Source organism: Olsenella sp. HMSC062G07, from assembly GCF_001811895.1.
GTDB lineage: Bacteria > Actinomycetota > Coriobacteriia > Coriobacteriales > Atopobiaceae > Olsenella_F > Olsenella_F massiliensis.
In genome coordinates this window covers 590,745-646,153 of the sequence record NZ_KV806951.1, presented here as the reverse complement: position 1 = coordinate 646,153, position 55,409 = coordinate 590,745, and the positions used below count along the sequence as shown (strand labels likewise).

The following is a 55,409-nucleotide window of genomic DNA, read 5'->3' as shown; positions in this document are numbered from 1 at the left end:
GTCAACGGAGGCCTCCGTCACGTCCATAAGCCCCGCGCGGAGGGCGGCCTCGTTGAACGCGCGCGACTCGGCGCAGGACACGCTCGAATAGTCCACCCCGCTCACGTGACCCTGCCCCTCCCCCGCGCCTGCGCCCGCCCGTGCGATGCGGTCGAGAATCCGTCGCATCGTGGCGCCCCCGCCGCACCCGACGTCAAGGGCTCGCAGGCCCGGACGCCAGGGTAAGAGGTCAAGGGCCCAGTTGGTCAGGGCGGCGTGGCTCCTGTTCATGCGCCGCAGCATCCGCGACCCACAGGCCCCTGTCGGTCGGGACGGGTCGCCCGCCTGTGTCACCTCGCGCTCGCTCATCTCGTCGTCCATGCATCGCTCCCTTGGCAGGCGGCCGCCCGAGGCCGCACCCACGCTCGTGGCTAGAGATTCTACGTCAATCGCCCGGAGGGGATTGTCCGTCACCCCCGCGACGCGCTAGGCTAGGGACGTCCCAACGACAGCACGCGACGACCGAGCACGAAGACAGCACGCGAAGGAACACGCCATGCCCTCCAGGGTCGCACTCATCGCCATCATCGTCGAGAACCCCGCGTCCGTCCCGACGCTCAACGAGCTGCTGCACGAGCATGCCGACTACGTCATCGGACGCATGGGACTTCCCTACCACGCGCGCGGCGTCAATGTCATCAGCGTCGCCGTGGACGCACCCCAGGACGTCATCGCGGGGCTCGCAGGCGCCATCGGCGCCCTCGACGGCGTCAGCGCCAAGACCGCCTACTCCAACGTCTATGGAGCATAGTCGTGACGTTTTCGAGGTCGGCGGCGGCGGGCGGGGCATGCGTCCGAAAAGCGGGCGGAACATCTGCCCGAAAACGTCGCGCGTGGGGCACAAGCCTTATGGGGCCCTTGGCGCCGCTGGCTTAGGGCGCCCGCAGGCAGACGCCGCCATACGAAGGAGAGATGCGTGAAGGTCACTCGCAAGCGCAAGCACGGCAGGCTCAACCTGCACGTCGAGGGGCGCCGCGCCCACAGGAAGACCAACAACAGGTATCCCTTCCTCGACCTTGACTTCGTGGACGAGGAGCCGCTCGACGTAAAGACTCGCGTCCTCTATGGCGTCGGGGCCGTCGGCTGCGTCATCCTCGCCGTCATCGGGGCGATCTTCCCCGTCCTTCCCGCCATCCCCTTCTGGGTCCTCGCCGTCATCTGCCTCTCCCACGCCTTTCCCGGCTTTGGGCGGCTCGTGCGCGAATCGAGGCTATACCGATGGCTCATCGCCAAGCTCAACGAGCCCGAGAAGAAGACCCGCCGCCCCATCATGCGCCGCCAGGACAAGAACAGGATCATGTGGCGCGTGAGCCTGGGGGTGCTCGCCCTCGTCGCCTTCGTGGTCCTCACCTGGAGGGTCGTGCGCTATCCTGGCGTCGTCGCCGCCGCCGTGAGCGTGGTGACCTCTCTCATCTGGGTCATCAGCTGGTTCTACCTCTTCATCTACGTGCGCGAGCCGGAGGCGACCATCAAACCGGACGCGCGCAAGGCGCCCGGGGACGCCGTGGCGGCGACCCCGTCCGGCCGCCGCCTGCCGCCCGACGCCCACGCGCGCTCCGAGGCCAGCTAGCACTACGGGCTGGACGGCCTGTCAGGGCTGGATGAGACCTGTCAAAGCGTGCCGGCAAAGCCGGGCAGCCTGCGACAGAGGCGCGTGACAGCGATCGATCCGCCAACGCCCGCGGCGACGATGACCAGCTGAAGCAGGATGACGCCCCCGACGCCCGCCGTGGCCACAAGTTCCACGACGGCGCGCGAGAGCAGCAAGAGATGCGAGAAGAGCGGGTGGATCACATAGATGCCAAAGCTGTGATCCGCGACGATGCGCACCCAGGACGGGACGCTCGTCGGCGCTCCCACGACGCGACGCGCGCCGACGAAGACGAGCGCGCCGAAGGGCAGGATGGCAAGATGCTCGGGAAGGCAGAGCGCTCCCAGCCCGAGCGTGGCAGCGAGCCACTCGACGAGGACGAGGGCGCCCAGGCCGAGGCAGAGCAGGGCCGCCCACGCCCCGCCCGCAGGGGCGCCGCGCGCCTCGTCCCCGAAGGCGCCCTCGTCGCCCAGACGATGGAGGACGTGTCCCGCCAGGTAGTACGGAAGCGGAAACGCCCAGCCCACAAGCCGTGCGAGCGAGGCTGCCACGGGGACGTCGACGCCCATGAGCCCCAGGGTCGCGGGCCCGCAGCACGCAAGCCACAGCACGCCCGTCAGCAGGGACAGCCCCACGGTCGTCTGGTGACGAGCGATTGCGCGCAGGACCGGCGTGACGAGGTAGAGCCCCAGCGTCGCGTACAGGTACCACAGGTGGTCCCAGGAACGGCCGCTCAGCAGGTTGACGAGGGCCGCGCGAACGACGTCCGCGTCAAGGCCGCCCGCCTCCCACGTTGCCTCCATCAGGCAGAAGAGCAGGCCAAACGTCATGAGCACGAAGACGACGCGCCAGACGTGCGACAGGAGCTTGCCAGGTGGCATGGGTCGGTTCGCGTCGAGCATGAGCGCCCCGCTCATCATGAGGAAGCAGGGGACGGCCCAGCGCGTCAGGGGGATGCTCGCCAGCTCCTCGCAGCGCAGCAGCGAAGGGGCCAGTCCCGACAACGTCGGCTCGAGGCTCAGCGCGACGTAGGCATGGAGCAGCACGATGGCGAGCGCGCCCAAGGCGCGCAGCCACTGGAGGTACCAGATGGTCCCCGACGCGCGCGCGGTCCGCTCCCGCCGTCCGCCGAAAGGCGAGTCGCCTGTTCGTTGTGTCGCGAGCACCAGAGCGGCTACGCCTTCGCCTCGTGCGCCTTGACGAAGTCCTGCACCTCATACCAGCTGGGGATGGAGGACTGCGCCCCCAGGCGCGTGATGGCGATGGCCGCCGCCGCGCTCGCCAGCTTCATGCTCGAGACGATCGTCCCGCCGTCCGCGATGTGGGCGGCGATCTCGCCCACGTAGCTGTCACCCGCGCACGACGCGTCCACAATCTGGACGTCATACCCCTCGACCTTGAAGAACTTGCCGTCGGCAAGGGTCACGGAGCCGCGGTCCTTGAGCGTGATGATGCAGTTGCGCACGCCCTTGCCGTAGAAGAACTGCAGGGCCTTCTCGGCTGCCTCGTCGTCCACGGGCCAGATCCCCGACAGGGCGCGGCAGTCCGTGCGGTTGACCACCAGCAGGTCAAGGTCCTTGTAGGCCTCGTCAGGCAAAGTCTCGCCGGCGTTCACCGAGGCGCGCAGAATGGTGTAGAGACCGTTGCGCTTGGCGCAGGCGAGCGACTCGAGCACCACGGGCAGGCCGGGTCCCAGCGACATGAGAAGGACGTTGCGATGCTGGCCCAGGCCGTGGATGGCGGCACGCACCTCGCTGTAGGAGATCTTCTCGTTGGCACCGGGTCGGTGACCACCGCGCGGTCCTTGCCGCTGCGCAGCACGAGCGAGACGCCCGTGGCGGCACGTGCCGTCACGCTCACGTTGCTCACGGACACGCCATGGATGGTGAGGTCGCTCGTGAGCTTGCGGCCGTTATGGTCGTTGCCCACCTTGCCCACCATGTAGGTCTCGGCACCCATGCGCGCCGCGGCGACGGCCTCGTTGCCGCCCTTGCCTCCCGAGGTCGAGAGGAACCCCGTCCCGCGCAGCGAGTCTCCCAGCATGGGAATGCCCTCGCACTCCATGGACAGGTCCATGTTCAGACTACCGAATACGATGACCTTCAGCATGAGACGATCTCTCCCTTCGATTCGTGCCGACCGCCTTACCGCACGGGGACGGCGCCCGCCATCATTCTGTCATACATGACCTTGTTCGCGGCAAGCTCCTCGCCATCATCGAGGGGCTCGAGACTCCCCTGACCATACTTGCGCTCGAGCGCGCGCGACAGCAGATAATCGGCGACGCCCGGGTTCTTGGGCAGGAGCGGGCCGTGAACATAGGTGCCCAGCACGTTGTTGGACAGGCAGCCCTCCTGGCCCGAGCTGCCGTCGTTGCCAAAGCCATAGGCCACCGTGCCGAGGGGCTCCACGCCAGGTCCCAGGTGCGTGCGGCCCCCATGGTTCTCGTAGCCCACGATGGGCTGGGGACTGACGCGGCTGCGCACGGCGACGTTGCCGATGAGGCGCGGCTCGGCGCGGTCGGTGTACAGGTCCACCAGGCCCAGGCCCCGGACCTTCTCGCCACCGAGCTGGTAGTAATGGCCCAGCAGCTGATAGCCTCCGCAGACGGCGACAAGCACGCCGCCGTCGGCCACGTACGAGGCGATCTCGCCGCGCCAGCTCAGGAGCCTCTCGCAGACGATTCGCTGCTCGCGGTCGGTCCCTCCCCCCATGAACACGATGTCCACGTCGGAAAAGCTCAGGGACTCCCCCAGGGACACCTCGACGACGTCGCAGCCGAGCCCGCGCCAGGCGAGGCGCCTCTTGAGCACGAGCATGTTGCCCGAGTCGCCGTAGAGGTTGAGCAGCTCGGGAAAGAGATGCGCTATCCTGAGCCCGCGACGGGCCCCCGCCGTGATGCCCGCGCTCATCGATCGCCTCCCAGCCTGGTCAGCTCCGCCTTCGCGCCGGCGAGCGCCGAATAGTTAGTGAGGACGTAGAGGGGCACCGAGACGGGAAGGTCTCCCAGGCGCCCCACCACCTCGGTGACGCCGCGCGCGACCTCGGCCTTGATGCCGGCGTACTTGAGGCGCACCTGCACGTCGTTAGCTCGTGTCCCGCCAACGTGGACGCGAGAAACCCGCTGGTCGAGCAGGCGCTCAAAGTCCACATCCCAGACCCACGAGACGTCCGTCCCGTCGTTGGGGTTGTCGTTGACGACCACGAAGACCGCCTTCTCGCGGTCGTCGGCGGCAAGCAGGCTCAGGTTCTGGTTGAGGCCGGTGGGGTTCTTGGCCAGGTTGAGGATGACCTCGCGACCCCCCACGTCAAAGTGCTGAAGGCGGCCGTTCTGCGGGCGGTAGCGCTCCAGGGCCCGCTGCACGTCGTCCACGCCTCCTCCGACGAGCGACACCGCCGCGCAGACGGCCAGCAGGTTGTAGACCATGTAGGTCCCGCCAAAGCCGGCGTGAAGGTGCCGGGTCGGTCGCGAGGGCATGACGAGGTCAAACGCGACGCCCTCCCGACCCACCGTCACCGCCCGGGCAGCGACGTCAAGCGCGGGGCGACGAAAGTCGCAGCGAGGGCAACGATAGCTCCCCAGCTGGGCGTAGCTCCTGAAGGCGTACTCCAGCTCGGCGCCGCACGCGGGGCAGAAGCGCGCCTCGGGAACGCGGTCGGCGCTCAGGTGGAGGTCCTCGTCGATGCCAAAGGCCAGGACGCGGGTGCCGGCCTCGTGGGCGCGACGGGCCACGGCCGCGCAGAGGGGGTCGTCGCCGTTGATGACGAGCGCTGTCTGGGGCGAGAGGGACAGGGCCCGCACGATCACGTCCTGGACGTGGTCAATCTCGCCGGCGCGGTCGAGCTGGTCGCGGAAGAGGTTGAGCAGCACGAGATAGCGCGGCCTCAGGCTGGGAAGGATCCGCACGGTTGACAGCTCGTCCGCCTCGATGACGGCCACGTCGGCGGAGCGCGCGGTGAGCAGCGCCGACACGACGCCCGGTGCCATGTTGGCCCCGATGCGGTTGCACAGCACCGACCTGCCGCCCGCCTCGAGGGCGTCGGCGATGAGGTTGTTCGTGGTGGTCTTGCCGTTTGTGCCGCAGACGACCACGGAACCCCAGGTTGCCCGCTCGGCGAGACGGCCCATGAGCGTGGGGTCGAGAGCGAGCGCGACGCGGCCGGGAAGCTGCGAGGCGTTGCGGCGCAGGACCTTTGAGAGCCCCCAGCGCGTGAGGCGCCCTGCCGTTATCGCGAGGCTGGACCTCAGGCCCATGGGCTATGCCTCCGTCTTGCCCGTCAGCCGGGGCGCCGTCGCGCCGCCGATCGCCTCGGGCTCGGCGGGCTCGAGCGCCGCCTGCTCGCTCGTGCCATGCTCGTACTCCTCCGGCGTGAGCACGTCCTCGATGCGCAGGTTGACGCCCGCCACGGACAGGCCGGTCATGCCGGAGACCTCGCGCACGACGGCCTTCTTGACGTCCTCGAAGACCTGGGGGGCGTAGGCGCCGTACTTGATGAGGACGCTGATGTTGACGCGGACCGAGGCGTCGGGGGTGACCTCCACCGACACGCCCTTGCGCGCGTCCGAGGCGCCCAGGACGTCCTGGACGCGGTTGAGCCAGCTGCCCTTCATGCCGATGACGCCCGGCACGTCATGCATGGCGATGGCGACGATCTTCTCGATGACGCCGTTGGAGAAGGTCAGGGAGTCCTCCGAATCGAGGTCCTCGTCATCGACGGACACCTCGTCCGACGAGGCGGGCTCCGCGACGCCTGACGGGACGTCGGCGGGCCCGGCCTGCTCGGCGAGCTCGTCAGAGTCCGCCGAAGGCTCCCTCGTGTGCCCCTCCGCGGGGATGGTCTCGTCCCTTTGGGGGTCGTTCGTCGCGAGGCGCGAGGTTGAGCTGCTCAGAGACACGGTGCGCTCCTTTCGGGAGTGGATGGGTTAGGCAGGGGCGCCGCCTCAGCGGTTGTCCGAGAAGAGCTTGCGAATGGCCCTGACCACGCGTGCGTCGCCGTCAAGGAACTGCCCCACGACGACGCCGACGCAGACGCAGAGCGCCACGAAGAGCGCGCGCCAGAACCCGATGGCAAAGATCAGAAGGGCGACGGCGAGGCCGACGGCGCCGCCCAGGGCGGCGTTCTCGTGGCCGACGACGACGTCGTGCGTCCAGGCGGCGACCCGTCTGCACAGGCGGGCGGGCGACTCCTGCTCCTCGACCTCGGGCGCCTTGGTGACGGGGCTCGGCTCGTGCCGTCCGCTCGGGGCGTCCTGGGGAGGCTCGCTGACGTCAGGAGCCTTCTCCACGGTCAGACGGGGCTTCTGGTCCGTCATCGTCACTCCTCTCCGGCATAGGGCAGATCGGCGCGGGCGGACCTGCTCATGGGAACGGTTATCTCGACGGGCTCCTCGGGCAGCTGCGGCGCGACCTCCGTCGCATCAGGTCCCGCGGCGTCGGCGGCGCCCACCATGACGACCTTCCGGGCGTCGGCGCTTCGCGACGGAGCCTCCCCTGGCGTCGCATCCGTCGCGACGTCCAGCGGACGTCCGTCCGAACGTGCCGCCGCGACGGGGTCAAACTCCCCCGCGTCGATGAACTCGACCGTGACCTTGTCCACGTTATCGCCGCACACGCTCCTAAGGCCGCTGACGATGCGGTCATGCAGGGCCTCGCCCTCGGACACCACGTCGACCGCCCGGTAGGGCTGAACCCGGCAGCTCACGCGCACGTGCCCGTGCTTTCTGGCCCGTACGCGCACCCGATGCGCGCGAAAGCCGCCCCCGGCCTCGATGACGTTGACGGCCTGGCTGGCTATGGCGTCACGCGTGATGGTGATGGCGTCGTCGCCCACCTTGGACACGATCACGACCTTACGGTTGCGCGTCAGGAGCGCGCGGGCGAGGCACACGAGCAGCCCCAGCGCGGTGATACCCATGAGGACCTCAAGGGTCAGGCAGTACCAGACATTGCCCAGAAGGTCCGTGGCGGCCCTGGTCCACGGCCCCCACCACGGCAGCGCGAGGGCGGCAAGGGACAGGAGGCCGGACAGACCAAACAGCAGCAGGCAAACGCGCTTGAATGCACCCATGGCACACGCCCCTTCGGATGGCTACCCACGGTGGTTCACGGTCCAGTCAAGGATAGCGCAGTCGGCAGACAACTGCCACGAGGCACGCAAAAGGCCTTCGGAGGCGGCGTGCGCCCAGCTCCTCGGACGCGCCTCCTAGCGAGCCTCGGGACGCCCCGAGGCCGCGCTCCCCCACTGGCCGCAGCGCTTGAGCAGGGCCATCCGAAGCGTCACGTAGCGACGCTCGATGAGCGCGGCGAGCCAGCGCGAGAGCCCCATGGCGACGCCCGACCCAAAGAAGCCGATGAGCAGGTCGACCGTCACGAGCGCGCCCGGGACGAGATAGGCGAGCTGCGCCTGGCCCTCGATCGTCGGCATGCCCCGCACGAGCAGCCAGACGGCGAGCGGTAGCTCGAGCAGGGGGTAGACCTGGCCTTCCACCAGGCTCGAGGCGTCGGAGCGATAGGCGCCCCCGCCGTGCACTTCCACGTGCTCGCGCGTCACCAGCGAGACGAGCCCGTTGGCGACTTCGCGCAGGGTCCCGGACACGTGTCCCGTCACGAGCTCGTACAGGACGAAGTAGCTGGGATACACCACGGCTGCCAGGGCGTCGGCCAGCTCGGTCAGGGGTGCCTGGGCACTCAGGTCATAGCGGGCGGCGTTGGAGCCGACGAAGGGAAAGAGGCGCCACCAGACGACGGCGAGGGCGAGCACGACCAGCGCACGGAGCAGGACGGGACCCAGCAGCAGGCGACGCAGGGCATGGCCCGGGGCGTCGGCGGCGGCGTTGGCGGCGTTGGTTGCCTGGGCGCTGCGAGGGTTGCCCTGCTCGTCCCAAAAGAGCGCGTCGTCCACCTGAGTCGTCACGCGCGTCGTGCCCGTGGGCGCATAATGGACGCCCACGCCTCGTCGCCCCGACGCGGCGCCCACGAGGTCACGATGGAGCAGCGTGACGTCCGTCTCGGCAAGCAGGGACCTCAAGTGGGCGTAGGCCTTGTTGACCTCCGTCATCCGCCGCTGGGCGAACTTCTTGGAGATGCCGTTTCTCTCGGCGTTGTCGGGATGGTACTCAAGGGCAAGGCGCTTGAAGGCGGCGCGAACGTCGGCCATGCCGTAGCGCTCGGGAAGGTCGAGGATCTCCTCGGCCCTGGAGCGGGTCATGTCCTGTCTCATCGGCGACGTCCCCTCATGGTTGCGGCGACCACGAGGGCCGCCGCACGTGCAGGTCATGTGTGGACCGGCCCGTGGGCCTAGTCCTCGTTGGCGAGCGCCTCGGCGACCTCGTCGGAGACGCTCATGGTGCTGTAGACGCTCTGGACGTCGTCGAGCTCCTCAAGACGGTCGACGAGGCGCTGGACCTTCCTGGCGTCCGCGAGGTCGAGCTCGGTCGGGGTCGTGGGCACCATCGTGAGCTCAGATCCCTTGACCTCGATGCCCTGGTCCTCAAGGGACTTCTGGACGTCCTGCATCCGGTCGTAGGCGGTGTAGACGATCCACTCCTCGCCCGCGTCCTCGTAGTCGTCGCCCTCGGCCTCGGCGACGGCCATCATGAACTCGTCCTCGTCCACGGCGTTGTCACGGTCGGCGACCTTCTTGTCGTCGCTGTGGATGACCTTCTCGACGGCGATGGAGCCCTTGCGCTCGAACTGGAAGGCCACGGATCCCGTGGTGCCCAGGTTGCCGCCGGCATGACTGAAGGCGGAGCGCACGTCAGCGGCCGTGCGGTTAATGTTGTCGGTCAGGCACTCCACGTACAGGGCCGCACCCGCGGGACCATAGCCCTCGTAGGTAACCTCCTTGTACACGACGGCGTCGGCGCCGGTGCCGAAGGCCTTGTCGATGGCCGCCTGGATCTTGGCGTTGGGCATAGAGACCATGCGGGCGCGGGCGACGGCCGCGGCGAGGGAGGCGTTGTTCTCGGGGTGGGGGTCACCACCGTTGCGGGCGGCAACGGTGATGTTGCGCGAGTGCTTCGAGAAGAGCGCGGAGCGCTTGGCGTCGATCGCGGCCTTCTTATGCTTGGTGGTGGCCCACTTAGAGTGTCCGGACATGCACGTCTCCTTCTGACAATGACAAAACACTTGGATGATACACAACTGCATGCCGGCAGCACAAGGCAGAGCGCAGGTCTCCAGACGAGCGACACCCGCCAGGTCCGCGCCGGGCGGCGAGGGGCGACGGGCGCTAGGCGCCCAGGGCGGCGCAGAACCACCTGGTGATGCTCGTCGGGTGCGTGATGCCCGTGCCGGCAACGACCGCCCAAGCGCCCGCCTTTAGGGCGGCGGCGGCGTCGGCCGGGGTGTGGACGTGCCCCTCGCAGATGACGGGCACGTCCGGAAACTCGGCGGTGGCCTGGCGGAGCAGGGCGAGGTCGGGACCGTCGCCCATGGTGGTGTCGATGGCGGCCTTGTTGTGGCTCAGGGTGGTCGAGACGAGGTCGACGCCCACGCGGACGGCGCCTCGGATGTCCTCGATGGTCATGCAGTCCGCCATGACCAACGTGTCGCACCGGGCACGCAGCTCCCTGACCGTCTGCTCGAACGTGCGCCCGTCCGGGCGCGGGCGGCTCGTGGCGTCAAGGGCGACCACGTCGGACCCGGCGTTGACGCAGGCTAGGGCGTGACGGAGCGTGGGCGTTATGTAGACGCCCTCGTGCCCCTCCTTCCACAGGCCTATGACCGGCACCTCCACGCGCCCCTTGATGGCGGCGATGTCGGCGAGGCCCTGGCAACGGATGGCGACGGCGCCTCCCTGCTCGCACGCCTCGGCCATGAGCGCCATGGTCTCGGGGTGGCGCAGGGGCTCCCCGGGATAGGCCTGCACCGAGACGATGAGGCCCCCCTTGATCGACCGCACCAGCGGTGAAAGCTCGGACATGCTCATTCCTCTCCGCTCCCTGTCATGCGAGCTGCGCGTAGCCTGACGTGATGACGTTCTCTGCGGCGCCGATGAGGGGCGCGTCATCGCCCAGCTGCCCCGAGACCACCGGCGTGCCCGCGACCGGGGGCATGACCGCCTCGGCCCAGCCGGCGTCAAGGGCGTCCCGCCAGGCGGGGCCGCACTTGGCGACGGAGCCCGAGAGGATCACGCAATCCGGGTCGAACATGTTGACCATGCTGCCCAGGACCTCGCCCAGGGCGTGACCGGCACGCGCCTCGGCCTTGATCGCGGCCTCGTCGCCGGCGGCGGCGCGCCGGTCGATGACGGCCCCGTCGAGCGCGGAGCCGTCCTCGCAGGATGACTCGCCGCCCAGCTCGAGGTAGCGCGAAAGGATGCCCGGACCGGCGCCGATGGGCTCGAGGTGCCCCACCGCCCCGCAGGAACAGGCGATCCCCGCCGCGTCGGTGCAGCTCACATGGCCTATGTGGCCGGCCTCGTTGTGGGCCCCAAGCAGGATGGAGCCCTGGTTCACGAAGGCTCCGCCGATGCCCGTCCCCACGGCCACGACCAGGCAGCTGCCCTTGCCCAGACCCCCGCCCCACCGGGCCTCGCCCAGGGCGTGGGCATGGACGTCGTTGAGGACGCGCGTGGGCAACCCAAAGGCGTCAGCAAGGCGGGCACCCAGGGGGGTGCCCCCCCACCCGGGCATGAGCTCGTTGGCATAGGTCACGTCGCCCGTCGCTGGGTCGATGACGCCGGCGCTCGACACGCCGATGCCCGCGAGCGCGATCGCGCCCGACTCGTCGATGACCCTCCTCACCGACGCGATGACGTTCTCGAGGACGCGAGACCCGCCCAGGGCGGCGTCGGTGGGAACCTTGCCCGCATGAGAGATGCGAGGGCGTCGGCCGTCACCAAGGCTCACCAGGGCGGAGGCGATCTTGGTGCCGCCGACGTCAACGGCGACCACCTGCCGCGTCGTGTCAGACATGGCTCACTCCTTCCCGCGCGTGACGACTATGCCGTCAGGACGCCCGTGTCAAGCAGGACCTTGCGGATGGCCTCGACGTTGTCCCCCGAGAGGGGCTTGACCGGCCGTGGCATCTGACTCGAGGAGAACACGCCCATAAGATGGAGGGCGCACTTAAAGGCGCCCACGCCGCCGGCGTAGCCCTGGACGCCCGACGTGACGTCAAAGATGTGACTGACCTCGTTGATGCGGTCCTGAAGCTCCTTGACCCGCTGCCATGCGCCGGCCTGGGCCGCCCTCCACTGCTCCACGTAGAGTCCGGGGATGACGTTGGCCAGCCCGGGGACGGAGCCGTCGGCGCCGGCGAGGTAGGCGCCGTCCACGACGATCTCGTGGCCGGTGAGGATGGACAGGGGATGAGCGAGCTTCTCGTTCTCCTGGATGAGGTAGCGAAACGACACGTCGTCGCCGGAGGAGTCCTTGACGCCGGCGAGCACGCCCTCGGCACCCAGCCTCGCAAGGAGCTTCCAAGGCAGCTTGGTGTGGACGCAGACCGGGATGTCATAGGCGAAGAGGGGCGCGGCGAGCTCGCGATGCAAGATCCGAAAGTGCTCCTCGACCTCGGCTATGCCGCCGAGGGCGTAGAAGGGGGCCGTCGCGACGAGCGCGTCGGCGCCCAGCGCCAGGGCGCTGCGGCCGTGCTCGATGACGCGGTCGGTCTCGGTCTCGATGACGCCCACGAGGACGGGCACGCGATGGTCCACGATGCGCACCGCCTCGCGGACGATCTCGCGACGCCGCTCGTCGGTCGAGAAGACGACCTCCCCGGACGATCCGAGGAAGAACAGGCCGTTCACGCCCGCGGCCAGCATGCGCTCGATGAGCCGCTCGAACGAGGGGACGTCCAGCCGGTGGTCGTCGGTGTCGGGAACGACCACGGGCGGCACGACGCCGCCGATCTTGAAGTCTGCCATGCGTCTTCTCCTTTGTGACGGGGGCTCGACGTCCCGCGCGGCCGGCGGCGGGCCGGCGGCGCACTATCGTAGCTCAAACGGACGCGCCCTGCCTGACGGGCGCGTCGTGGGGCGCCGCGCCTAGCCTCCCAACGTGGGATGGAGCAGCGAGGGGGCGGCGCCCAGCAGGCTCTTGGTGTAGGCGTCCGTCGGGCGCTCAAAGACGTCCTTCGCGCTGCCCTCCTCAACGATCTGGCCGTGGTTCATGACGATGATGCGGTCCGAGATGTAGCGCACCGTCTGGATGTCGTGGCTGATGAAGATCATGGACAGGCCGAGGTCGCGCTTGAGGTCGGTGAGCAGGTTGAGGATCTGGGCGCGCACCGAGACGTCCAGGGCGGAGGTGGGCTCGTCGGCGATGATGGCCGCCGGCTCGAGCGCCATCGCCCGCGCGATGGCCACGCGCTGGCGCTGGCCGCCCGAGAGCTGTCCCGGCAGGGCGCGCAGGGCGCTCTTGGGAAGTCCCACAAGGTCGACGAGCTGCGCGATGCGCATCTCCTGCTCCTGCGAGGTGCCGATCTGGTGGACGAGCATGGGGTCGAGCAGCTGGTCGCGCACGACCATGCGCGGGTTGAGCGCGGTTGCGGGGTCCTGGAACACGACCGAGACCACGCGCCCCATCTTCCTGCGCAGGTCCGCCGTGCGCCTGGTGACGTCGGTGTTCTCGAAGTAGACCCTGCCCGACGTGGGCGCCTGCAGGCCGCACATGACGTTGGCCGTCGTGGACTTGCCGCAGCCCGACTCCCCCACGATGCCGATCGTCTCTCCAGGCATCAGCTTGATGGTCACCCCCCGGACCGCATGGACCAGATTGGGGTGGAAGAGCGACCCCGTGCGGGTCCTGAAGGTGACGGAGATGTCGTCGAGGAGGATGATGGGCATGTCGGGGTTGACGTTGCGTGCCGGCACCGCCATCTACCTCACCTCCTTGAGGGTCTCAAGGTGCGGCGTGAGGCCATGCGCCCTGAGATAGTCGTCGGGAAGCTCCGCGAAGCTGTGATGGGCGTCACCGGGCAGCCGCTTGAGCACGGGATGGACGTCCAGGCCGATGGTGGGATGGCTCGAGCGCGGGGCGAAGCGATCGCCTGCGGGAAAGTCCTCGGGCGAGGGCACCGAGCCAGGCACCTGATGGAGCCTCGTGCCGTCCTTGGCGCCCTCCTCGATGGAGAGCACCGAACCCAAGAGGCCGCGGGTGTACTCGTGGATGGGGTTGGTGAGCAGCTCCGTGGTGGGGGCCTGCTCGATGACCTGACCGGCGTACATGACCGTGATCTCGCTGGCAACCTCGGCGACGAGCGCCAGGTCGTGGCTCACGAAGATCATGGCGAAGCCCAGCTTTGCCTGCAGGTCGTTGAGGAGCCTGATGACCTGCTTCTGGACAGTCACGTCAAGGGCCGTGGTGGGCTCGTCGCAGATGACCAGGGAGGGGTCGCGCGTCAGGGCCATGGCTATGAGCACGCGCTGGCGCTGGCCGCCCGAGAGCTCGTGCGGATAGGACTCGAGCGTGCGCCTTGGGTCGAGGCCGACGAGCTCCAGCAGCTCCTGCGCGCAGCGCGTTCCCCCGCGGTCTGTGAGCTGCTTCATCTGTGCCGCTATGAGCATGGAGGGGTTCAGGGACGAGAGAGCGTCCTGATATACCATCGCCAGCTCGCGGCCCAGGAGCCTGCGATGCTCCTCGGGCGTCAGCTTGAGCAGGTCCTGCCCCTTAAAGATCAGCTGCCCGCCGACGGTCTGCTTGGGGTCGATCAGGTTCATGATCGTCTTGGTGGTGACGGACTTGCCGCAGCCGGACTCGCCCACCAGCGCCATGCACTGACCGGGTCGCACGTCAAACGAGACGCCGTCGACGACCTTGACGTCACCGTGGCTCTCGAAGCTGATGGTCAGGTCCCTCACCTGCAAGAGGGGCGGGACCGAAAGGTCGGGCACGTGGCGGTCGGTGCGGGCGAGCTCCACCTTGCGCAGGGCGGCGAGCCTGCGGTCCAGGGACGCGGACTGCTCCGCGTAGGCGCGGACCGGGTCGGCGGCGAGGATGTCATCGGCGCGGCGGCTCTCGGAGGCGTCGGCGTCGACCGGGGCCGCGGGGGCGGCAGCCATGGTGTCGGTGAGCCCCTCAGAGAGGATGTTGAGGGCAAGGCAGGTGACCATGATGGCGATGCCCGGGAAGAGCGCCTGCCACCAGCGGCCCGCCAGAACGCCGGCGCGCGCATCGGCGAGGATGTTGCCCCAGGTGGGAGTGGGTTCGGTGATGCCCGCCCCAATGAAGGTGAGCGACGCCTCGAAGATGATGGCGTCCGCCACGAGCGTCACGGTGAAGACCATGATGGGCGCGATGCAGTTGCGCAGGACGTGCCGCCAGAGGATCCAGGGGGCGCGGGCGCCGGAGACCATGACGGCGCGGACGTAGTCCTCGCCGTACTCGCTCACGACGTTGGCCCTCACGATGCGCGCGATCTGCGGCGTGTACATGAAGCCGATGGAGAAGATGATGGCGGGGATGGAGTTGCCCAGGATGGAGACGAACACGGCGGCGAGCGCGATGCCGGGGAAGGACATGATGATGTCCAGGACGCGCATGATGACCTCTGAGACGGACTTGCGCGCGACGGCGGCGACGGCACCGATGACGGACCCGCACACCAGGGCCATGAGCGTGGCCCCAAATCCGATGATCAGCGAGTAGCGACCGCCGTAGAGCATGCGCGAGAGGATGTCGCGGCCCTTGTCGTCCGTGCCAAAGAAGAAGCCGCCTCCCGGCGCCTGGCGGGCCAGGTAGGTGTCGATGGGGTTGTAGGGCGCGACCACGGACGCGAGGATGGCCGAAATCGCCACGAGCACCAGGATGACCAGGGCGACCTTGGAGCCCCGGGGCATCTTCTTCCAGCCTCCCAGCCGAGAGCCCGCGGCGGCGGCCCGCTCGAGGTCCCGCGACTGCTCAGTGCGTCTGCTCAGCATGCTACACCGTCCTTATCCTGGGGTTGATGAGGAGATAGAGCATGTCAACGATGATGTTGATCACGATGAACGCGAGGGCGACGACGATGACGACGCCCTGCACCAGGTTGGTCTCGTTGCCCTGGATGCCCTCGAGGATGGCCATGCCCATGCCGGGCAGGTTGAAGATCGTCTCAATGACGACGGCGCCGCCCATGAGGTAGCCGATCTTGAGCCCGAGCGTGGTGACCGGGGTGATGAGGGCGTTGCGCAGGACGTTGCGACCCACCACCACGGCCTTGGGGAGGCCGGCTCCCTTGGCGGTCTTGACGTAGTCCTTGTCGAGCTCCTCCACCATGGCGGTGCGGACGATGCGCGTCATCTGCCCCGTGAGGGGCAGCGCCAGGGCGATGGAGGGCATGAGCATGCGGGCCATGTAGCCGCCGGGATTTTGGGCGATGTCGGGGAGCGCGCCCGAGGACGGCAGCGCCTTCAGGTAGAACGAGAAGACGAGAATCATCAGGACCGCGATCCAGAAGGAGGGCGTGGCGAGGCTGGCGATGGAGAGGACGCGTATGAGCTGGTCGGGCCAGCCGTCACGATAGAGCGCCGCCAGGACGCCCAGCAAAAACGAGACGACGGCGGCGATGGTCAGCCCGATGAAGGTGAGCTGCATGGTCACGGGCAGGGCCTTGGCGATGCGCTCGCCCACGGAATAGTTCGCGGCGCCGTAGGAGCCGAGGTCGCCCCGGAGCAGACCTCCCATGTAGCGGACGTAGCGAACCGGCAGCGGATCGTCCAGGCCGTGGTCCTGATGGTACTGGGCGACGGCCTCGGGCGTGGCAGACTCTCCCAGGGCGTTGTACGCGGGATCGACCTTTGAGAACGACATGAGGAAGAACACGAGGACCGTGACGCCGAGCGCCATGACGGGCAGGGCGATCAGGCGACGGCCGATGAGCCTCAGCAAGTTGTTCACGAACTCTCCCCTCCTTCTGACGGGGCGGACCGATGCCGCCTGCGGGCTGCGGACGCGCAGCAGAGCCCGCCTCGTGCGCGGCGACAAGGAAGGAGGCCCGAGCGCCTGCGATGAGTACTCGGACCTCCTTGCATACGGTTGCGGGCGGCACCGGCGTGGGGACGCTACTTGATCGTGGTGACGCCGATCAGCTCGATGCCCGTGGTGCCGATGCCCTTGAAGTCCGAGGAGACCTTGACACCATCGCCGTTGGCGTTCTCGCGCCAGGAGGAGGTGGAGGTCTTCACCTGCAGGACCGGGTACAGGGGCACGTTCTCGGAGAGGAGGTCGAAGCACTTGTTCCAGTGCTGCTGCTGCTCGTCGCCGCTGGCCTTGAGCGCCTCGGCCATCTCGGAGCTGAGCGTCTTCCACTCCTCGGAGCCGACCCACTGGCAGCGCTTCTGCATCCAGGTGTTGTTGCCATACCACCAGTTGAGGAGCAGGTCGGGGTCAGCGCCGAAGCAGGAGGGGTCGCCGGGGGCCAGCAGCAGGTCATAGGCCTCGCCGCCGTCAATGGCCGCGTAGGTCGCCGCGGAGGTGTCGGTCTGGATGGTGACCTTGAAGCCGAGGGCGTCGAGGTTGTTCTTCACCTCGGTGGACATCGCGATCACCTGGTCGTTGTCCGTGGTGCGCAGCGTGATGGCGCCCGGGGTGATGCCCGCCTCGTCGATGAGGGCCGTGGCCTTCTCGAAGTCATAGGTGTAGACCATGGAGGCCTTGTGGTAGTTGGGGAACGCCGGGTCGTCGGGCAGGTAGCAGGTGGGTGCGGTGGCCTGGCCGGACAGGGCGTTCTGAATCATCTTCTCGTAGTCGAGGGCGTACATGACGGCCTGCCGGACCTTGACGTTGTCCCAGGGGGCCTTGGTGACGTTGAACATCATGAAGCGAGTGCCGAAGCCCTGGACGGTGTCAACGCTCAGGCCGGCACCCTTGAGCTGCTCGATGGAGTCGGCGGGCGTGGACTCGGAGATGAGCGTGGTCCCCTGCTGGGCGGCGGTCACGCGGGCGGTGGCGTCCTTGAGGACGTCATAGCGAATCTTCTTGTCCTTGGCAGGCTTGTCGCCGTTGTAGCTCTCGTTGGGGACGAGCGTGACGGAGGCGTCGGTGATCTCGTCGTACATCCAGGGACCGGTGCCCACGGGCATCTTGGTGAGGTCGTCGTCAGAGGCTGACTCGGGCACGACCTTGACGATGGCGAGGCGCTCCTTGAGCAGGGAGAACTTGGGGATGGACGTCTTGATGGTGACGGTCTTGTCATCCTTGGCCTCGATGGAGGCGATGGGCGTCAGCATGGGGACGTAGATGTTGCCCTCCTTGGAGGAGCGGGCAAACGAGCTGGCGACGTCGGAGGCCTTGACGTCGGTGCCGTCGGAGAACTTTGCGCCGTCGCGTAGCTTGACCTCGTAGGTGGTGTCGTCGACCATCGTGGGGTCGCCGGCGGCCAGGGCGGGACGGGTGCTGTAGTCGCGGAAGTCGATCTCGTACAGGCCCTCGACCACGTTGAGGTTGCACCCGAGGGCGAGCGCCGAGGAGGTGGTGGAGGGGTGATAGTTCTGCGTGGAGTATGCGGTGCCGACGCTGATCTCGCCGCCGCCGGCGGCTCCGGCGTCAGAGCTCGCGCTGGAGGAGCCGCTCCCGCTGCCCCCGCAGCCGGCAAGCCCGAGCCCAGCGAGCGCCGCTGCGCCTCCCGTCAGGCCGACGAACGAACGACGAGTGAAGTTCTGACTCATGGTTCCTCCCTAGTGGTGGGAAACGTTGATAGGGCGTGCGCCGCGGCGCACCATCTCGCCTATAGGCTATGTCATCGGCCGAGGGGCGGTCTGCGCGCACCTGACAAAAGGCCGACGATCGCAGGCGAACGGCCTGTCCGGCGAGACAAGCGGAAGCTACCCTTGAACTGGTCTTTTTCTGGCCTGAGCGTCTGAAATTCCTTATTGGGCGGGCTCTTTTATCCATGTGGGAGCATTATCGTGCCATGGCATGACACGACGGCGGGCGGCCGCGCGCGATTCGTGGCGGCAAGGCTGCGGCCCTAGTCGTCGGCGTCCGGCGCTTCCGCCGACGTCGCGACCGCAGCGGAGAGGGGCTCCCTCTCGCGCTCCCAGGCGCGCAGCGTCTCATAGACCGCACGGGCCACCGTGGCGGGCACACCCCTCACGGAGGCGATGTCCTCCTCGCTTGCCGCGCGCAGGCGTCGCATCGACCCAAAGTGGCTCAGGAGGGCGCGCTTGCGCCGCGCGCCCACGCCGGGGACCTCGTCCAGGATCGAGACGCCCTGAGCCTTGGTCCGAAGCTCGCGATGGAAGCTGATCGCAAAGCGATGCGACTCGTCACGCACCTGCTTGATCAGATAGAGGGAGGCCGAGCCCGAGGGAAGGACGACCGGCGTCTCGTCCCAGGGCACGAAGACCTCCTCGTCGGACTTGGCCAGTCCGCACACCGGTATGTCAAGGCCCAGCGCCTCGAGCTGCCTGATGGCAGCCGTGAGCTGTGGCTTGCCGCCGTCGACCACCAAAAGGTCCGGCGGCGCGGCGGCGAAGCGCCCGTCGGCCATGTTCCGGGGGGCGTAGCGCCGTCCCAGCACCTCGCCCATCGACACGACGTCGTTTGCCTCGTCGAGCGCGGCCTTGATTCTGAAGCGTCGGTACTGCCCCTTGTCGGGGCGGCCGTTGGAGAAGACCACCATGGACGCCACCGTGAACGTGCCGTGCAGCGTGGAGATGTCAAAGCACTCTATGCGCAGGGGCGGGCGGTCAAGCGCCAGCGCGCTCTCGAGCTGCAGCAGAGCCTCGTTCGTGCGCTTGTCCGCGTAGCCCGTCCGCACCAGGTAGCGGTTGAGGGCATGGTGGGCGTTGCGGGAGGCCATGTCGAGGAGGTGGGCCTTCTCGCCGCGCCGAGGCCTGCGGACGTGGCAGACGCGACCCCGCCGCCTCGTGAGCCACTGGCCCAGAAGCTGGGCGTCAGGCAGCTCGATGGCAACGTCCACCTCGGCGGGGATGTCGGACGTCTCGTCGTAGTAGCGCTTGATGAAGCCCTCCGTGAGCTCCACCTCGTCCACATCGGCGCCCTTGTTGAGGATGAACTCGCTCGAGCGGACCGTGCGCCCCTCCCTCACCACGAAGACGCAGGCGCAGCTGATGGTCTCCTCGCGGAAGATGCCAACGAGGTCAAGGTTGACCTCGGCGGAGAAGGTCACCTCCTGCCGGTCGTCGAGTCCCTCGATGACCTCAAGGCGCCGTTTGATGCGCCCCGCCCTCTCGAACTCGAGGGCGCGGGCCGCCTCGTCCATCTGGAGGCGCAGCTCGTCCATGATCTTCGAGCGCCTCCCGGCGAGGAACTCCCCCACCTGCCGGACGTTCTCGGCGTAGTCGGCGGGCGTGATGGCTCCCACGCAGGCACCGGGGCCGCGCCCCACGTGGTAGTCAAAGCAGGGTCTCCCCCGCCTTGCGAGGGCAAGGCCGGCCACGGCGGCGTCGTCGGGATGCGACTTGAGGTAGCGGCGGCAGCGCTTCCACTCCGCGCAGGTGAATATGCAGACCGGCACCACCTTGCGCAGGGTGTCTATGGTCTCGCGGGCCGCCTGGGCATCGGTGTAGGGCCCAAAGTAGCGCGTCCCCTTTCGATGACGCTCGCGTGTGTACTTGATGGCGGGAAACACGTCGTCCACGGTGAGGGCGATGTACGGATAGCTCTTGTCGTCCTTGAAGTCCACGTTGAAGTACGGGTGAAACTGGGCGATAAGGTTGCGCTCCAGGACGAGCGCCTCGTGCTCGGAGCCCACCACGATGTAGTCAAAGCTGCGAACGACCTGCATCATGAGGGGGATCTTGGCGCGATCGTCCGTGAGGTTCACGTACTGGAGCATGCGCGCCCTGAGATTCTTGGCCTTTCCCACGTAGATGACCTGGTCGCAGGCGTCCTTCCACAGGTAGCAGCCGGGGTCGGTGGGCACGAGCGCCACCTGCTCGGCGATGGACGGCAGGCCCGCGGCCTCGGGCCGAGGGGCCGAGAGGTCAAAGTTGGGCACGTGGGTTGCGGGATTCTTGACACTCATGGACGTGACTGCGGCACGCGGGCTAGCCGCGCCTCAGGAGCTTCTTCGCCGCGACGAGCGAGCCGTACAGAACCGGGCGCACTGGAAGGTCGCGGGCGGGGGCCACGTCGGTAACGCCCTCGGCGAACTTCGTCTTGAACGTGTTGAGTCCCTTCAACGTCGGCGAGAAGTCGTTGCCGATGCCCATCTGGTCGTAGCTCGTGCAGCCCCTTCTCGCCAGCTCGCAGCATTCGAAGTAGATGAGCCCGTCCGTCGCGAGCGTGCGCGCCAGGCCCGTGCGCGAGGCGCCGTAGTAGCGCACGGCATGAGTGCCCTGGATGGTGGCTATGGTCCAGGTGACCACCTGACCGTCAAGCCTCCCGGCAAAGACGCGGCAGTGGTCCTCGCCCAGGATGCGGATGAAGTTCTCGTAGTCCTCGAGCGGCGCGGGCGTGAAGCCGTCGCGCGCCCCGGTCTCGACCATGACGTCGTAGTGCTCGGCGAACGACGAGCGGGCGAGCGCCGTCTCGTCGGCGAAGGCCACCTTGCACTCGCGTAGGGACTTACGGACGTCACGGCGTCCCCGCTTCTTGAAGCGCTGGAGGATCTCCTCGGGCGTGCCCGTCGTGTCGATGACGACGGTCTGGTTGTACGGGCGCGTCGAGAGGACCGGCCTCGTGACGTCAAGCTCATGGGCAACCGCCAGGCGCACGAAGGCCACGCGTCCGTCCTCGCCGCGGACGTAGTCGCGCAGCGCCTCGAGCGCCGTGCGCTCGAGCTCCTCGCCCGGCTCCGACCCCCAGACGGGGCCATGCCAGGAGCGCAGATAATGATACCCATGAGTCTCGAAGTCGGTAAGGGACAGGACGGCGACGGCGCACCCGTCCCGGACGAGCTCAAGGCAGCGCCAGGGCGTCCTGTCCTCGATGGTCTTCTGATAGCGCGCCCAGGCCTGGGTCTGCTCGATGGGAAGGTCCACCTCCCACTCCCGGGCGAGCTCCTCCATCCTGGCGAAGTCGATCTGACGAATGTCCATGGGAATCCTCCCTCTGTCGTTCGCCGGCGCGGCCAGGGCGAACGGGCCGCCTCCTAGAACGAGGTGTCGGTTGGCTCGGGATAGTGACGGGCGAACTTGCGCCACTGGTTGAGCTCGGTGAGCTCGACGTCGAGCATGCGCCGCACGCCGCGGTCGGCGGCGTAGCGCTGGGGGTCAAAGACCTTGCCGGCCCTCACGAGCTCCTCCATCTCCGCCTTGAGTGTCGGGTCGCGCACGTAGCGGCGAAGCAGGGGCACGGGGACGAGGGTGTAGAGGATTCTCTGTCCGGCCACCTGGGGCTCGGGCACCTCGTGGCCCACGAGGTCGCGGACGAGCGCCTCCATGGGGTTTGCCCCCGCCGCGAGGTTGTAGTACGAGTTGCGCCCTATGCGCGGGTTCACCTCAAGGAAGACCGCCCTGCCCGGGCGCTTGGGATCGCGCTTCACGTCAAAGTTCGCAAAGCCTCGGTATCCCACCGAGGTGAGCATGCGCACGCAGCGCTCCCACAGCCCCGGCATCTGCCGCGTGATCATGGCAACGGGGTTGCCCAGCATGGAGGGGGCGTGATCCTCCAGAAGGACGCCGGCGGCCCCAAAGTGCGTGCATCTTCCGCCCTGGTCGATGTAGAGCGTGATCGAGTCCATATACGTGTCGTCCCCGCCGATGAGCTCCTGGACGAGCATGTCACCCGCAAAGCCCGCTTCCGTGAGAGAGGAGAGGATCGACTCGAGCCGCTCCTGGCTCTCGACGAAGTAGACCTTCTTGAAGCCGCGAGCGAGGAAGGGCGCGTACTCGGGCGAGCGCGCCGGCTTGAGCACCAGGGGAAAGTCGCCGTCCCACTCAGGCGCGGCATGTCCGGCGGCGCAGGGGGCCGTGAGGGAGCGCGGGGTCTCAAGTCCATGGTTGGCGCAGAGACGCGCGAACTCCACCTTGTCGGACACGAGGTCAACCACGTCGGCGGGCGGCATGGCCATGACGACGTTCGCGGGAAGCGACGAGGCCATGCGCCCCAGGGTGGCGATGAGGTGGTCGACGTTGGACACGACCACCACCGTGCGGGGGGCGTGGTCGCAAGCGAGGGTAGTGAGGGCGCGGGCGACCTCGTCGCGTCCCAGACGGCTCACCTGATGACAGTCGAAGATGGCAGAGTGCGCGATGGCGCCGATCGGCTCGGGTGCCACGCAGACGCTCGTCACGCCAAACGCCTCGTGCATCTCGCGGCCGAGGGCGTAGGCGCCGATGTCCCCGCCGATGACGACGGGAACGATGTCTGCGTAGCTCGTGGTCGTAGTGTCCAAGTCTGCTTCCTTTGCGCGTTGGGGGGCGGACGCCCCGTACGTCTTCCCTACCTTAGCGCACGGCCCGACCGTCCGCGTCGCCGGGGCGAACCGCCACGCATTTGACAGGGACGAGGCTCCCTAGCGACGAAGGCGGCTCAGCATCATGCGCACGGCCCTGCCCTCCGGGACGTTCAGCGACAGCGCGAGACCGTACGTCACGAGCACGGCGGGGAGGCCGGCGAGCACGCAGTAGAGCACGCTTCTGACGATGGAGGCGCCCCAGGGCCCCATGAGGCGGCCGAGCAGGACAAAGATGCCTGCCGCGGCGGCGAGTCCAGCAGCTCCCAAGAGCAGCGATCGGGCGAACGACAGGACGAGGGACCTGATGCCGAGCGGCCCGACCTGACGGCGCACGTGCAGGAGCGTGACGACGTCAACCGCGCCGAAGAACAGCGTGGACGAGAACGCGACTCCCGCCAGCCCCAGGGCGTCCGTGAAAAGCAGGCAGAACCCAACCTGCACAGCGGCGGCGACGACCGTGGCGACGGCAAAGAAGCCCATGTGCCTGAGCGAGGAGCATATCTTCTGAAGATAGGTGCTCATGCCGTAGAACGGCAGGGCGACGGCAAGCCAGCGCAGGTAGAGCGTCGTGTCGGCAAGCCCCTGAGCGTCAAACTTGCCCGCAGCGAGGATCGTGACGAGGTAGGGCGCGAAGAAGGCGAGGTACAGGGCGAAGGGGACGAGCATGAAGATGATGCGCTCGCTGCCAAAGCGCACCCCCCTCGTAAAGGAGGCCATGTCGTCCGAAGCCACGCAGTCCGAGAGCTCGGTGAACATGGCAACCGTCGTGGGGATGGCAAAGACCGAGTACGGCAGCATGTACCACAGCCGGGCATAGTACGCCACCGAGGCGCCCGCCGCCGTGACCTGGAGGGCCGAGGAGGTCTGGACCGCCACGGTGGGAAATGACGCCACGGTCACCACGAGCGTCGGGATGCCGATGGAAAGCGTCTCCCTGAGGGCGGGGTCATGCCAGTCAATGAACGGCGTGATGGCTATCCCGCGGCGCCTGAGGCTTGGGAGCTGCACCACCACCTGGACGAGCACGCCGAGAGGGTTTCCCACGGCGAGCGACAGGAGGGCGAGGGAGGGATTGCTGTGCGCGAGGGCCGCGTAGACGAAGAACGACGCCGTGCAGACGACGTTGTTGAAGATGGGGGCAGCGTTGCTCCACAGATAGTCCCGCTCGGCGTTGAGTATGCCCGAGATTATGGACGAGAGCGCGTAGAGCACGACCTCGATGACGAAGAACCTGAACAGGTAGACGGACAGGCCCGCGTCAAAGTCGGCGCGCGCCGAGAACGACTGCGTCCAGATGATGGGCGCGGCCAGCACGAACGAGACGACGGTGACGAGCGCCATGAGCAGGGTCGTTATGGAGAGCAGGTTGGAGGCGTAGCGCGTGGAGGCCCCCGCCCCGAGCCGCCGCTTGGTCGAGAGATAGACCGGCAGGAAGGCCGTCATGATCATGCCGCCGGCCACGAGCTCGTAGAGCTGGTTGGGCATGTTGTTGGCCACGGTGTAGGCGCTGGCGAGCGCCGTGACGCCCAGGGCGTAGGCCTGGCCCCAGGTGCGCAGGAAGCCCGTGACGCGACTGATGACGACGAGAACGCCCATCAGGGCCGCTGACCTGCCCACCTGCGCCTCGGTCTCCTGCTGCGCCCTGACGGGGCGCCGGCCGACGACGGGCTGCTCGACGGCCTCTCCCGTCCTTCTGAGATGTTTGGGCATGGCGATCCAATCTAGAGGGGCGCAGGCGCCAATCGCAGGCTGGGCAAAGGCGAGGGAAGCCGCCCCGAAGGGCGGCTTCCCTCGTCGTATCGCCTCAAGGCGCGACCGCGCGGGCGCGGCAGTGCCCCATGGCGCTAGGCCGGGGAGCCGGCCAGCACGAAGTCGCCCGTCGAACCAAAGGTGATGCCCTGGCTGGGCGACATGGCCTCGATGGTCCTGCCGCCGCCGATGCAGATGCCGACGTGCCCGGCGCGCCACACGATGTCGCCCGCGACGGCCTGGGAGGCGGGCTTGCCGCAGAAGGCGCGCAGGTAGGCGGAGGAGTGCGGCACGCTGTAGCCGGCCACCGCATAGCAGTAGCTGACCAGACCGGAGCAGTCGAAGGTCCTCGACCCGGGGTCGTAGGAGCCGTAGTCATAGTGTCCGCCGACCATGGAGTAGGCGGCCGAGACGACGGTGTTGCGCCAGGCAGCGTTGGAGGGCGAGGAGCTTCCGCCGCCGTTGGAGCCGCCGGGAGTGGTCGTTCCCGAGTTCGGGGAGGTTCCCCCGGTGGTGCCGGAGTGGCTGTCGGAGCCGTTGTTGGGCTGGTTGTTGGAGCCGTTGCCCGTCGTGGGCCGCTGCGTCTCCTCGGCGTTCACGTAGCTGCCCTCATTGCTCGCCGCCGCGGCCGCAGCCTCCTGGGCCGCCTTCTCAGCCTCGGCCTTGCGGGCGGCCTCCTGCTCGGCGAGGGCCTGCTGGAGCTCGCCGCTCAGGGAGTTCACGTAGGACTGGGCGCTCGCCGCCTTGCTCGAGAGCTCCGCCTGCTGGGCCTCCTGGCTCCGCAGCAGCTGCTCCTGCTCGCTCTTCTGCTGCTCGAGCTGGCTCTTCTCGTCGTCGAGCTGCTGCTGCAGGTCGCGGACCGTCTGGATGGACCTCGTCTCCGCGTCGTTCATCTTGTTGGCATAGTAGATGCTGCTCGTGAGGTCCTCGATGCTGGACGAGCTGAAGAGTATGTCAAGGATGGACTTGCTGCCTGCCGTGTAGTCGTCCGAGACGCGGCTCTTGAGGTCCGCCTGCGCGTCGGCGAGCTGCTGGCGCTTCTGCTCGATCTGCTCCTGCGTCTCGCTGATCTTGCTGTTGGTGTCGTCCAGCTGGACCTTGGTCTCGTTGAGCGCCTCGGACGCGCGCTCGGCCTGCCCGTAGAGGCTGTCGAGCTGGGATCGGGCGTCGTTCAGCTGCGATTGCAGGTGCTGGGGCGTGTCCGCCAACGAGGGAGTGGGGGTCGCAGAGATGATCATGCCTGCCGAGACGATCACTGCAAGTGGTGCGTACCAGTGCCTCTTCATGTGACCTCGCTTCCATCCTCTCGCATCCATGTGCATATTCGGGCCGTATCAGGCACAGATGCTACCACCTTACGCTGAAGACGGGCTGATACGCTCTGCCAACGAACGGGCGACGCACGGGAGCGACAAAGCGCATACGGCCCTGCATCTGGTGATTTGCGGCAATGTGGGCAGTCTTTGAAATATTGCGCCGTTTGTGTGATTTGACCAGGCCAACCCTCAAGCGGAGCTTCATACGCGTTTTTGCGGGCCACAAAGGGCGCCGCCAAGGCAGCCGGGCGTTGCCGCGCGAGCCCTTCGCGCCGCCCGACCGACACGTGCGTGCCTCGCGGACGCACATCCTAGCGCATGCGCGCGTCGAGCTCCCCCGCAAGCTCCTCGGGCGTCACGCCATAGCGCTCCGCCGTCACCATCAGGTGGTAGAGAAGGTCGCCCATCTCGTAGCGGATGTGGTCGTGGTCGTCGTCCTTGCAGGCCATGATGACCTCGCTCGCCTCCTCCGCGAGCTTCTTGAGCAGCGCGTCCGCCTCGCCCGTGAGGAGCCTCGCCGTGTAGGAGCCCTGGGGGTCATGACCCCAGCGACCGTGAATCGTGCCCGCAAGCGACGAGAGCGTCCTGCCCAGGTCGCCCTCGACGACGCCTTCCGTGCGAACGCCCATGACCATCCCCCTCACTCGTAGTTTCCGGCCGTCTTGGCCGGGAAAAGAAGCTCTCGATAGAAGCACGTTCGGTGACCGGTGTGACAGGCGGGGTCGGCGGCGTCCACCACGTACAGGAGCGTGTCGCCATCGCAGTCGACGAGCACGCGTCTCACCGTCTGCACGTTGCCGCTCGTGGCGCCCTTGTTCCAGAGCTCCTGGCGCGACCTGCTCCAGAACCAACTCGTTCTTGTCTCGAGCGTGAGGTCCAACGCCTCCTGGTTGGCCCAGGCGACCATGAGCACCTCGCCCGAGCCCTCCTGCTGGACGACGACGGGGACCAGGCCCCGCCCGTCGAAGGCGACCTGCGGGCGCGCGGGCGCGACCTCGCTCATGCTCGCTCCTTCCCGGGCGTCGCGTCGACGGCGCCCGCATCCGTCTTTCCGCTCAGAAGTCAAGGCGCACGGGGATGCCCTGGCTCGCGAGGTACTCCTTCACCTGGCGGACCGTGAACGTCCCAAAGTGGAAGACGCTCGCGGCGAGCACGGCGTCCGCCTCGCCCTCGAGGATGCCCTCGGCAAAGTGCTCGAGCGTCCCCACGCCGCCGGAGGCGATGACCGGGATGGGCACCGCCCTCGACACCGCGCGCGTAAGGGCAAGGTCGAAGCCGTCCTTCGTGCCGTCGCGGTCCATGCTCGTGAGGAGGATCTCGCCCGCCCCCCGCCGGCAGGCCTCCTCGGCCCACGTGACGGCGTCGACGCCCGTCGCCGTCCGACCGCCACGGACGTACACCTCCCAGCGGTCCCGGTCGCCGACCGTCCGCCGCGCGTCGATGGCGCAGATGACCGCCTGGCTGCCGAACGCGGCGGCGGCCGAGGTGATGATGGAGGGGTCCCGGACGGCGGCAGAGTTGACGGAGACCTTGTCGGCGCCGGCGCAGATCATGCGCGCCATGCCGGCGACGTCCCTGAAGCCTCCCCCGACGGCATAGGGCACGTGCAGCTCGCGACTGGCCCGGCTCGCAAGGTCCACCGTCGTCGTGCGGTCGTCCGACGTCGCCGTGATGTCGAGGAAGACGACCTCGTCCGCGCCGGCCCGGTCGTAGGCGCTCGCGAGCTCGACGGGGTCGCCCGCGTCGCGCAGGCCCACGAAGTTGACGCCCTTCACCACGCGACCGTCGCGCACGTCCAGGCAGGGTATGACTCTCTTCGCCAGCATATGTCCTCCTTAGCGGTGGGCGGCCCTGAGGGCGTCCTCGAGCGAGAAGGCCCCCTCGTACAGCGCACGCCCACAGATGGCCCCCTCCACGACCGCGTCGCCGAGACTCGCAAGCGCCCGGATGTCGTCCAAAGTCGCGATGCCTCCCGATGCCACGACCGGAAAGCCCGCCACCCGCGCGATCCGCTCGTAGGTCGCGGCGTCAACGCCCGTGCGCATGCCGTCACGCGAGACGTCCGTAAAGACCAGGTGGCCAAAGCCGAGTTCGGCAAGGCGGCCCACGAGCTCGTCAACGCCCAGCCCCGCGCCGTCGCGCCAGCCGTTGACCCGAACCGTGTCGCCTGTCGCGGCGACGTCGGCCACGAGAAGGTCGCCGTAGCGCTCGACGGCCCTGCGCGCGAGGTCAGGGTCACGCACGAGCACGGTCCCCAGCGCGATGCGGCGGGCGCCGCAACTCGCGAGGCGGTCGATCGCCCCAAGGCTCCGCACGCCGCCGCCCACGTCCACCGAGATGCCCTCCACGCCGCAGATGCCCTCGATGGCCCTGCGATTGGCGCGCAGGGCCTCGTCGTCCTCGCCGAAGGTGGCAGAGAGGTCCACCACGTGCACCCAGGTGGCGCCGCGGGCGGCAAAGTCTCGCGCGACCGCCACGGGGTCGTCCGCATAGACGTCCATGTGCGCCCGGTCGCCCCGCCTGAGGCGCACGACCTTGCCCGCAACGAGGTCGATCGCAGGGAAGAGAAGCATGCGTCCCCCCTAGCCGCGCACGATGCGCACGAAGTTGGAAAGGATGCGAAGCCCCGCGGCGGAAGACTTCTCGGGATGGAACTGGACCCCAAAGACGTTGTCGCGCCAGACGCAGGAGGCGAAGCTGCGCGCGTAGTGCGTCCTGGCGGCGACGAGGGTGCCGTCGACTCCCTCGTCCACGGCGAAGGAGTGCGTGAAGTAGACGTTGCCGCCCTCGGGAACGTCCACGAGCAGAGGGCAGCGCTGGCCCACGTCGGTCAGGTGAATCTGGTCCCATCCCACGTGGGGCACCTTGAGACGTCCCGAGGGCAGGCGCGTGACCGAGCCCGAGAGCACCCCGAGCCCCGGCACCCAGGTCCCGCCCCACGGACTGGGTCCGCCCTCTGACGAGCGCTCGGAACCACGGTCAAAGAGCAGGTGAAGCCCCAGGCAGATGCCCAGGAAGGGCGTCCCTTCCCCCAGGGCCGCCATGATGGCGTCGGCCTGGCCGCCCTGACGGATGAAGCCCATGGCGTCCTCGAACGCGCCCACCCCCGGAAGCACGACGCCCGCGGCCCCGGCGATGAGCGTGGGGTCGTCCGTGACGGTGACGAGGCCGCCTGCGGCCTCCAGGCCCCTGACGACGCTCTGCAGGTTGCCGCGATGATAGTCGACGACGACGATCCGCCCCGCCGCCATCAGAGGCTCCCCTTGGTCGAGGGCACGTCGCTCACGCGCGGGTCGCCCTCGACCGCCGCGCGCAGCGCGCGCGCCACGGCCTTGAAGGCGCACTCGATGAGATGGTGGGAGTTCTCGCCCGCGAGGCGGCGCACATGCAGGGTGATGCCCCCGTCCCGGGCGAGGCCGCTAAAGAACTCGCGGGCGAGCTCCGTGTCAAAGCCGCCCACCTTCTGGGCGGGGATGGGAAGCTCCCAATACAGCTCGCCGCGCCCCGAGACGTCGATGGCGGCGAGCACGAGCGCCTCGTCCATGGCGACGCAGACGTCCGAGAAGCGCCGGATGCCGGCCTTGTCACCCAGCGCCTGGCGCAGCGCGCGACCCATCACGATGCCCACGTCCTCGACCGTGTGATGGTCGTCCACCCAGCTGTCGCCCGTGGCCTTGACCTCAAGGTCGATCAGGGCATGACGGCCGAGCGCGTCGAGCATGTGGTCAAAGAATCCCACGCCCGTGCCGACGTCGCAGCGCCCCGTCCCGTCGAGGTCGAGGCTGACCGTCACGTCCGTCTCGCCCGTCGTGCGGGTGAGCGTGACCTTGCGCGATGACTGTCTGGTGCTCATGGGTGCCTCCCGTTCAGGGTCGCTCGTCCAATAGGGTGTCGAGGGCCGTGATGACGGCGTCATTCTCGGCGGGCGTGCCGACGGTGATGCGCAGGCAGTCGGCGAGGGCCGGCGCGGCGGAGAAGTCGCGCACGAGGATCGAGTGCTCGTCGCGCAGGCGACCCCAGACCTCGTGCGCCCGGGGCAGCCGCACGAGCAGAAAGTTGGCCGAGCTGGGCCAGGTCCTCACGCCTCGGGACGCAAGGCCTTCCAGTCGCGTGCGCATATACTCGCGTTGCTCGCGAATCTCCCGGATGCTGGGCTTAAACTCCTCACGCAGGCGGACGGCGACGGAGGCGGCGGCCTGCGACAGCACGTTCACCGAGTAGGGTTGGCGCACCGCGGCCAGGGCGGCGACGACGGCCGGGTTGGCGAGCACGTACCCCAGGCGCACGCCGGCGAGCTGGTAGGCCTTGGAGAGCGTGCGCAGCACCGCGAGGTTCGCATGCTCCTCGAGAAGCGCCGCGCAGTCCGCGCCGTCGCCTGCGAACTCGACGTACGCCTCATCGGCGAGGACGATGCCGGGACAGGCGTCGCAGAGGGCGGCGACGAAGTCGGGCGACACGACGTCCCCCGTGGGATTGTTGGGAGTCGTGACGATGACCAGGTTGGCGGATGGCGCAGCCTCAAGCGCGGCCGCCTCGTTGACGCGCAACGTCTCCGGGTCGCGGCCCACCCTGAGGACGGGCGTCTCGACCAGGCCCGCATAGAGCCCGTAGACGCTGAAGTCGGGAGGAAAGGTGAGGAGGGGCCGGCCGGCGCCCCCAAAGGCGAGCAGCAGGTTAAAGAGGAGCTCGTCTCCCCCGTTGCCGACGACGACCTGATCGGGTCCGACGCCGTGCCAGTCGGCGACGAGGGCGCGCAGGTCGTCCGCAAGCGCCGAGGGATAGCGGTTGGTGGGCAGCTGGCGCAGGGCCCCGTCCAGGGCCTCGCGCACCGCCCGAGGCAGCTCGTAGGTGTTCTCGTTGGCCGAGAGGTTGATGCGCACATCTGAGAAGGCGGGGTCATACGGCTCGAGCGCCGCCGCGGAGGGACGCAGGAGAGGGCGCATGTCAGAAGGAATCGTCAGGGCCATCGCTACGCCCGCCCCTCGCTGCCTAAGAGCCGCGGGACGCCGGGAGCCCTGAGAATCTGCGGCCAGGCCGTGGCGGAGGCCCCCTCGCAGGCGGCGACCGGGTCGGCGAAGGCGGCCTGGGGCGGCGCGGCCGCGCCCTTCTCCTTGGCCTCGTCCAGAAGCCTCGTGCGCAGGCCGACGGAAAGCGCGTGGGCCCAGAGCCCCTCCGCCTGCGCGAGCACCTGGGCGGACGGGCCGTCGGCCCTGAGGCCCTCCGGCGAGTAGGCGATGACGCTCGAGCGCTTCGTGAAGTCGTACACGCCCAGGGGGCTCGAGAAGCGCGCCGTACCCCCCGTGGGCAGGGTGTGGTTGGGTCCCGCGACGTAGTCCCCCAAGGGCTCGGAGCTCCAGGGCCCCACGAAGATGGCGCCGGCGTTTCTCACCCTCCCAAGCAGCGAGAAGGGCTCGGCGCAGTGGAGCTCGAGATGCTCCGGGGCGATGGCGTTCACGGCGGCGAGGGCGTCGTCCATCGACGCGACGCGCACAATCGCCCCATGGTCGGCGAGGGAGGAGCGCGTGACGCCCTCGCGGGGACTCTGGCCCACGAGGCGCTCGATGGCCCCCTCGACGCGGGGTCCGAGCTCGGCATCGGCGCTCACCAGGTAGCAGGCGGCCATGGGGTCGTGCTCCGCCTGGGCCATGAGGTCGGCGGCCACGACGACGGGGTCGGCCGTGGCATCCGCGAGAACGCACACCTCCGACGGGCCCGCGATCATGTCGATTCCCACGTCACCCGAGACGTAGCGCTTGGCGGCGGCGACGTAGGCGTTGCCGGGGCCCACGATCTTCTCGACGGCGGGGATGGATTCGGTGCCATAGGCCGCCGCGGCAATCGCCTGCGCGCCGCCCACGGCATACACCTCGTCGATGCCGGCCGTGGCAGCCGCGGCCAGCGTGTAGGCCGAGAGGGAGCCGTCGCGCTGGGGCGGGGTCAGCATGATGACGCGCCCCACGCCGGCGACCTTGGCGGGGATGGCGCCCATGAGCACCGTCGAGGGATACTGCGCGCGACCGCCGGGCACGTAGAGCGCCGCCGACGCGACGGGCGTCACCCTGACGCCCAGCATGGTGCCGTCGTCGCGCGTCATGAACCAGGACTTCTCGCGCTCGCCCTCGTGGAAGGCGCGAATCTGCCGCGCGGCATGCCGCAGCGCCGCCAGGAACGCCTCGTCAACCTGGTCCAGGGCGCCCTGGATGACTTCGACGGGAACCCTGAACGCCGCAGGGCAGGAGCCGTCGAACCTGAGACAGCACTCCCTCAGCGCCTCGTCGCCGCGCGCGCGGACGTCATCGACGATGGCCTGGGCACCGTCCAGGACCTCGCGCGGAAGCGCCCCTCCCCGCCTGAGCCCGCTCGCGTCAAGGCGCTCGCCGGCGCCGAGGATGATGGTCCTCATGTCAGTTTCCCTCCCGTGAGACCTCGGCGAGGCGCGCGGCGAGATCGCGCACGCGCTCGTCGGAGCGATAGGCGGCCGGTCCGGCGAAGAAGCGCGCCGTGCAGCTCATGACGTCGCCCACGACCTCAAGGTCGTTCTCGCGCAGGGTCGTGCCCGTCGCCGTGATGTCCACGATCCTGTCGGTCATGCCCACGATGGGCCCTAGCTCGATGTTGCCGTGCAGGGTCACGATGTCGACCTTCTGGCCCAGGGCGTCGTAGTAGCGCTGGGTGATGCGCGGGTACTTGGTGGCCACGCGCAGGCTCCCGCGCCAGGAGTAGTCGCCCTCGGCGGCCCCGCGTCGCGCACGCGGCTCCGCCACGACGAAGCGACAGGCCCCCACATGAAGGTCCACGAGCTGCACCAGGTCTATGCCCGCCTCGATGAGGGAGTCGTTGCCGCAGATCCCGCAGTCCGCCCCCCCATGGCCCACGAACGCCGGAGCATCCTGGGCGCGCACGATGACGTACTCGACGTCGCCGGCGTCCACGACCAGCCGGCGGCCGGCCGCACGCAGATCCTCCACCGGCAGGCCGGCCCGCTCGAGGAGGCCGACGGCGTCCGAAAAGAGTCCGCCCTTGGGAACCGCCACCCTGAGCGGACGGGAGCTGCGCCCCTGGGTGCTGGAGACGACGCCCGAGGCGCCGTACTCGCCCAGGACCTCCTGAAGGCGCTCCAGGGATATGGCAAAGCCGCAGGCCACCAGGTCGTCGCGGTCATAGGCCGCGGGCACGGCGTCGTAGCGGCCTCCCGAGGCGATGGCGGCGCTCGTGGCGTCGGAGTAGGCCTTGAACACGACGCCCGTGTAGTAGTCGAAGGAGTTGATGATGGAGAAGTCGAAGGCCAGAGAGCCCGTGGCGACGAGTCCCGCGGCCTGGGAGATGAGGGCGCGAAGCTCAACGATCCCCCGACACCCCTTTGGGATGCGCGCCTCCTCGAGCAGGGCGTCGGCCTTGTCGACGACGTCGGCGCCCCCGGCAAGACGCGGGAGCGCGCACAGGGTGCGGGCGGCGGCGCCGTCGAGGGGCGAGGAGGCGACGAGCGCGTCGAGGCCGGGAAGGTCCGACTCGTGGACGAGCGCGAGCGCCCGCCTGCGGAAGTCCTGGCTGGGAGCGCAGGCGTCGAGCAGGCCCAGCAGCGGCGTCACGGACCCGCAGACGACGCGCCAGTCCGGCACGGCGAGGGCGTCGAGCACGAGCGCCAGCAGCTTGATGACCTCGACGTCGGGAAGGCTCCCCCGAGCGTCGAAGAACTCGGCGCCCAGCTGCGTAAACTGGCGGGGCTGCCCGGCGAGGGCGGGGCTCTCGCGCACGACGGGGGCCTGATAGCGCAGGCGCAGGGGCAGATCGTCGGCCCCCGCGCGCTCCGCCACGAGGCGCACGAGCGGCTGGGTGAGGTCGGGCCTGAGCACGAGGGGTCCGCCGTCCGCGTCAAAGAGCTGGAAGGCGGGGGTGCGCAGGCGCCCCCCGCGCTCGAGGGCGTCGAGGCGCTCGAGCAGCGGGGTCTCGACGGGAGCGTACCCCTGGGCGTCGAGGCAGTCGCGCACCGCGGCGGAGATGCGCTCGCGGGCGCGCGCCTCGTCCGGAAGGATGTCCCTGAACCCTCGCGCCGTTCCCGTCTGCATAGCGCCCCCTCTCGCCTTGCGGCGTCGCGTTCCCTTTGTCCCGTTCCCCTACAGTAGGGGCAGCGGGGCCTGCGAGCGCGACGAACGCGCAGAGGGAAACGCAGTTGTTACGGCAGGTGTCACGTCAGGCCGAAACGGGACCCGACGCGAGCGCCCCGAGCGGGAGAGTCGGTGCGACGGGCGCCCTACGCCAGCGGGAATCCCAGGGCATATATGCCGTTCCAGCGGCTCAGCGGCGAGACCATGCACGAGGCGCCGGGGTGGGGCTCGTGGACGCACGAGCCGTTGCCCAGGTACATGGCGACGTGATGGCCTCCCCGCACGAAGACGAGGTCGCCAGGCTGCAGCTGGGACGTGTCGTAGAACACGTGACCGGCGGAGCGGCAGGCGGCGAGCTGCGTGTAGGTGGTGCGCGGAATGGCGTAGCCGCACTGGGCGAAGGCCCACTGCATGAGCCCCGAGCAGTCCGTCCCGCCCGACTGGGGGTAGGTCCCTCCCCACACATACGGGACGCCCAGCAGCGAGAGGGCCGCGTTGCAGAGCTGCTCGCGCAGACCCGTCGCCACGACGGCGACCGTTCCCGACGCCTGCCCCTGCCGCGCCGCGGCGGCGGCCGCGGCGGCCTTGCGCTGCTCCTCCTCGCGGGCGGCCTCGATCTCGGCGTCACGCTTGGCCATGAGGTCCTTGACGTCCTGGTCAAGCCCGTCCACGACCCTCTGGGACTCCCGCCGCCTCTCCTCCATGGCCGCCCGCTGGCTCCTGAGCGTGTCACCAAGGTCCTGAAGCCGCCTCTTCTGCGCCTCGAGGTCGGCCTTCTGGCTCTCAAGCTCAGACTTCTGGCGCTCGAGCTCAGAGCGCTGACGCTCCAGCTGGGCCTTGAGGTTCCGTATGGACTCGATCTGCTCGTTCTGCGCCTGGGCGATCTTGTCGGAGTAGTAGATGCTGCTGGCAAGGTCGTCGAGGGACGAGGAGTTCAGCACGATGTCCAGCATGCTGATGCCGCCCGAGGTGTAGGTGGCCGCAACGCGCTTGCCGAGCTGCCTGCGCTTGTCGTCCATCTGCCTCTGGCTGCGCTCGACGTCCGCCTGCTTGGCCGCGATGGCCTTCGTGGACTCGTCGATCTTGTCCTGGGTGCCGTCTATCTGCCTCTGGGTGTCGTCAAGCTGGGCCTGGGTCTGGTCCTGCTTGTAGGCAAGCTCCTCGAGCTGGGCTCCCAGGGCGTTGAGCTTGTCCTCGGCGGCATCGAGCCGAGACTGCGCACCCGAGAGCGCGTCGAGCGTCTCCTGGGTGGCCTGGGGCTCGGCATGGGCGCGCGCGGAGAGGAGCCTCGTGGTGGAGAGCACCAGCCCCGCGGCCAGTGCGATGGACTGTCTCCTTGTGACGCCCGCCATGTGTGCCCGCACCCCCGCCCATGCCATGACCGCCACGACGACGGTCGCCTAGGAACATCCACTATAGCGCAGCACCAGGCGTCCCTCCCCGAGAGGGCGAGCCGTGCCAGCTGCGCGCAAGCTGGGCTCCAGCGACGCGCGATGACACGCCGCCCCTGCAGCCTACCCACGCACGATGTCCGCGAAGCGCGCGCCGACGAAGGCCGCGAGCTTGAGGGGATCAAGCTCAAGGCCCAGTCCCCGGCGCCCCCCGGAGATGCCGATGGCCTCAAAGAGCTGCGCCGTCTCCTCGATGAGCGTGGGAAAGGGCCGCTTCATGCCGATGGGCGTGCAGCCTCCGCGCACGTAGCCCGTCGTGGCCTCGAGGTCCCTCGCGGGCACGAGCTCGAGGGACTTCTCGCCCGCCGCCGCGGCGGCCTTCTTGAGGTCGAGCTCCTCGGCCACGGGCAGGCAGCAGACCACGTGGTCGCCCGAGGGCGCCACGCACACGAGCGTCTTGAACTGGGACTGAGGGTCGGCGCCCGACTCCTCGGCCATCCTGAGGCCCAGCCCGCGCGAGACGTCCGTCTCGCCCGCGTGCTCATGGACGACGTAGGCGATGCCCGCCCGGTCGAGCTCGCGCATCGCGTTGGTCTTTTCCGGTCGCCTCTTGCGTGCCATGGCCCTCCCCTATGCGCGATCCGCCATGCGGGCGCGGTCGCGCTCGAGGATGGGGGCAAGGTAGCGGCCGGTGTGGCTTTCGGGCAGGAGGGCGATCTCCTCGGGCGTCCCGTAGCCCACGATGGTGCCGCCGCCCTCGCCGCCCTCGGGTCCCAGGTCGATGATGCGGTCGGCCATCTTGATGACGTCCAGGTTGTGCTCGATGACCAGCACGGTGTTGCCCACGTCCACGAGCTTCTCGAGCACCTCCACGAGCATGCGCACGTCCTCAAAGTGCAGGCCCGTGGTGGGCTCGTCGAGGATGTAGAACGTGCGCCCCGTCTGCTGGCGGTGAAGCTCCTTGGCGAGCTTCACGCGCTGGGCCTCGCCTCCCGAGAGCGTCGTCGCGGACTGCCCCAGGCGGATGTAGCCCAGGCCCACGTCAAAGAGGGTCTGCAGCTTGCGCTTGACGCGCGGGATGTTGCCAAAGAACGCCAGCGCCTCCGTGACCGTCATGTCCAGCACGTCACTGATGGTCTTGCCGTGGTAGGTGACCTCGAGGGTCTCTCGGTTGTAGCGCTTGCCGTGGCAGACCTCGCAGGGCACGTAGACGTCGGGCAGGAAGTTCATCTCGATCTTGATCTGGCCGTCGCCCTTGCAGGCCTCGCAGCGCCCGCCCGACACGTTGAACGAGAAGCGCCCAGGGCTGTAGCCGCGCGCCCGGCTCTCGGGCACCGAGGCAAAGAGGTTGCGTAGGTCGTCCCAGAGGCCGATGTACGTCGCGGGATTTGAGCGCGGCGTGCGGCCGATGGGGCTCTGGTCGATGTCGATGACCTTGTCGATGGTCTTGCGCCCCTCGGCGTCGACCAGCCCCTCAAGCGAGCGGTACGCGCCCACCGGACGCTGCGAGTGGTGCACGGCGTTGGTGAGCGCGGGGGCGAGCGTGTCCGTGACGAGCGACGACTTTCCCGACCCCGAGACGCCCGTGACCACGGTGAGCGTGCCGAGCTCCACCTGCACGTCCACGCCCTTGAGGTTGTTGGCCCGGGCGCCCGCAAGCTCGATGGTGCCGGCGTCGGGACGCCGGCGCACCTCGGGCAGCTCCACGATCCTCCTGCCCGTGAGGTAGGCCCCCGTGATGGATTCGGGATGCCTGCAGATGTCCTCGGGGGTGCCCGCGGCGACGACGGACCCGCCCAGCTCGCCGGCGCCCGGTCCCATGTCGATGACGTAGTCGGCGGCGCGGATGGTGTCCTCGTCATGCTCCACCACGATCACGGTGTTGCCCTGGTCGCGCAGGCGCTTGAGCGTGTCGATGAGACGGTCGTTATCGCGCTGGTGCAGGCCGATGGAGGGCTCGTCCAAGATGTAGAGGACGCCCATGAGGCCGGCGCCTATCTGGGTGGCCAGGCGGATGCGCTGCGCCTCGCCGCCCGAGAGCGTCGCCGCGGCGCGGGACAGCGTCAGATAGTCAAGTCCCACGTTGACCATGAAGCGCAGGCGCGCGACGACCTCCTTGACGACGGGCGCGCCGATGAGATGCTGGCGCTCGGTGAGCGTGAGCCCCTGGAAGTACGCCAGGCACTCGGCGCAGGACATCTCGCAGACCTCCTGGATGTTGCGCCCGCCCACCGTCACGGCAAGGTACTCCGGCTTCAGGCGGGCGCCGTGGCAGCTGGGGCAGGGCACCTCGCGGATGTAGCGCTCGAGGTGGGTGCGCATCGTCTCGCTCGTCGTCTCCTGGTACTTCTCGAAGAGGATGGACCGCACACCCGAGAACTTCGTGAGCCAGCTCGTGTCGCGACCGCTCAGCGTGTGATAGTTCACGCGCACCTGGGTGTCGCCCAGGCCGTCAAGAAGCGCCCTCTGCGTCCGCTTCCTGAGGTCCTGCCAGGGCGTCTTCTCGCTCTCGCCCAGATGCTGGCAGACGGCGGCCAGAATCTGGGGATAGTAGTTGGACTTGCCGACGACGCCGGCGAACACGCCTCCCGCGACGGAGAGCGTGGGGTCCTCGATGAGCGCCTCGGCGTCCACGATGCGCCTCACGCCGATGCCGTCGCAGTCGGGACAGGCGCCGTAGGGGGCGTTGAACGAGAAGTCGCGGGGCTGGAGGTCGTCGATGGAGTGGCCGTGCTCGGGGCAGGCCAGCGCCAGCGAATACTGGAGCAGGTCTCCCTCCTCGTCCGCAGGGGCGTCACGGCCGGGAAGGAGGTAGAAGGCGACGCGGCCCGAGGCCAGGCGGCAGGCCGTCTCGACCGCCTCGACGATGCGGCCCAGGCTCCCCTCGCGAATGACCACGCGGTCGACGACGACCTCGATGGAGTGCTTGTACTTCTTGTCGAGCTTGATGGGGTCGGACCCCAGCTCGCGCACCTCGCCGTCCACGCGCACGCGACTGAAGCCCTCCTTCGAGAGGTCCTCGAAGAGCTTGGCGTACTCGCCCTTGCGCCCCAGCACGACGGGCGCCAGGACCAACGCGCGCCTGCCCTTGCCGGCGACGAGGACCTTGTCCGCCACCTGGTCGGTCGTCTGGCGCTCGATCACGCGGCCGCACTCCGGGCAATGGGGCGTGCCGACGCGCGCAAACAAAAGGCGCAGGTAGTCATAGATCTCCGTGACGGTGCCCACCGTGGAGCGAGGGTTCTTCGAGGTGGTCTTCTGGTCGATGGAGACGGCCGGCGACAGGCCGTCGATGGAGTCGAGGTCGGGCTTGTCCATCTGTCCCAGGAACATGCGGGCATAGGACGAGAGGCTCTCCACGTAGCGACGTTGCCCCTCCGCGTAGATCGTGTCAAAGGCGAGGCTCGACTTGCCCGAACCCGAGAGCCCCGTGATGACCACGAGCCTGTCACGCGGAATGGTGACGTCGACGTCACGCAGGTTGTGCTCGCGCGCGCCGCGGATGACGATGGATTCAGATGCCATGTGTGCCGCCTCGATAGATGAACATGCCCTACGTTCAGCCGCATATCCCTATACCCGCTGCGGCACGCCGTCTATCGTAGGCCTCCCGTCCATCCCGCGCCGCTCGCGGCGGCCCAGTCACGAAATCTCACCTGCCGCCCGAGAGGAGCTCCGCGGCCGTCAGCGTCGACCAGGTTTCGCCGTCCCAGTAGTGCTCGAGGGCGTCGAGCTCGAGGCGCGCCTGGTCCTCGCAGGCGGGGCTTTCCTCGGCAAGACGCGCGATGGCCCACCTGGCGTCGGGCGAGAGGGATCCCAGGTAGTCGATGTCGATGACCTCGATGCTTCCCGACAGGTAGCCGTCCACGTTGAACGAGGCGATCCGAGCGGCGGGCCCGCTGAGGATGAACGCGCACCAAAGCGCCAGGAGAAAGGCGAGCGACAGCCTGAACGTCGGCAGGTGTGGGAGGGCGATGCTCGCCCCCACGAGGGCGACGAGGCCCGCGATGGCCACCATGCCCAGATAGGTGAGGGCCCTCAGCAGGCTCAGCCCATAGACTCCCACGTACAGGCTCATGCGCAGGGCGGCCGAGGCGAGCACGACGAGCGTGGCCGCAAGGAGCAGGTACTGCAGGACGCCCACGTGACGCGCGGGCTTGGCGTCGCGGCGCAGCCACCGGCTCGCGAGCACGACGGCCAGGTTGATGGCGGCGACGACCACGAGCTGGAAGAAGCCCGAGCGTGCGTAGGCGGCGTAGCCCCCGAACGCCGCCGTGGAGGCGGCTCCCCCAAAGAGATAGGCAAACTGGATGATGACGAAGACGGCATACACGACGTCGAGCATGAGGAGGGGCACGGTCACGGACAGGGCGCTCGCGTCGCGCCGTCGGACGGACGGCGCGCCTTGCACCTGAGAGCCCTGACGGTCAGCGACGGCGACGAGCAACGAGAAGGACAGCGTCCCCACGACGGCCACGCGCACGGCCCGCCAAACCCAACGCTCCCAGCCCTCCCCCATCCACAGGAAGCTGTCCTCAAGAAGGCGCATGAAGACGGCATCCGCAGACGCCAGGAGGGGAACCACCAGCGCAAGGACCACGACGCCCGCCAAAAGTCCCAGGCCTGCGGAGACAAGGCTCCTCGTCGCCAGCGAGGGGCGCAGCGACCGCAGGCGGCCCGCGTTTCTCACCTGGGAGCCAAAGAAGAAGGCCAGGGCCACCAGACAGCCCCTGAGCGAGAGGGCGATCCTCTCGGCGCCGCCCGAGAGCAGCAGGAACGTAAGGACGCAGCAGGGCCCCAGCACGAGGGAGTTGAGAAGCCTGAGCTCCGTGCTGGCCGTGAGGGAGGGCGCCACAGACAGAAGGGCGCAAACGACGACGAGGGCGGCCGTCTCCCTTCCCAGGCGTCGAGGACCGCGCCCCAGCACGAGAGCGATCGCAAGGAAGCACAAGAGCGAGAGGGTCACGCCCACGCCACCAAGGCAGGGAAAGAAGGGGGCGAGGCCCAGCGGCAGGCCGTCCACGCAGGCGGTCCACAACAGCGCGAGGAGGAGGGCCAGGCCCAGGCACGGCAGGTCCCTGGGACCGGGGGCGAGATCCTTTGGGCCCGAGGAGGAATCATGGGGACCCGCAGGGCCGGGGACGACCTCCGGTCTTGAAGGCGTCGCCTCGTCACGTTGCGGCGCGAGGGGCGCCAGAGCAGCGTTTGAGGTACGGCTCGCCTCGGGGGCCGGCGGGCGGCCCTCGTCACGACGTTTGTCCATGATGTGTCGCTTTCTGCTAGGTTTTCTCTTCAGGCAGGTATTCCAGCAGGTCGGCGGGCTGGCAGCCCAGCTCCCTGCACAGCGCCTCGAGCGTCGAGAAGCGGATGGCCTTCGCCTTGCCGTTCTTGAGGATGGACAGGTTCGCCATCGTGACCCCCACGCGCTCCGAGAGCTCCGTGAGGCTCATGCGGCGGTCCGCCAGCACGAGGTCGAGCTTCACCCTGATGCTCCCCATCCCTACACCACCAGGTCGTTCTCGTCCTTGAGCTGGGCGGCGCCCTCGGTGAAGGCCGAGAGCGCCACGCAGACGACCGCCAGCGAGACGCAGAACACGAGGGCGACGGAGAGCGACGCCACGACGGAGAAGACGATCTGATCGGCCGAGGCCACGTAGGCGACGGTGACGGCGAGCCAGACGAGGACGTCGATGGCGGCAAGGTAGCCCATGGAGCGCAGGCGACGCGCGTTGTTGCGGGAGAAGACCTCGCCCTCCCCTATGGCCGAGAAGAGCGTCCATGACACGACGGCCAAGGCCATGAGGGGCGCCACGCCCAGGGCGAACGCCAGGGTCGAGCCAGAGGGGACGACGTCGCGGGCCTCTATGACGGGTATGACGAGCGCCAGGACGAGCACGCACGCCGCGACGGCAAGGAGGTCGATGGCCTTGAGCACCACGGACATCTCGCGCTTGGACATGGCTGCCTTCCCTCTCTCTATCTGACGCTGCCCAAGAGCATAGCAGTTTTATATCGAATTTCAATAAGAACTTATCGTTTTTCGATAAATACTTTGATGCGAAATGCCGGGACGGACGCTACGCGCTCCGCAGACCCCGCGCAGGCGCCCCTCCCCTCTCATGGGTAGAATGGACGAGACAGCCAGACCCCGACAGCGCGCGGACGACGCGCTGGCTTCATTGGGTTCATCCAGGAGAGGAACGTTCATGCCAGACATCGACAAGGAGGCCCTGCGCCGCGAGGTTGACGCGGCGCTCGGCCACAATCGCGCGGCCGGACAGGCGCAGCAGGGCCCGCAGCGCTTCGTCCCCGGGCCAGGAACGACCATCAAGCACGTCATCGGCGTCGTCTCCGGCAAGGGGGGCGTCGGCAAGTCACTCGTGACGGGCGCCCTGGCCGTGAGCCTCTCTCGCACGGGAAGGAAGGTCGGCATTCTCGACGCCGACATCACCGGCCCCTCCGTGCCTAGGATGTTCGGCATGGGCGGCCGGCATGCCCGCGCCGTCAACGAGAGAATCGTGCCCCTCGTCTCGAAGGGCGGCATCAAGGTCATGAGCACCAACCTCGTGCTCGAGAACGAGACCGACCCCGTGCTGTGGCGTGGCCCCATGCTGATGGGCGCCCTGCGCCAGTTCTTTGAGGACACCGACTGGGGCGAGATCGACTACCTGCTCGTGGACATGCCCCCCGGAACGGGCGACGTGGCGCTCACCGTGTTCCAGAGCCTCCCCGTAGAGGGCATCGTCATCGTCAGCTCCCCCCAGGACCTCGTCCAGATGGTCGTGGGCAAGGCGCTCAACATGGCCGCGATGATGGACGTCCCCGTGGTGGGTCTCGTGGAGAACATGAGCTGGCTCTCCTGCCCCCACTGCGGCGGGCGCGTCGAGCCCTTTGGCCCCAGTCGCCTTGCCGAGACGGCCGAGCACATAGGCATCGCCGCCCTGGACGAGCTGCCCATCGACCCCGCGCTCGCCGCCGCCTGCGACGCCGGCACCTTTGAGAAGGCCCTGCCGGAGGGTTTCGTGGCGAAGGCGATCGATCAGATCCTGGCCCACGAAGAGCTGGAGGGATAGGGCCCGATGGCGCCATCGAGCAGAACGGGCGCGCGGAGGTCGTCGCGCGCGGCGCGGCGCGAGGAGCTGCTGCGCGCGGCGGCGCGGGTGGAGGTCCCGTCGTCCGTGGACGTCTGCGTCGTGGGCGGCGGGGCCTCGGGCCTCGTTGCGGCCGTCTGCGCCGCAGAGGCCGGCGCCGGCGTGCTCGTGGCGGACGCCGCGCCCGAGTGCGGCAGGACCATCCTCGCCACGGGCAACGGGCGTTGCAACTTTTCCAACGTGTCGCTCGACCTCAGGCGCTACAACGACCCCGCCTTCGTGGGGGCCGTCTTCGGCGAGAGGCCCCTCGACGACATCCTCGGCTTCTTCAGGGACTGCGGCCTGCGCTGGGGTCTGGAGGAGGACCGCCTGTACCCCCGCTCGCGACGGGCCGCGAGCGTCCGCAACGTGCTCCTGGCGCGCCTGGCGCGCTCGGGGGCGGTCGTGGCGGCCGCCCGCGCGGCCCTGGGGGCGCGCCGGGAGCCCGACCGCACCCTGCTGCGCCTCTCGGGGGTGCCCGAGCACGGCCTCGACGCGCGCCTTTCGTGCCGCTCCCTGGTCATCGCCTGCGGGGGCGCCACCCAGCCCTGGCTCGGGGACCTAGGGCTGGCGACGCGTGCCGCGCATCCCGCGCTCTGCCCCGTCGCCTGCGAGCGAGACCCCCTTCTCGCGCTGGACGGCCTGCGCGCGCCCGTCGCCCTGTCCCTCGTGAGCCGGCGGTCAGGCCTGCCCCGGTGGCGCGAGCGCGGCGAGGTCCTCGTGCGCCCCTACGGCATCTCGGGCATCGTGAGCCTCAACCTGTCGCGACGGGCCGCCGCAGGGGACACGGTGCTCATCGACCTTGCGCCCGACCTCTCGTCATCGGAGCTGCGACGGCTGGTGGACCCGCGGGCGCACGGACGCGCCGCGCGGGGGGGTCTGGACGGCGTCCTCGACCCCGAGCTCGCCGCCCTTCTGGAGAGGCGCGCCAAGGGCGACGTGGAGCAGCTCCTTGCGCTGGCGAAGTCCTATCCCCTGGTCGTGCGCGGCCTCGCCGACCAGGGACATGCCCAGGTGTCGTCGGGCGGCCTCGTCACCGGGCAGTTTGCGCCCGACACGCTCGAGGCGCGAGAGCTTCCGGGCGTCTTTGCCTGCGGCGAGGCGCTTGACGTGGACGCCGACTGCGGGGGGTTCAACCTGTCCTGGGCCTGGAAGAGCGGCATGGTGGCGGGTGCGGCGGCAGCCGCTCGCGCGTTGGGGCGCTCCCGGTCGCACGCGAGCGGTGAGGAGGAGGGCCGATGATCGACGTCTCCAACGTGCGCGTGGAGCTCGGATCCCTCGACGGCAGCGAGGAGTCCGAGCGGGCCGCCCTCCGGCGGACGGTGTCGCGCAAGCTGCACCTCACCCCGGACGACCTGGCGTCCCTGGAGCCGCGCAGGCGCTCCGTGGACGCTCGCAGGAAGGCTCAGCATGACGTCCACCTGCTCTTTACCGTGCGCGTGCGTCTGCGCGACGGCGCCAACGCCGAGCAGGAGCTGTTGAGGCGGCTGGCCCGCCGTCAGGGACACGACGTGCGGCTTGCCAATGACAGACCGCTGCGGGCGCCTCGCGCGCCGCGCGGCGGGCTCACGACGCGCCCCGTGGTCGTAGGGGCGGGCTGCGCGGGGCTCTTCTGCGCGCTCACCCTTGCCGAAGCGGGCCTTGAGCCCCTGCTCGTTGAGCAGGGCTATGAGGCCGACCGCCGTGGCAGGGACGTGCGACGCTTCGTTGAGACGGGCGAGCTCGACCCCCGGAGCAACATCCAGTTTGGGCTGGGCGGCGCCGGGGCCTTCTCGGACGGCAAGCTGGGAACCGGCACCAAGAGCGTCGCTCACGGGCTCATACTCCAGGCGCTCGTCGACGCGGGGGCCCCGCACCAGATCCTCTGGGACGCCAAGCCTCACGTTGGCAGCGACGTGCTGCCCCGGGTGGTGACCCGGCTCTGCGAGCGAATCCGGCAGGCCGGCGGCGAGGTGCGTTTTGGATGCAGGCTCACCGAGCTTTCGCTGGCCGGCGGCCGGGTGACGGCGGTCACGCTCGAGACCGTCTCGCCGACGGGAGACGTCGCCAGGGAGCGGGTCCTCGCGAACGACGTGGTACTGGCCTGCGGCCATTCCGCCCGCGACGTGTTCTCGCTCCTTAAGGAGCGGGGCGTGGCGCTCGAGCGCAAGACCTTCGCCATGGGCGTGCGCATCGAGCACGAGCAGCGCATGGTGGACCTGGCGCAGTACGGCCCCTGCGCCGGGCATCCCGCCCTGGGGGCCGCACCGTACAAGCTGGTCTCCAAGGCGGGCGCGCGGCGCGCGGCCTTCTCGTTCTGCATGTGCCCGGGCGGATTCGTGGTGGCCGCGGCCAGCGAGCCTGGCGGCGTGGTCACCAACGGCATGAGCCTGAGCGACCGCGCGGGACGCAACGCCAACGCCGGCCTGCTCGCCAACGTCTTTCCCGACGATCTCGCGGGCGACGACGTCCTGGCGGGCGTGGCGCTCCAGAGGCGCTGCGAGCGGGCCGCCTTCGAGGCGGGGGGCGGCGGCTACGTGGCGCCCGCCCAGCTGGTGGGCGACTTCCTTGACGGCGTGGCGTCAAGCGCCGGCGCCGAGGTGCGGCCCACCTATCCGCGCGGCGTCGCCTGGGGCAGCGTCGAGGGCTGCCTGCCGGCGTACGTGACGCAGGCGCTGCGCGCCGCCATACCCCAGATGGACCGGCAGCTGCGCGGGTTCGCCAGCCGAGGCGCCGTGCTCACGGGTGTCGAGACGCGCTCGAGCTCGCCGGTGCGCGTGACGAGGGGCCCTGACCTGCAGTCCGTCTCGACGAGAGGGCTCTGGCCCTGCGGGGAGGGCGCGGGCTACGCGGGCGGCATCATGAGCGCGGCGACCGACGGCATACGCGTCGCCCGGGCGCTCGCGGAGGGCCTGGGACGCTAGGAGGGCATCCGGGACGAGCCTCGCGGCGGGCGGGGCGCCCGGACGGCAAGAGGACCGGAGGACCCGCATGAACAAGGTGTTTCTGAGCATCGACGAGCAGATCGCGCTGCTGAGGTCTCGCGGCGTCGCCTGTGACGAGCGGGCGGCGGACATCCTGACCCGCGAGGGCTACTACGCCATCGTCAACGGCTACAAGGGACCCTTCCTCAACGAGGGCGCCCAGGTCGAGAAGGATCACTTTGCGCCCGGCACCACTCTGGAAGACCTCTATGCCCTCTGCCGCTTTGACCGCGAGCTGCGCGGCCTCACCTTCAAGCAGATCATGCACGTGGAGACCCTCCTGCGCTCCGTCATCTCGCTGAGCTTCTGCGAGTGCCATCGCAGGCCCAACGCCTATCTCGACCGCAACAGCTACACGAGCGAGCGCCATTACCTGCGCGGCGCCGGCGAGTACCAGAAGGACCTTGACTGGCTCATGAACACGCTGTCGCGCTACGCCCATGCCCAGGCGGGGCAGGACAACGTCCGTGTGACCTGGTACCAGACGCACTATGACGCCATTCCCCTGTGGGTCATCTTCTCGGACCTGACCTTTGGCAACCTGCGCTACTTCTACGCCCTCATGCGCAAGGCGGAGCAGCAGGCCGTGTGCGAGCGCATCATGCAGTCGAGCGGGCGGGGCGCCAAGGAGCGCCTGCACCTGACGCCGCGGGGCGTCTACGCTGACCTGATGTGCCTGGTGGACGTCAGAAACGCCTGCGCGCACGAGGAGCGACTCTACTCGACGCGATTCGGCCAGGCCGCCACGATAAGCTTCACCGACGTCCTACGCGTCGTCCGGCGCTATCTGACCAAGGACGAGACCCGCCAGTTTGGCATGGAGCTCGTGCGCATGATGGACGAGTTCTCCCAGGGGCAGGCGTCTCTCTCGCGCATCCTGAGCACGAGCGGCATCAGGGAGGCGGCCCGGGAGCTCAGGGGATAGCGCGGACGCAGCCAGACGTCAGGCGGCGGGCACCGGACGCGTCATCGACGCCCAACGACCCGCCCGCGCGACGCGCGACTAGCGCAGCGCCTCGATGAGCCGGGCAAGCTCGACGTCCTGCCCCATGCCCGTGAGGAAGGCCACGCCGTTGATGGTGGGGACGTCGTAGCTCCTGTCGTCCCTGACCACCGCCACGTAGGCGTCGGCGCCCTCAAGGGCCGCGTCGAGCTCGGCCATGGAGACGGCGCGGATCTCGGCCTTCACGCCGCGCTCGGCCAACAGGCCCTCGATCCTCTTTGCCACCGCATGCGACGTGGCCACGCCGGCCCCGCAGGCGACTACGACCTTTGCCATGCTGCACTCCCCCAACGACGCGTTTTCAACGAGACGGACGGCGCGAGGCCGCCTCTCCTGAGTATACCAGCCGGAACGCTCAGACCCCAGGCGGGCAACGGGACGGGTGGCGAGGCGGCGCGTCACTCGCCGTGAACGACGGCCTCGATCCCCTCCGCCTCAAGCGCGTCCACGACGTCCGCGACGTCGGAGCTGCCCAGCTGGGGCACGCCCGCCATGGCGTAGCCTCGCCCGGACGACGCGTACTTCGCCTCGCCAAGCTGATGGAAGGGCAAAACGTCCGCGCGCGAGATCCCCAGGCCCCTGATGCGCTCGGCGTTGGCCCTCGCGTTTGCTAGCCCCCGCGTGAAGCCCGGCACGATGGGCAGGCGTGCGACCACCGCGGCGCCCAGGCCCAGGACCGCACGCAGGTTCGCGTCACGCAGCCCCACGTCGAGGCCGAGCACCGCCATGCTGCGACCGGGCGAGGCTATCTTGAAGTCCACGAGAAGGAGGTCGCAGGCGGCCACGAGACGCTCGGGGTCGGCCAGGGGGACCGCGAGGGTCGTTTCGACCGCCGTATGGACGCCCCGGCGATGGGCCTCCTCGAGCACGGCGAGGGAGAACTCCTGGTTACGTCCCGCCAGGCACTCTCCGCCTGACAACGTAATGCCGCCGCCCGACTCGTCAAAGAAGGTTCTGTCACGCACCAGCTCGTCCACGAGCTCGCGCACGTCACGCTCCCTGCCCACCATCTCCTTGGCGCCGGTGGGACACTCGCTGGCAGGGCGCGGGCAGTCGATGAGGCCGTTGCCGCCCGGCGCCATGGCGCAGTGTATGCACAGCCGCGACTTCCAGGACGGCTCGGGCTCAAACGAGAGGTTCTCGGGATTGCAGCACCAGGGACAGCGAAAGGGACAGCCCTTGAGAAAGGCAACCGTCCTGATGCCGCCCCCGTCGTGCAGCGAGAAGCGCTGCACGTTGGTGACGATGCCCGCAAGCTCGCCCTCGTCCATGACCCCCCTCCCCTCTTTGGGCCCTACAGCTCGTGTTCCGTGCGGTTGATGATGTCGTTCTGGATCTGCGGGCTCAGCTCCACGAACATCGCCGAGTAGCCGGCCACGCGCACCACGAGGTCACGATGGTTCTGGGGATGCCGCTGCGCGTCAAGCAGCGTCGCCTTGTCAACCACGTTAAACTGAATGTGCTGGACGTCAAGCCTGCAGAACGCCCGCAGATACGCCATGAGCTTGCGCAGGCCGGCCTCCCCCGCCAGCGTGCTCGGCGAGAACTTGACGTTGAGGAGCGAGCCGTTGGAGTCTCTCCAGTTGTCCAGCTTCGCGACGCTCAGGAGGCTGGCGGTGGGGCCGCTCTTGTCACGTCCCACCATGGGCGAGAGGCCGCCGTCGGCGAGCTGCTCGCCCGCATGGCGTCCGTCGGGCGTGGCGCCGACCGCCTCGCCCAGGGGTATGTGGGCGCTCACCGTGTACGACCCCGGCTGGAAGGTGCCGCCGCGAGGGTTCTCGTAGGTCTCCACCTGCCTGCCATAGTGGCGCAAAAAGCGGGCGCCCAGATGGTCGACCTCGTCTATGTCGTTGCCGTACTTGGGATAGCGGTGCATGAGGCGCTGGCGAAGCTCCTCGTCTCCCTCGCCTGACCAGTTGCGCCGAAGGACCTCGAGCAGCTGGGCATACCCCAGGCTCCCCTCCTCGAAGACGGCCTTCTTCATGACCGCGAGAGAGTCGGCAAGGTTGGCGGTTCCCACGCCCTGGACCCCGGAGGGGTTGTAGCGCGCGCCGCCCGCCGTGATGTCCGCACCCGTCTCGAGCGCGTCGTGCACGAACGTGGACAGAAGCGGCGTGGGACTCGTCGCGCGATGGGCGAGGTCGCAGGCGTTGCACCCCTTGACCATGAGGGCCACGTAGCGATCGATGGTGCGCTCGACCTCCTGGCACAGGTCATCAAAGCTCGTAAAGCCCTCGGGGTGCTCGCGCAGCGTGATCTCGAAGCACTTCATCATGTTGAACATGCTGATGTCGTGCAGGCCGTACATGCGCCCGGGAATGGAGAGCTCCACGCAGCCGACGACGGCGTAGTCGCGCGCGTCATCGACGCTCACGCCGCGGTTCGTGAAGGCGCGAACGTTGACCTCGTCGTTGAAGCACTGGGGAGTGCCGTCGCCCAGGCGGATGACCTCCGCGGCCTTGTGCAGGAGCGAGTCGGGCGTGGTCGGGTGCACGCGCAGAGACAGGTTGGGCTGGGGCAGGCGCGTGTCGTGCTGCAGGTCGAGAAGGAGCTCCGAGAGCTCGTTGGACGCGTCGCCCCCCTGGGCGTCCAGGCCGCCCACCACGAGGTTGTAGCCCGTCGGAAACCCGCCGAAGAACTTGGCGCTCTCGGTGGACCTCAGGAAGACCACCGTATTGCACTTGAGGTAGAAGCACTGGAGGAGCTCGCGGACGGCGGCGTCGGAGACGCCCCGCTCCACGGTCGCCCGCCAGTAGGGCAGCAGGTAGCGGTCCATGCGCCCCAGAGAGATGGAGCTGGCGTTGCTCTCGTGCTGCAGCGCCACGCAGAAGATCCAGACGAGTTGCAGGGCGTCATAGAGGTCGCGCGCGGGCCTCGTGGCGACGTGATCCAGGACCTCGGCGATCCGCTCGAGCTCGCCTCGACGCACGTCGTCGGTCACGACGTCGGCGGCCTTGGCCCGCACCTCCCGCCCCAGGCGACCCACGTAGGCGACGAGAGCCTCGGCGCAGATGAGGGCGGCCTGGTAGAAGAGGTTGTCCGGGGACGCACAGGCGCGCTCGGCAAGCTCGCGACAGATGTCGCCGAGGCCGCGGCTCAGGAGCATCTCGTAGTCGGGAATGATGTGGCCCTGCCCCTTGTCGGTCTGGGCGACGGCAAAGACCTTGTCCCTCTCGGCGGACTCCACCTCGGCCGGGCGATGGGCCCTGTACCAGTCATTGAGCGACCTGCCGCTCCAGTACGGCGCCAGGACCTCGCGATAGAACGCCTTGTCGTGTTCGCTGACGTCAAAGCGGTCTTGGGGACGCTCGGCAAAGCGGTCGAGCTCGTCCAGAATCCAGTAGGGGCTCATCTCGGGCGAGACGACGCCGGCGCGCGGCGTGGCCGTCCTGTTGCCAACCAGCAGGTCATCGTCATCGATGACGATGACGTGCCGCTCGAGCAGATGCCGAAAGGCCTTGGCACGACGCAGGATGGCCGGCTCTCCCTCGGTCTTCTGGTAGCTCTCCATGTACAGCGTGGCCCGCTCAAGATCCACCTGGCGACGTTGGGTGACGAGCCGGTCCTTGATTCGTTGGGTGCGAGCCGTGAGCATGGGCCTCTCCCTCTGTGCCTCCCGCATATGACAACGACGGGATTTCCTGATAAGTACCAATATGTTATCCCGATTGATATTGTTCGTACCGTATTTCATCAAAAAATAATATCAAACAATATACGTGAACGAAGCATGCCTGGGCTCGCCCCTACGATTGGGGCTTAGCCCCACGAACGCTCGCCTGGCGTCAGGGCCTGCGCCGTTGCCTCCTTGGAATCACGAGGGCGGCAGATTCGCGTGGGAACTTCCTGAGGAAGGGCAGGAGTGAGGGACAGGAGGCCCACCGACGGCGCTTCCCCTGTATCATGGGGCTTGACCGGCAGCGGGTTGACAGATCGTGAGGGGCCACATGTTCAAGGCGGAACGACTGGACGCCATCCTTGAGGAAGTCACGTTGGAGGGGCGCGTCACCACGACGGCGCTCGCCAAACGCTTCGGCGTGAGCGAGGACAGCATACGCAAGGACCTGCAGGGGCTAGGTGCGCAGGGCAAGCTCCAGCGGGTCTATGGGGGCGCCGTCAGCATCGACACCGAGCAACCCAGCCGCACCGTGACATCCCGACTCGACTGCCACCGCCCCCAGAAGCTCGAGATTGCCCAGAAGGCCTATGACCTTATCGAGGACGGGCAGACCATCTTCCTTGACATCTCCTCGACGAACCTGTTTCTGGCGGACCTCCTCGCCCAGGGCGACAAGAGGGTCATCGTCATCTCGAACATGCTCGACGTCGTGAAGAAGGTCGCGGCGGGCAGGAACATCGAGGCCCAGTGCCCCGGCGGCAAGGTGAACCTCGAGCTCTCCGGCTTCGTGGGGGCCTCGACGGCCCGCATGCTTGGCAAGCTGCGCTTTGACATCTCCTTCCTGGGGACGCTCGAGATGAACATCGAGGAGGACTGCGCCTCGACCTTTGACATGGAAGACGGCACCATCAAGCAGACCGTGCTCGAGAACTCTCGCAGGTCATATCTCGTGGCGGACTCCCACAAGTTCAACAAGCGGGGCGAGTATCGCTACGCCAGGCTCAGCGACTTCACCGGCATCATCACCGACGGGGAGGACGCGGCGCACCGTCAGGCGGCGGCCGCCCTTGGCATCGAGGTCATCTGACACCAGACCCGCATCGCCAAGGGGGCCGTCTCGTACGCCACGGCTGACCCCGGAAGGCTCATCCCCGTCAACGTCATCGCCTGCGTTCGGTACCTGCGGCATCAAGATGCCGGGGCGTCGCCGCGCGTCTCGCGTCACGATGCGCCCATCTCTGCCGCAGCCTGAGGCTCCGGTGGCATGAGGGATAGCTAAATAGTATTGATTATTGTTTAATCTTCTTACGCTCCATTTGTCGAAAAAACAATAATTAATCTTGAAGTATCAGTAACTTATCGATAGTATCGCGCTTAAATGATATCAATTGATTATGAACAATAGAATTCAGTCAATTTGCTAGAACCTGCAAAGGCCCCTGAGGCGGAAGGAAGCGGCGATGGAGCTCATTGATGAGGGATTGGTCCACCTGGACGTGGAGGCCAGCACGAAGGAGGAGGTCATCTCCCTGCTGGCCGACTCCCTGGATTGTGAAGGCAGGCTTGAGGACCGCGACCAGTACGTCCTGGACGTCCTCGACCGCGAGAAGGAGTTCAGCACCTCTATCGGGTTTGGCGTCGCGACGCCCCATGCCAAGGCAGACAGCGTGAGGGTCGCGTCGCTCGGCTTTGCGCGCCTTGCCCGTCCCCTGCTCTGGGGCGAGGACAAGGTGAGCATGGTATTCCAGATCGCCGTCCCCCTCGCCGAGGCGGGAGAGCGTCATCTGCAGATTCTTGCATCCATCTCGCGGCGTCTCATTCATGAGGACTTCTGTACGCGCCTGGCGGCGGCAAAGACCGCGAAGGAGGTGCTGGAACTTCTGGCCGAGTGAGTGTGCGTCAAGCCTCTCGGCCACACGACACACCCACAAGCGAGCGTCAGCAAAGCGCCCAAAAGGGCAATACCATCAGAAAGGCGAGGTCATGAGTAGTAACGCGAGCGTCTTCAAGGACATGAGGCAGCACCTCATGAACGGCGTGTCCCACATGATTCCGGTCGTGGTGACGGGAGGCATCCTCTTTGCCTTCGCCACCATGCTCTCCATGAGCACCGTCACGACCGAGGGCGCCGTCACGGCGTCCAACCCCGTCATCGACCTCTTCAAGCAGGTCGGCGGTATCGGCCTGGGACTCATGGTTCCCGTCCTGGCCGCCTTCATCGCCAACTCCATCGCAGATCGTCCCGGCATCGCGCCCGGCATCATCTGCGGGCAGCTCGCCGTCAACGTCGGCTCCGGCTTCATCGGCGGCATCATCGCGGGCGTCCTCGCGGGCATCGTCGCCGAGCAGATCAAGCGCATCAAGCTTCCTCAGTCCATGCAGTCGCTGATGCCCATCCTCATCATCCCGATTCTCACCACCCTGATAGTGGGCGCCATCACCCTCTATGTCATCGGCGGCCCCTGCGCATGGCTGCTGAGCACCCTCACCACCTGGCTCACGGGCATGAGCGGCACGGGCGCCATACTGATCGGTGCCATCACGGGCGCCATGATCGGTTTTGATTTGGGTGGCCCCGTCAACAAGGTCGCCTACTCCACGGGCGTCGCCATCGTCGGCACCGAGGTGGCGGCAGGCGCCAACTGCGCGTTCTTTGGGCCCATCGCACTCGCCATCTGCCTTCCCCCCATCGCCCTGGGCATCGAGTCCTACCTCCTCAGGGGCAAGTTCTCCGACGAGGAGCGCGACGCCGGGATCGGCGCCATCATCATGGGCGCCTGCGGCATCACCGAAGGAGCCATCTCGTACACCACGGCTGACCCCGGAAGGCTCATCCCCATCAACGTCATCGCCTGCGCCGCCGCCGGAGGCATCGCCGGCGCCCTCGGCGTGTACTGCAACGCTGCCTGGGGCGGACTTGTGGTGCTTCCCGTCACGTCTGCCCTCACCTACCTCATTGCCCTCGCGGTCGGCATCGCCATCCATGCCGGGCTTGTCTCCCTTCTGAAGAAGGACTACGTCAAGCCCGAGAAGGTTGACGCGAGCGACGAGGACGTCGATTTTGAGATCGAGTTCTAGTACGAGTCACACGGCGGTCGGAGGGGCCGTTACCGGGCCTTCCGCAACCATCTGGATATTGAGAGGACCATTTCATGAAGATTCTCGCCGTCACCGCATGCCCATCCGGGGTCGCGCACACATACATGTCTGCAGAGGCGATCAAGGTGGCCTGCAAGAAGGCCGGCATCGACTGCAAGGTCGAGACGCAGGGGTCCATCGGCATCGAGGACGAGATTGGTCCCGATGACCTCAAAGGTGCCGATGCGGTCATCCTGACCACAGACATGCCCATCAAGAACGTCGAGCGCTTTGAGGGTCTTCCCAAGGTCAAGGTCCGCGCCGGCGTCGCCATCAAGCAGGCGGACGCCCTCATCGCCAAGGTGAGCGCGGCGCTGAAGAATCGCGCGTAGGGGCGTCTCCCTTCACGAAGGTCTCCCCTTCACGACGGAGCGACCGAAGAACGGTTTCATCCGCAGGGCAGACGCGAGTCGCTCAAAGCGATGGTCATCCATTCGAAGCGTCAGGGGGTCAGGCGAGCTTTCTTGCTTGACCCCGTCTTCTGTCGCTGGCGCGTCTCAGGTCATCCGCCCGCTTTGCGAGACCCAGCGAGGCAGCCTTCTTCTCACGTCGACGTTTCGCATGCAAGAGGCGCGAGGCACGCCAAAGCCCTCGAGAAGCCTAAGCATGTAGTCAAGGTCCCGTGCCTGCTGGTACGAGAACCTCATGACCTCAAGCCGTCGCGAGAGCCTTGACTCCCTCAGGCGCTCGGCCGTCATCGTTTGTATGGCGTGCTCGCTCGCGGACGTGGCCCCCTCGGACTTCTCGACATCTTCTGCGAGGTACTTGCCCCAGCCGTCCAGCTCCCCGGCGACGCTACGACCGCCGGGGAGGTCCCAGAGGAAGTCGACGCGGAACATGCCGCCCTCGATCTCGTTGGGGACCTCCACCTGCAGCTCAGGAATCTGGTATCCCAGCTCGATCATTGCGGCGCGGGCACAGGACTCTCCGCCGTTCTCGGACCTCCCGTCAGCAAATGAGAGGGTCACCTTGGCCTGATTCAGATTGTCGCTCCCGCCCCAGAGCTCTAGCGCCTCTCGCAGGTCTCCCCTACCGGACCCGCTCATCCTGAGATAGGAGTCGGCAATCGCAAGTCCCCTGGAAAAGGGCAGGTAGCGCATGCAGTCAAAGGCCGTGCGCGCGACGGAGGTCACGGGTATTCCTCCCACGCGCGTCGGCCGTTCATGTGGGAGCCAATGCCAGACCAGCGACTCGCTCGAGGAGCGCCCCACGTTGGGACAGCTCGCGTGAATCCGGTTGAGATAGGCGTAGGAAATCTCGAGCCCATGCACGACAGCGGCCGTCGGTCCACAAAACACCCAGTTTGGATGGGCGTCAGAGAGGCTTCTTGCCAGATGAAGCACCCGCGCCTTCGGTCCCAAGCCAGCCCAGTACTCACTGCCTGCATAGAGCCCGCGAAAAACGCGTGTCACGAATCCCCTCCTACAAAGCTGACAAAGGCAGTCACGCATGGACCTCGATTCAGACCTCAGGCAGCGCAGACGCTTGTTAGCTTCTCGCAATTGGCCCAGGCATTCCTCCTGGCCCCTTGTGAGAAGGCGCGTATCGACCTCGCGGGTGGGCGGTCCGCTCAAGCTCTGAGTTGAAGTCGTTCCCACAGTGACCCTCCTCGCCTGATTGTGCATGTCGAAGTGGTGAGTCGATGACTCAATCTTGGGCGACAAGACTTGCAGCGTGCTAGCCCAATGCTGGCGGGAGGATGCGAATTGAGCCTAATCCACATGAAGACGCTGGTCACCGACGGTACCTGCGGGAGGTTTCGCGCATTGATGGCGATGTGTGCCCAGGAAACCCCCATACATTTTGAGGATGGGAGATTGTTTTTTAGTCTTGGAACATCGGAGGGTATTCCTATAGGCTCGCGGATGACGCGCGCGGGTTCCTATAGGTTTGAGGGCCCCGCATGTGGATTCCTATAGGTTTGAGGGCCTCTCCCGTGCAGAGCTATAGGCTTGAGGAAAAAGGGGAATTCCCACCTGGGCAAACGCCGTGGTGATTCCTCAAGCCTATAGGTCTGTCTCCTCCGGCCTCTCAAACGTATAGGTATGCGCCTCCGGCCTCTCAAACCTATA

At 68.1% G+C, this 55,409-nt stretch carries 52 protein-coding genes (1 of these 52 only partly in view); 10 read left to right on the top strand and 42 right to left on the bottom strand.

Going from position 1 to position 55,409, the window contains the following annotated elements:
* Nucleotides 1–360, bottom strand: partial view of a class I SAM-dependent methyltransferase gene (locus HMPREF2826_RS06070; protein ID WP_070640170.1) — the 5' portion only. 312 nt of this gene lie to the left of the window's left edge; the window shows 360 of its 672 coding nt (coding positions 1–360); its start codon is at nt 358–360; the stop codon falls past the left edge of the window.
* A 175-nt stretch (nt 361–535) separates the two neighbouring features.
* Between HMPREF2826_RS06070 and HMPREF2826_RS06065 the strand changes: the two genes are divergently transcribed.
* Both HMPREF2826_RS06065 and HMPREF2826_RS06060 read left to right on the top strand, forming a co-directional pair.
* Nucleotides 536–790 (top strand): TM1266 family iron-only hydrogenase system putative regulator, encoded by a 255-nt coding sequence (locus tag HMPREF2826_RS06065; protein ID WP_058269937.1) that lies wholly within the window; start codon nt 536–538, stop codon nt 788–790.
* A 165-nt stretch (nt 791–955) separates the two neighbouring features.
* Nucleotides 956–1,609, top strand: coding sequence for a DUF454 family protein (locus tag HMPREF2826_RS06060; protein ID WP_070640167.1), 654 nt, complete (start codon nt 956–958; stop codon nt 1,607–1,609).
* Between the two features lie 41 nt (nt 1,610–1,650).
* Here HMPREF2826_RS06060 and HMPREF2826_RS06055 read toward each other — a convergent pair whose 3' ends face one another.
* From HMPREF2826_RS06055 to HMPREF2826_RS05880, 37 genes are all read right to left on the bottom strand, one after another.
* On the bottom strand, nt 1,651–2,796 hold the full coding sequence (locus HMPREF2826_RS06055; protein WP_070640164.1) for an acyltransferase: 1,146 nt from the start codon (nt 2,794–2,796) through the stop codon (nt 1,651–1,653).
* An 8-nt stretch (nt 2,797–2,804) separates the two neighbouring features.
* The gene (locus HMPREF2826_RS09740; RefSeq protein WP_256388671.1) at nt 2,805–3,332 is read right to left on the bottom strand and encodes a PfkB family carbohydrate kinase; all 528 of its coding nucleotides are present in this window, start codon (nt 3,330–3,332) and stop codon (nt 2,805–2,807) included.
* Nucleotides 3,242–3,739: a PfkB family carbohydrate kinase gene (locus HMPREF2826_RS09735; protein ID WP_256388670.1), complete on the bottom strand. Its 498-nt coding sequence runs from the start codon at nt 3,737–3,739 to the stop codon at nt 3,242–3,244. Before HMPREF2826_RS09735 ends, HMPREF2826_RS09740 begins: the two co-directional genes overlap by 91 nt.
* A gap of 35 nt (nt 3,740–3,774) precedes the next feature.
* Entirely contained in the window at nt 3,775–4,542 is a 768-nt protein-coding gene (locus HMPREF2826_RS06045) for a type 1 glutamine amidotransferase (RefSeq protein ID WP_070640161.1), read from the bottom strand.
* Nucleotides 4,539–5,885, bottom strand: a complete 1,347-nt coding sequence (locus HMPREF2826_RS06040) for a MurT ligase domain-containing protein (RefSeq protein ID WP_070640158.1) — start codon at nt 5,883–5,885, stop codon at nt 4,539–4,541. The genes HMPREF2826_RS06045 and HMPREF2826_RS06040 overlap by 4 nt, the downstream gene beginning before the upstream one ends.
* Before the next feature lie 3 nt (nt 5,886–5,888).
* Nucleotides 5,889–6,527 carry an Asp23/Gls24 family envelope stress response protein gene (locus HMPREF2826_RS06035; protein WP_371440575.1) on the bottom strand — a complete coding sequence of 213 codons (639 nt, stop codon included), beginning with the start codon at nt 6,525–6,527 and terminating at the stop codon, nt 5,889–5,891.
* 45 nt (nt 6,528–6,572) lie between these two features.
* A complete protein-coding gene (locus tag HMPREF2826_RS09100; RefSeq protein WP_083307305.1) occupies nt 6,573–6,944 on the bottom strand; it encodes a DUF2273 domain-containing protein in 372 nt (123 codons plus the stop codon).
* Between the two features lie 2 nt (nt 6,945–6,946).
* Nucleotides 6,947–7,699, bottom strand: coding sequence for an alkaline shock response membrane anchor protein AmaP (gene amaP, locus HMPREF2826_RS06025; protein WP_070640154.1), 753 nt, complete (start codon nt 7,697–7,699; stop codon nt 6,947–6,949).
* A 135-nt stretch (nt 7,700–7,834) separates the two neighbouring features.
* Nucleotides 7,835–8,851, bottom strand: a complete 1,017-nt coding sequence (locus HMPREF2826_RS06020) for a J domain-containing protein (protein WP_070640151.1) — start codon at nt 8,849–8,851, stop codon at nt 7,835–7,837.
* A gap of 77 nt (nt 8,852–8,928) precedes the next feature.
* Nucleotides 8,929–9,729: a YebC/PmpR family DNA-binding transcriptional regulator gene (locus tag HMPREF2826_RS06015; RefSeq protein ID WP_070640147.1), complete on the bottom strand. Its 801-nt coding sequence runs from the start codon at nt 9,727–9,729 to the stop codon at nt 8,929–8,931.
* 133 nt (nt 9,730–9,862) lie between these two features.
* Nucleotides 9,863–10,555 carry an N-acetylmannosamine-6-phosphate 2-epimerase gene (locus tag HMPREF2826_RS06010; RefSeq protein ID WP_371440574.1) on the bottom strand — a complete coding sequence of 231 codons (693 nt, stop codon included), beginning with the start codon at nt 10,553–10,555 and terminating at the stop codon, nt 9,863–9,865.
* A gap of 22 nt (nt 10,556–10,577) precedes the next feature.
* Complete coding sequence (locus HMPREF2826_RS06005) at nt 10,578–11,549, bottom strand: ROK family protein (RefSeq protein ID WP_070640141.1); 972 nt, start codon at nt 11,547–11,549, stop codon at nt 10,578–10,580.
* Between the two features lie 26 nt (nt 11,550–11,575).
* Nucleotides 11,576–12,502 carry a dihydrodipicolinate synthase family protein gene (locus tag HMPREF2826_RS06000; RefSeq protein WP_070640138.1) on the bottom strand — a complete coding sequence of 309 codons (927 nt, stop codon included), beginning with the start codon at nt 12,500–12,502 and terminating at the stop codon, nt 11,576–11,578.
* A 120-nt stretch (nt 12,503–12,622) separates the two neighbouring features.
* Nucleotides 12,623–13,456 (bottom strand): ABC transporter ATP-binding protein, encoded by an 834-nt coding sequence (locus tag HMPREF2826_RS05995; protein WP_070640135.1) that lies wholly within the window; start codon nt 13,454–13,456, stop codon nt 12,623–12,625.
* Nucleotides 13,457–15,496 carry a dipeptide/oligopeptide/nickel ABC transporter permease/ATP-binding protein gene (locus tag HMPREF2826_RS05990; protein ID WP_070640131.1) on the bottom strand — a complete coding sequence of 680 codons (2,040 nt, stop codon included), beginning with the start codon at nt 15,494–15,496 and terminating at the stop codon, nt 13,457–13,459.
* A 1-nt stretch (nt 15,497) separates the two neighbouring features.
* A complete protein-coding gene (locus tag HMPREF2826_RS05985; RefSeq protein WP_070640128.1) occupies nt 15,498–16,454 on the bottom strand; it encodes an ABC transporter permease in 957 nt (318 codons plus the stop codon).
* A gap of 164 nt (nt 16,455–16,618) precedes the next feature.
* Nucleotides 16,619–18,223 carry an ABC transporter substrate-binding protein gene (locus HMPREF2826_RS05980; protein ID WP_070640125.1) on the bottom strand — a complete coding sequence of 535 codons (1,605 nt, stop codon included), beginning with the start codon at nt 18,221–18,223 and terminating at the stop codon, nt 16,619–16,621.
* A 302-nt stretch (nt 18,224–18,525) separates the two neighbouring features.
* Nucleotides 18,526–20,547 carry an excinuclease ABC subunit UvrC gene (gene uvrC / locus HMPREF2826_RS05975; RefSeq protein WP_070640122.1) on the bottom strand — a complete coding sequence of 674 codons (2,022 nt, stop codon included), beginning with the start codon at nt 20,545–20,547 and terminating at the stop codon, nt 18,526–18,528.
* A gap of 22 nt (nt 20,548–20,569) precedes the next feature.
* Nucleotides 20,570–21,562 carry a lipid II:glycine glycyltransferase FemX gene (locus HMPREF2826_RS05970; protein WP_070640120.1) on the bottom strand — a complete coding sequence of 331 codons (993 nt, stop codon included), beginning with the start codon at nt 21,560–21,562 and terminating at the stop codon, nt 20,570–20,572.
* A 53-nt stretch (nt 21,563–21,615) separates the two neighbouring features.
* On the bottom strand, nt 21,616–22,860 hold the full coding sequence (locus HMPREF2826_RS05965; protein WP_070640118.1) for a carboxylate--amine ligase: 1,245 nt from the start codon (nt 22,858–22,860) through the stop codon (nt 21,616–21,618).
* Nucleotides 22,861–22,980: 120 nt separating this feature from the next.
* Nucleotides 22,981–24,633 carry a murein biosynthesis integral membrane protein MurJ gene (gene murJ / locus HMPREF2826_RS05960; RefSeq protein WP_083307303.1) on the bottom strand — a complete coding sequence of 551 codons (1,653 nt, stop codon included), beginning with the start codon at nt 24,631–24,633 and terminating at the stop codon, nt 22,981–22,983.
* A gap of 134 nt (nt 24,634–24,767) precedes the next feature.
* The gene (locus HMPREF2826_RS05955) at nt 24,768–25,958 is read right to left on the bottom strand and encodes a coiled-coil domain-containing protein (RefSeq protein WP_148138346.1); all 1,191 of its coding nucleotides are present in this window, start codon (nt 25,956–25,958) and stop codon (nt 24,768–24,770) included.
* A 341-nt stretch (nt 25,959–26,299) separates the two neighbouring features.
* Entirely contained in the window at nt 26,300–26,617 is a 318-nt protein-coding gene (hisE, locus tag HMPREF2826_RS05950; RefSeq protein ID WP_058270008.1) for a phosphoribosyl-ATP diphosphatase, read from the bottom strand.
* A gap of 11 nt (nt 26,618–26,628) precedes the next feature.
* Nucleotides 26,629–26,991 carry a phosphoribosyl-AMP cyclohydrolase gene (gene hisI, locus HMPREF2826_RS05945; protein ID WP_070640112.1) on the bottom strand — a complete coding sequence of 121 codons (363 nt, stop codon included), beginning with the start codon at nt 26,989–26,991 and terminating at the stop codon, nt 26,629–26,631.
* A gap of 52 nt (nt 26,992–27,043) precedes the next feature.
* Nucleotides 27,044–27,814, bottom strand: a complete 771-nt coding sequence (gene hisF, locus HMPREF2826_RS05940) for an imidazole glycerol phosphate synthase subunit HisF (protein ID WP_070640109.1) — start codon at nt 27,812–27,814, stop codon at nt 27,044–27,046.
* Nucleotides 27,815–27,823: 9 nt separating this feature from the next.
* Nucleotides 27,824–28,561: a 1-(5-phosphoribosyl)-5-[(5-phosphoribosylamino)methylideneamino]imidazole-4-carboxamide isomerase gene (locus HMPREF2826_RS05935; protein ID WP_070640106.1), complete on the bottom strand. Its 738-nt coding sequence runs from the start codon at nt 28,559–28,561 to the stop codon at nt 27,824–27,826.
* Nucleotides 28,562–28,570: 9 nt separating this feature from the next.
* The gene (hisH, locus tag HMPREF2826_RS05930; protein ID WP_058269959.1) at nt 28,571–29,239 is read right to left on the bottom strand and encodes an imidazole glycerol phosphate synthase subunit HisH; all 669 of its coding nucleotides are present in this window, start codon (nt 29,237–29,239) and stop codon (nt 28,571–28,573) included.
* A complete protein-coding gene (gene hisB / locus HMPREF2826_RS05925; protein WP_070640103.1) occupies nt 29,239–29,841 on the bottom strand; it encodes an imidazoleglycerol-phosphate dehydratase HisB in 603 nt (200 codons plus the stop codon). The genes hisH and hisB overlap by 1 nt, the downstream gene beginning before the upstream one ends.
* Nucleotides 29,842–29,854: 13 nt before the next feature.
* The gene (gene hisC / locus HMPREF2826_RS05920; RefSeq protein ID WP_070640100.1) at nt 29,855–30,955 is read right to left on the bottom strand and encodes a histidinol-phosphate transaminase; all 1,101 of its coding nucleotides are present in this window, start codon (nt 30,953–30,955) and stop codon (nt 29,855–29,857) included.
* 2 nt (nt 30,956–30,957) lie between these two features.
* A complete protein-coding gene (gene hisD / locus HMPREF2826_RS05915; protein ID WP_070640097.1) occupies nt 30,958–32,391 on the bottom strand; it encodes a histidinol dehydrogenase in 1,434 nt (477 codons plus the stop codon).
* A gap of 1 nt (nt 32,392) precedes the next feature.
* Complete coding sequence (hisG, locus tag HMPREF2826_RS05910) at nt 32,393–34,054, bottom strand: ATP phosphoribosyltransferase (RefSeq protein ID WP_070640094.1); 1,662 nt, start codon at nt 34,052–34,054, stop codon at nt 32,393–32,395.
* Between the two features lie 185 nt (nt 34,055–34,239).
* A complete protein-coding gene (locus HMPREF2826_RS05905; protein ID WP_148138345.1) occupies nt 34,240–35,445 on the bottom strand; it encodes a C40 family peptidase in 1,206 nt (401 codons plus the stop codon).
* 162 nt (nt 35,446–35,607) lie between these two features.
* Nucleotides 35,608–36,105 (bottom strand): Cys-tRNA(Pro) deacylase, encoded by a 498-nt coding sequence (gene ybaK / locus HMPREF2826_RS05900; RefSeq protein WP_070640089.1) that lies wholly within the window; start codon nt 36,103–36,105, stop codon nt 35,608–35,610.
* Nucleotides 36,106–36,114: 9 nt separating this feature from the next.
* Nucleotides 36,115–39,009 carry an excinuclease ABC subunit UvrA gene (gene uvrA, locus HMPREF2826_RS05895; protein ID WP_070640086.1) on the bottom strand — a complete coding sequence of 965 codons (2,895 nt, stop codon included), beginning with the start codon at nt 39,007–39,009 and terminating at the stop codon, nt 36,115–36,117.
* Nucleotides 39,010–39,136: 127 nt separating this feature from the next.
* Nucleotides 39,137–40,747, bottom strand: a complete 1,611-nt coding sequence (locus HMPREF2826_RS05890) for a DUF4153 domain-containing protein (protein ID WP_070640083.1) — start codon at nt 40,745–40,747, stop codon at nt 39,137–39,139.
* A gap of 16 nt (nt 40,748–40,763) precedes the next feature.
* The gene (locus tag HMPREF2826_RS05885; protein ID WP_083307299.1) at nt 40,764–40,982 is read right to left on the bottom strand and encodes a helix-turn-helix domain-containing protein; all 219 of its coding nucleotides are present in this window, start codon (nt 40,980–40,982) and stop codon (nt 40,764–40,766) included.
* A 2-nt stretch (nt 40,983–40,984) separates the two neighbouring features.
* A complete protein-coding gene (locus HMPREF2826_RS05880; protein ID WP_070640080.1) occupies nt 40,985–41,443 on the bottom strand; it encodes a DUF2975 domain-containing protein in 459 nt (152 codons plus the stop codon).
* A 247-nt stretch (nt 41,444–41,690) separates the two neighbouring features.
* Between HMPREF2826_RS05880 and HMPREF2826_RS05875 the strand changes: the two genes are divergently transcribed.
* From HMPREF2826_RS05875 to HMPREF2826_RS05860, 4 genes are all read left to right on the top strand, one after another.
* Nucleotides 41,691–42,557, top strand: a complete 867-nt coding sequence (locus HMPREF2826_RS05875; RefSeq protein ID WP_070640077.1) for an Mrp/NBP35 family ATP-binding protein — start codon at nt 41,691–41,693, stop codon at nt 42,555–42,557.
* A gap of 6 nt (nt 42,558–42,563) precedes the next feature.
* Nucleotides 42,564–43,856 carry an aminoacetone oxidase family FAD-binding enzyme gene (locus tag HMPREF2826_RS05870; RefSeq protein ID WP_070640075.1) on the top strand — a complete coding sequence of 431 codons (1,293 nt, stop codon included), beginning with the start codon at nt 42,564–42,566 and terminating at the stop codon, nt 43,854–43,856.
* Entirely contained in the window at nt 43,853–45,517 is a 1,665-nt protein-coding gene (locus HMPREF2826_RS05865; protein WP_070640072.1) for an NAD(P)/FAD-dependent oxidoreductase, read from the top strand. Before HMPREF2826_RS05870 ends, HMPREF2826_RS05865 begins: the two co-directional genes overlap by 4 nt.
* Nucleotides 45,518–45,584: 67 nt before the next feature.
* On the top strand, nt 45,585–46,502 hold the full coding sequence (locus tag HMPREF2826_RS05860; protein ID WP_070640069.1) for an Abi family protein: 918 nt from the start codon (nt 45,585–45,587) through the stop codon (nt 46,500–46,502).
* Nucleotides 46,503–46,580: 78 nt separating this feature from the next.
* Here HMPREF2826_RS05860 and HMPREF2826_RS05855 read toward each other — a convergent pair whose 3' ends face one another.
* From HMPREF2826_RS05855 to HMPREF2826_RS05845, 3 genes are all read right to left on the bottom strand, one after another.
* Nucleotides 46,581–46,856, bottom strand: a complete 276-nt coding sequence (locus HMPREF2826_RS05855; RefSeq protein WP_058269885.1) for a PTS sugar transporter subunit IIB — start codon at nt 46,854–46,856, stop codon at nt 46,581–46,583.
* Between the two features lie 122 nt (nt 46,857–46,978).
* Complete coding sequence (locus HMPREF2826_RS05850) at nt 46,979–47,851, bottom strand: 4Fe-4S cluster-binding domain-containing protein (protein WP_070640065.1); 873 nt, start codon at nt 47,849–47,851, stop codon at nt 46,979–46,981.
* Nucleotides 47,852–47,874: 23 nt separating this feature from the next.
* A complete protein-coding gene (locus tag HMPREF2826_RS05845; protein ID WP_070640062.1) occupies nt 47,875–50,175 on the bottom strand; it encodes a formate C-acetyltransferase/glycerol dehydratase family glycyl radical enzyme in 2,301 nt (766 codons plus the stop codon).
* 352 nt (nt 50,176–50,527) lie between these two features.
* On the opposite strand from HMPREF2826_RS05845, the gene HMPREF2826_RS05840 reads away from it, so the two are divergent.
* The 4 genes from HMPREF2826_RS05840 to HMPREF2826_RS05825 all read left to right on the top strand — a co-directional run bounded on the left by HMPREF2826_RS05840 (nt 50,528) and on the right by HMPREF2826_RS05825 (nt 53,669).
* Nucleotides 50,528–51,286 carry a DeoR/GlpR family DNA-binding transcription regulator gene (locus HMPREF2826_RS05840; protein WP_070640059.1) on the top strand — a complete coding sequence of 253 codons (759 nt, stop codon included), beginning with the start codon at nt 50,528–50,530 and terminating at the stop codon, nt 51,284–51,286.
* Nucleotides 51,287–51,659: 373 nt separating this feature from the next.
* Nucleotides 51,660–52,091 (top strand): PTS sugar transporter subunit IIA, encoded by a 432-nt coding sequence (locus tag HMPREF2826_RS05835; protein ID WP_070640056.1) that lies wholly within the window; start codon nt 51,660–51,662, stop codon nt 52,089–52,091.
* A gap of 91 nt (nt 52,092–52,182) precedes the next feature.
* Nucleotides 52,183–53,277 carry a PTS fructose transporter subunit IIC gene (locus HMPREF2826_RS05830; RefSeq protein WP_070640054.1) on the top strand — a complete coding sequence of 365 codons (1,095 nt, stop codon included), beginning with the start codon at nt 52,183–52,185 and terminating at the stop codon, nt 53,275–53,277.
* 74 nt (nt 53,278–53,351) lie between these two features.
* Nucleotides 53,352–53,669 (top strand): PTS fructose transporter subunit IIB, encoded by a 318-nt coding sequence (locus HMPREF2826_RS05825; RefSeq protein ID WP_070640050.1) that lies wholly within the window; start codon nt 53,352–53,354, stop codon nt 53,667–53,669.
* 165 nt (nt 53,670–53,834) lie between these two features.
* On the opposite strand, the gene HMPREF2826_RS05820 is transcribed toward HMPREF2826_RS05825, so the two are convergent.
* Nucleotides 53,835–54,749 (bottom strand): hypothetical protein, encoded by a 915-nt coding sequence (locus HMPREF2826_RS05820; protein ID WP_148138344.1) that lies wholly within the window; start codon nt 54,747–54,749, stop codon nt 53,835–53,837.
* Nucleotides 54,750–55,409 lie beyond the last annotated feature (660 nt).

What these genes read in the sequence shown, in the direction of transcription:
- hisI (WP_070640112.1), bottom strand. Translation starts at nt 26,991, where the DNA reads ATGAGCGAGGTCGCGCCCGCGCGCCCGCAGGTCGCCTTCGACGGGCGG.
- HMPREF2826_RS05890 (WP_070640083.1), bottom strand. Translation starts at nt 40,747, where the DNA reads ATGGACAAACGTCGTGACGAGGGCCGCCCGCCGGCCCCCGAGGCGAGC.
- HMPREF2826_RS06045 (WP_070640161.1), bottom strand. Translation starts at nt 4,542, where the DNA reads ATGAGCGCGGGCATCACGGCGGGGGCCCGTCGCGGGCTCAGGATAGCG.
- hisD (WP_070640097.1), bottom strand. Translation starts at nt 32,391, where the DNA reads ATGAGGACCATCATCCTCGGCGCCGGCGAGCGCCTTGACGCGAGCGGG.
- HMPREF2826_RS06065 (WP_058269937.1), top strand. Translation starts at nt 536, where the DNA reads ATGCCCTCCAGGGTCGCACTCATCGCCATCATCGTCGAGAACCCCGCG.
- hisH (WP_058269959.1), bottom strand. Translation starts at nt 29,239, where the DNA reads ATGGCGGCGGGGCGGATCGTCGTCGTCGACTATCATCGCGGCAACCTG.
- HMPREF2826_RS05855 (WP_058269885.1), bottom strand. Translation starts at nt 46,856, where the DNA reads ATGGCAAAGGTCGTAGTCGCCTGCGGGGCCGGCGTGGCCACGTCGCAT.
- uvrA (WP_070640086.1), bottom strand. Translation starts at nt 39,009, where the DNA reads ATGGCATCTGAATCCATCGTCATCCGCGGCGCGCGCGAGCACAACCTG.
- HMPREF2826_RS05860 (WP_070640069.1), top strand. Translation starts at nt 45,585, where the DNA reads ATGAACAAGGTGTTTCTGAGCATCGACGAGCAGATCGCGCTGCTGAGG.
- HMPREF2826_RS05870 (WP_070640075.1), top strand. Translation starts at nt 42,564, where the DNA reads ATGGCGCCATCGAGCAGAACGGGCGCGCGGAGGTCGTCGCGCGCGGCG.
- HMPREF2826_RS09735 (WP_256388670.1), bottom strand. Translation starts at nt 3,739, where the DNA reads ATGCTGAAGGTCATCGTATTCGGTAGTCTGAACATGGACCTGTCCATG.
- HMPREF2826_RS09740 (WP_256388671.1), bottom strand. Translation starts at nt 3,332, where the DNA reads ATGTCGCTGGGACCCGGCCTGCCCGTGGTGCTCGAGTCGCTCGCCTGC.
- HMPREF2826_RS05990 (WP_070640131.1), bottom strand. Translation starts at nt 15,496, where the DNA reads ATGCTGAGCAGACGCACTGAGCAGTCGCGGGACCTCGAGCGGGCCGCC.
- HMPREF2826_RS05885 (WP_083307299.1), bottom strand. Translation starts at nt 40,982, where the DNA reads ATGGGGAGCATCAGGGTGAAGCTCGACCTCGTGCTGGCGGACCGCCGC.
- amaP (WP_070640154.1), bottom strand. Translation starts at nt 7,699, where the DNA reads ATGGGTGCATTCAAGCGCGTTTGCCTGCTGCTGTTTGGTCTGTCCGGC.
- HMPREF2826_RS05980 (WP_070640125.1), bottom strand. Translation starts at nt 18,223, where the DNA reads ATGAGTCAGAACTTCACTCGTCGTTCGTTCGTCGGCCTGACGGGAGGC.
- HMPREF2826_RS09100 (WP_083307305.1), bottom strand. Translation starts at nt 6,944, where the DNA reads ATGACGGACCAGAAGCCCCGTCTGACCGTGGAGAAGGCTCCTGACGTC.
- HMPREF2826_RS05865 (WP_070640072.1), top strand. Translation starts at nt 43,853, where the DNA reads ATGATCGACGTCTCCAACGTGCGCGTGGAGCTCGGATCCCTCGACGGC.
- HMPREF2826_RS05970 (WP_070640120.1), bottom strand. Translation starts at nt 21,562, where the DNA reads ATGGACATTCGTCAGATCGACTTCGCCAGGATGGAGGAGCTCGCCCGG.
- HMPREF2826_RS06040 (WP_070640158.1), bottom strand. Translation starts at nt 5,885, where the DNA reads ATGGGCCTGAGGTCCAGCCTCGCGATAACGGCAGGGCGCCTCACGCGC.
- HMPREF2826_RS05880 (WP_070640080.1), bottom strand. Translation starts at nt 41,443, where the DNA reads ATGTCCAAGCGCGAGATGTCCGTGGTGCTCAAGGCCATCGACCTCCTT.
- hisE (WP_058270008.1), bottom strand. Translation starts at nt 26,617, where the DNA reads ATGGGCGTTCGCACGGAAGGCGTCGTCGAGGGCGACCTGGGCAGGACG.
- HMPREF2826_RS06005 (WP_070640141.1), bottom strand. Translation starts at nt 11,549, where the DNA reads ATGTCTGACACGACGCGGCAGGTGGTCGCCGTTGACGTCGGCGGCACC.
- HMPREF2826_RS06010 (WP_371440574.1), bottom strand. Translation starts at nt 10,555, where the DNA reads ATGTCCGAGCTTTCACCGCTGGTGCGGTCGATCAAGGGGGGCCTCATC.
- hisC (WP_070640100.1), bottom strand. Translation starts at nt 30,955, where the DNA reads ATGGCCCTGACGATTCCTTCTGACATGCGCCCTCTCCTGCGTCCCTCC.
- uvrC (WP_070640122.1), bottom strand. Translation starts at nt 20,547, where the DNA reads ATGAGTGTCAAGAATCCCGCAACCCACGTGCCCAACTTTGACCTCTCG.
- HMPREF2826_RS05850 (WP_070640065.1), bottom strand. Translation starts at nt 47,851, where the DNA reads ATGGACGAGGGCGAGCTTGCGGGCATCGTCACCAACGTGCAGCGCTTC.
- HMPREF2826_RS05825 (WP_070640050.1), top strand. Translation starts at nt 53,352, where the DNA reads ATGAAGATTCTCGCCGTCACCGCATGCCCATCCGGGGTCGCGCACACA.
- HMPREF2826_RS05905 (WP_148138345.1), bottom strand. Translation starts at nt 35,445, where the DNA reads ATGGCGGGCGTCACAAGGAGACAGTCCATCGCACTGGCCGCGGGGCTG.
- ybaK (WP_070640089.1), bottom strand. Translation starts at nt 36,105, where the DNA reads ATGGCACGCAAGAGGCGACCGGAAAAGACCAACGCGATGCGCGAGCTC.
- HMPREF2826_RS05845 (WP_070640062.1), bottom strand. Translation starts at nt 50,175, where the DNA reads ATGCTCACGGCTCGCACCCAACGAATCAAGGACCGGCTCGTCACCCAA.
- HMPREF2826_RS05935 (WP_070640106.1), bottom strand. Translation starts at nt 28,561, where the DNA reads ATGCTTCTCTTCCCTGCGATCGACCTCGTTGCGGGCAAGGTCGTGCGC.
- HMPREF2826_RS05875 (WP_070640077.1), top strand. Translation starts at nt 41,691, where the DNA reads ATGCCAGACATCGACAAGGAGGCCCTGCGCCGCGAGGTTGACGCGGCG.
- hisG (WP_070640094.1), bottom strand. Translation starts at nt 34,054, where the DNA reads ATGCAGACGGGAACGGCGCGAGGGTTCAGGGACATCCTTCCGGACGAG.
- HMPREF2826_RS05840 (WP_070640059.1), top strand. Translation starts at nt 50,528, where the DNA reads ATGTTCAAGGCGGAACGACTGGACGCCATCCTTGAGGAAGTCACGTTG.
- HMPREF2826_RS06000 (WP_070640138.1), bottom strand. Translation starts at nt 12,502, where the DNA reads ATGGCAGACTTCAAGATCGGCGGCGTCGTGCCGCCCGTGGTCGTTCCC.
- HMPREF2826_RS06020 (WP_070640151.1), bottom strand. Translation starts at nt 8,851, where the DNA reads ATGAGACAGGACATGACCCGCTCCAGGGCCGAGGAGATCCTCGACCTT.
- HMPREF2826_RS06015 (WP_070640147.1), bottom strand. Translation starts at nt 9,729, where the DNA reads ATGTCCGGACACTCTAAGTGGGCCACCACCAAGCATAAGAAGGCCGCG.
- HMPREF2826_RS05955 (WP_148138346.1), bottom strand. Translation starts at nt 25,958, where the DNA reads ATGAAGAGGCACTGGTACGCACCACTTGCAGTGATCGTCTCGGCAGGC.
- hisB (WP_070640103.1), bottom strand. Translation starts at nt 29,841, where the DNA reads ATGAGCACCAGACAGTCATCGCGCAAGGTCACGCTCACCCGCACGACG.
- murJ (WP_083307303.1), bottom strand. Translation starts at nt 24,633, where the DNA reads ATGCCCAAACATCTCAGAAGGACGGGAGAGGCCGTCGAGCAGCCCGTC.
- HMPREF2826_RS05995 (WP_070640135.1), bottom strand. Translation starts at nt 13,456, where the DNA reads ATGGCGGTGCCGGCACGCAACGTCAACCCCGACATGCCCATCATCCTC.
- hisF (WP_070640109.1), bottom strand. Translation starts at nt 27,814, where the DNA reads ATGCTGGCGAAGAGAGTCATACCCTGCCTGGACGTGCGCGACGGTCGC.
- HMPREF2826_RS05830 (WP_070640054.1), top strand. Translation starts at nt 52,183, where the DNA reads ATGAGTAGTAACGCGAGCGTCTTCAAGGACATGAGGCAGCACCTCATG.
- HMPREF2826_RS05835 (WP_070640056.1), top strand. Translation starts at nt 51,660, where the DNA reads ATGGAGCTCATTGATGAGGGATTGGTCCACCTGGACGTGGAGGCCAGC.